Raw genomic sequence first — 57,671 nt, forward strand, 5'->3', positions numbered from 1 at the left:
ACCCGAGCTGAGAGGGGTTGAAGAATGGGCGGTGAAAATTGCGTTATTCTCTTTACACCGCGGAGGCGGACTTGGTTTTTGTAGACGCGGTTTCAACCGTACGTCTTATCTAATCTTGATTTATGGAGAATAGCGGGCTCGAACCGCTGACCCCTACAATGCCATTGTAGTGCTCTACCAACTGAGCTAATTCCCCTTTCTTTTCGCGCTCTCAATCATGCCTTAACTGACCGATGTTTGTCAAGCCTTTTTAAGAAAATAGTTTCGAGCCTTGGACTCGCAAGGCTTTTGGCTTTTTTTTTGCATTCCTCGCTTTTTGACAATTGTCGATCGCTACTTTGATTTAGTAAGTGTGCTGGGATATTTCGGTTAAATGGCTCAAACAAGACCCCATGAGGAAGTAGACGACTACCAGGGCCGCTGCTGAGGCAGCAACTAGGGTGCCGGCTAGCATTAGTGAAAATTCCCGTTGCGCGATCGCCTCTTGCATTAGATGCAAAGACCAGGCAACTAGGGCTACGTCAATTATTAAAATAGAAATCAGCATAAGTTACGATTTGTAACAGCTTGACCATTGTAACAAAACTTTGAGATTCGTGCAGATTAGCTTATACGTATTTAATTATTGCTGTAAAACCCGGAGGGAGCAGCGGAAAGCCATCAAGAAAAAATTATAGGTTTTCTTGATAATTACAATATGCTAAGTAAATGAGAGCTAGCTCAGCTTGTTAGGGCGGTTGTGCGATCGCGGGTGCGATCGCCTTTTTTGAAGGTAGGTGCGTTAGGGAAGCCCGCGCCTGCGGGAGGCTGATCAACGAAGAGCGATCGCCCGTTTTGAGTATAACTGGATGGGAGAATGGCAAAATCTCAGCCGTTGTTGCACTTAGATGCGGTAAAATTAACTTGATTAATCTGCTTTTAAAAGATGACCAATCGCTCTACTCGCGCCCTTTTTCACAGCAAAACACTCAACACAGCTTTGCGTGCTTTTAGTTTTCCGCAAGATATGGAAGTGCGCCGCCAAAAATTGGGAACGTGGATTGCTGCACTTAAAACGGGTACGTTAGACGAAATTAAAGAAGTTTCGCTGCACGGCAGTTTTATTAATGATATTTTTCAGGATGTGTTGGGATATTGCTCGGTAATTCAAGGTGCGGGGAAAGCTTGGGAAATTAACGCGGAACAAACGATATCTGATGGCGGCGGTTCTGCTGACGGGGCGATCGGCTTTTTTACTGCTGCTAGCAATCCTAAAGGCAAAGCGGTGTCCCTGCAAGGTAAAGTGATTGCTCCGATCGAACTCAAGGGAGCGAAAAATGATTTAGACCGTCCCGCATCCGGGCGATCGGAATCAGCAGTTGACCAAGGATGGCGCTACGCTAATTATACACCAGATTGTCGCTGGATTATCGTCTCGAATTATCGAGAATTGCGACTTTATCATACCAATAAAACTCCCGCTTATTACGAACAATTTTTTCTGACTGACTTGGCGGATCTTGAAGCTTTTAAGCGGTTTTACTTTCTGCTTTGCAGGCGCAATTTTCTGCCTCCCACAAATCAAGCTCAAACAGTTTCTGCGATCGACAGACTGTTAAAAGACTCTGACGAAGCTCAAGAGGAAATTACCAATAAATTATATCAAGAATACAAAGCAATTCGACTCGATCTAGTCAAGCATTTTCGTTTTACCGGGCCGCAGGACATTCCCAATCGCGATCGCCTACTGATCGAAAAAGCTCAAAAAACTTTAGACCGCGTTTTATTCATTGCTTTTTGTGAAGATAAAGGATTGCTGCCACCAAAAACCATCAGCAACGCTCACGATAACAAAGACCAATATAATCCTAGATTAATTTGGGAAAATTATCAATCAGTCTTTCGCTGGGTTGACGTGGGAAATGATGACCCTCCCGTACCGGGATACAACGGCGGTTTATTTAAATTCGATCCGATTTTAGACGCACAATTGACTGTTCCCAATCTTCTATGCAGTAGGCTTAATAAGCTGACCAGATTTGATTTTGATACCGAAGTTTCTGTCGATATTTTGGGACATATCTTCGAGCAATCTGTGACAGATTTGGAAGAGTTAAATGCTGAAACTGCCGGACAGGAATACAATCAGAAAAAAGGCAAACGAAAAACTCAAGGTGTGTTCTACACGCCTGCTTTTATTACTCAGTATATTGTCGAGGTTTCTCTCGGCGGCTATTTGCAGCGGCGAGAGCAAGAATTGCGCGATTTCTTCCAGATGGGCGAAGTTGCTGAAGTGTCCGTTAAGCCACCAAAGAAAACAGCAATTAAGTTTTGGAAAGCCTATCGAGACGAGGTGCTGCAAAAAACGCGAGTCATCGATCCAGCCTGCGGTTCGGGAGCTTTTTTGATTGCGGCTTTTGATTATTTGATGCAGCAGTATGAAAGAGTCGATCGCGAATTGAATGCTTTGGGGTATAAACCAAAAAACGGCAACTCGCTGGAATTTGACAGAAGCATTTTAAGCAACAACCTGTACGGCGTAGATTTGCTGCCGGAATCGGCGGAAATTACCAAACTTTCTCTGTGGTTGAAGACGGCCGAACCTGGTAAAACCCTGACGTATTTGGATGATAATATTAAAGCGGGAAACTCGATTGTCGCTGACAGTAATGTAGCAGATACAGCGTTTGATTGGCAAGCTGAATTTCCGCAGATTTTTGCTGATGGCGGTTTTGATGTTGTCCTTGGCAATCCGCCTTACGTGCGCCAAAAGTTGTTTTCCTCGCTTAAGCCTTACCTACAAGCTAATTACGAGTCTTATCATGGAATGGCGGATATGTATACTTATTTCTATGAGAAAGGATTTAAACTTCTTAAGCCAGGGGGGATTCTTTCTTATATTGTAACTAATAAATGGCTGAGATCAGGTTATGGCGAACCGCTTCGCAAGTTTTTTGCTTATCATGCCGTGTTTGAGCAGATTATTGATTTTGGACACGCTCCAATTTTTGAAGATGCTGATACTTTTCCTTGTATTGTAGCAGTACGAAAACCTGAGCCATTTTCCTCTATATCTGAAACAAAGAAGGAGATTGAGGAGAAAAAACCACAACCTAATTTGCCTGTGATTATTTGTCCGGTTCCCCGTGAGGAACTTGCTAATATCAATCTCACCCAATACGTGAAACAAAACGGTTACGACATTCCTTGGTCGCGCTTTAATGGTGAGGCATGGAGTTTAGAAATACCAAAGGTTGATGAGTTGATGCAAAAAATTCAGCAAGCAGGCATTGCACTCAAAGAGTTGGCTGAAATCAAGCCTTATTGGGGAATATTAACTGGATTAAATGAAGCATTTTTAATTGATGAAGCCACCAAAAATAGTTTGATTCAATCCGACCCAAAATCTGCTGAAGTTATCAAACCATATCTCAGAGGTCAAGATATAAAACGTTGGCACTCCCAATGGCAAAACCTCTGGATGATTTTTGCTCGCCGAGGAATTGAAATTGATAATTATCCAGCTATTAAATTTTATTTAAATCAGTATCGAAAACAATTAGAACCCCGTCCCAAAGAATGGAATGACACTAGAGATGGTGATTGGGGAGGACGCAAAGCTGGTAATTATAAGTGGTATGAAATTCAAGATACTATTGACTACTGGCAGCTATTCGATAAACCAAAAATTATATATCAAGAAATTCAATTTCATCCTTCGTATAGCTATGAGACAAATGGTTATTTGACAAATAATAAAGTTTTTATCCTCCCCAAAGACGATTTATATATATTAGCAGTTCTCAACTCACCCCTCATTTGGTGGCACAATTGGCGGTATTTACAGCACATGAAAGATGATGCCCTAAACCCTGCTGGTTACTTGATGGAAAAACTTCCCATCGCGCCACCAACTGACTCAATTCGTGCCGAAGTGGAACCAATTGTCAGCCGTTTAATTGAAATCGCCAAAACCAATCAAGAAACTCATCGAGATGTCTTGCAATGGCTGGAAATCACTTATAAAATTGAGAAACTAGGACAAAAACTCGAAGATTTTTCTAATCTATCCTTTGAGGAGTTTGTAGCAGAAATCAGAAAGCGAATGCCGAAAACTAAATCCTCCGATCCTCTCGGCGTGGCTGGACTAAAAGTAGTCCGCGAAACTTATAATGAATATGCACCGCTGATTCAATCTCGCAAAACTGAGGCGTTGAGACTCGAACACCGTTTATCTGACTTAGTTAATCAAGCTTACGGATTGACACCCGAAGAAATAGATTTGATGTGGAAAACAGCACCCCCGCGGATGCCGATCGTGAGACAAATTTGATCTAATATTAGAGCGCTGTTTATCGTCGTTGGGAATGTTGGAATAACAATGTTTTCGCGACAAATTATGCAATTTATGCGGAATTTAAAGGCGATTTTTTGACCTTTGAGGTAATTGTTAATCTCCTGTAATCTTGCTCCCCCCCTTAGCAAGGGGGGGGCTGGGGGGGTAAAACACCTAATACTCTCAGCGATTTAATCTGATGTTATCTAATCTTGCTCCCCCCCTTAGCAAGGGGGGGCTGGGGGGGGTAAAACACCTAATACTCTCAGCGATTTAATCTTATCTATAATCACATCTAGAACCCCATCCAAATTATGATAAACATCATCATTTGTAAACCTCAAAAAATTAATTTTTGCTGATTCAATAAATTCTTGCCTTGCTGCATCATATTCTACAGCACCTTCTTGAAAATGACTGTCACCGTCTACTTCTAGTGCTAACTTGATTTCTGGTGAGTAGAAGTCGATTACAAATTCTGCTACGCTGTATTGTCTGCGAAATTTACAATTCTCAAGCTGTCTGTTTTTGATTTTGTCCCAGAGACGTTTTTCGGCTTTGGTCATTTCTCTGCGGAGTCGCTGTCGCTTGAGTTTTTCTGAGGTTTTGTTGTAAAGTTTTGTCATTGTTATATTTGGGTTTTTTTGTGGGTTGCTTGGCCTTTTACCCCCCCCCCAGCCCCCCCTTGCTAAGGGGGGGAGCAAGAACAAGAGAGGGTTTTTTGAGTTGTTGTGAAAAAACGGGTTTTTGACTCACGGTTCGTAATTCCCATAGATTCAAAAAAAGGGGCGACTCGTGTCGCCCCTCATCTAATTAACTTGCTGCAAAATTACGCTTTCACAGCAATCTTTTGTTCCGAAGCTTCCGGCGAATTCGCTTCGCTTGGCGGCACAACTTGCCAGAACTTCGGCAAGTATTCCGACCAATTTGCCAGAATCTTCGCGGCTTTTTGGCTGTTAGTTCGATCGCGCTGCATCTCAATCAACTCCTTCAACTGCGCCTCCCCAGCGGCCGTAGAAACCCGCTGCATCTTCACAATCTCCCCGTTGACGTGAGCCGGGAAATTGCCATCTTCATCGAGGAAATAACCCAAACCGCCAGTCATTCCAGCGCCGACGTTCCGGCCGACTTTTCCTAACACGACAATAACGCCGCCAGTCATGTACTCGCAGCAGTGATCGCCCGCACCCTCAATAACCGCTTTCGCCATTGAGTTACGCACCGCAAACCGTTCGCCCGCTTTACCCGCAGCTAGCAGGGTTCCGCCCGTCGCGCCGTACAAGCAAGTATTGCCGACGATCGCATTTTCGGAAGCATCATACGTCGCACCAGTCGGCGGTGCGATCGCAATTTCGCCACCGTGCATCCCCTTACCAACGTAGTCGTTAGCTTGGCCAGACAGTCGCAGCGTCATCCCCGGCAAATTGAACGCGCCGAAGCTTTGGCCCGCGCTACCAGTGCAATTGAGGGTGATCTCACCGCTAAAGCCCGTGTTGCCGTGTTGCAGCGCGATCGCACCTGATAAACGAGCTCCCACAGTGCGATCGGTATTCACCAATTTTACACTCTTGTTAACAGTGCCGTGATTGGCGATCGCACTTTGAATCTCAACATCCGCCAACAAATCGTCATCCAACACAGGCCCGTTGCTGTGAATATCGCCGTGGATCAAGAAAGATCGATCGCCCTTAGTATCCGGTAACTTCATCAAACAATCCAAATTAATCGCTTGAGTTTTAGTTAGTTCCACCCCTTCGCGCATTGTCAACAAATCAGCGCGGCCGATGATATCTGCGATCGACTTATAACCCAATTTCGCCAACAAACTCCGCACTTCTTCTGCTACGAAATAGAAGAAATTAACAACGTGTTCCGGCGTTCCGGGGAACCGTTTCCGCAAATGTTCCTGTTGAGTTGTCACGCCCACAGGACAACTATTCATGTGGCAAACGCGAGCCATAATACAGCCTTCAGCAATCATTGCTACCGTGCCGAAACCGTACTCTTCGCCGCCCATCAAAGCACCGACAATTACGTCCCAACCAGTTTTAAAGCCGCCGTCAACCCTGAGCAAAACCCGATCGCGCAAGTTGTTTTCCATCAACACCCGGTGAACCTCAGTCAATCCGAGTTCCCACGGAGAACCTGCGTGCTTAATCGAACTCAGTGGAGATGCACCGGTGCCGCCATCGTGACCGGAAATTTGAATCACATCAGCGTTTGCCTTCGCAACACCGGCCGCGACAGTTCCGATACCGACTTCCGATACTAACTTGACGGAAACTCCCGCTTTCGGATTGATTTGATGCAAGTCAAAAATCAACTGCGCCAAATCCTCGATCGAATAAATGTCGTGGTGAGGAGGAGGCGAAATCAGCGTGACACCCGGTTTCGATCGCCGCAAATAAGCGATATACTCGCTCACCTTCGGCCCCGGTAATTGACCGCCTTCACCTGGTTTCGCACCTTGTGCGATTTTAATTTCGATTTGTTTGGCATTCATCAGGTACTCGGGAGTTACGCCGAAACGCCCCGAAGCTACCTGTTTGATTGACGAACAGGCTGTATCGCCGTTTTGCAAACCTTTTAAGTGAGGTAGGGTTTGTGAGAAACCGGCCTCGCTCACATCGTTTAGCACTTTGTAGCGCACCGGATCTTCGCCACCTTCGCCGGAGTTGGATTTGCCGCCGATGCGGTTCATCGCAATGGCGAGAGTTTCGTGGGCTTCTGGGGACAAAGCGCCGAGGGACATTCCGCCGGTGGCGAAGCGTCGGACAACATCTGCTACAGATTCGACTTCTTCGATAGGGATGGCCGGGCGATCGCTCGCGAAGTCCAGCAAATCCCGCAAAGCCGTTACCGGGCGGTTTTCTAGCTGTTGCTTATAAACCTCGTAATGGTCGTAAGCCGTTTTTGTTTCGGCCCCGTTGCCGTTACCGTTACCCTTAGTATCAGCCTTAAATCCAGCCACAGCCTTGTGCAAAGCCTTCGCCATTTCCGGGCTGTTCATGTGATATTCGCCACCCCGGCGGTACTGTACGAAGCCGAAGTTTTCCAGCTTTTTCCGGCTCAATTCCGGGAAAACCTGAGAGTGGAAACACATCACCTCGTTAGCCAATTCCGCCACACTCAAACCGCCGATGCGAGACACCGTGCCTTTGAAGCCCAAATCGAGCAAATCTGCGCCAATGCCGATCGCCTCAAAGATTTGCCCTCCTTGATAGCTAGACAGCAGCGAAATCCCCATTTTCGACAAAATCTTCAGCAAGCCATTTTCCACCGCTTTGCGGTATTTAGATTGAGCTTCAGTGACAGTAATTTTGGGAACCTTGCCGTGTTCCATCAAGTTTTGAGTTTTGGTGTCAAACCACCAACAGCGCACGCTTTCCAATGCCAAATAAGGGCAAATAGCTACAGCGCCGTAACCCATCAAACAAGCGAAGTGGTGAGTGCTCCAACATTGGGCGGTATCCACAACTAGCGAAGTTTGCATCCGTAGCCCGACGCTAATTAAGTGGTGGTGAACTGCACCAACTGCCAGCAACGGCGGAATATAAGTACATTCAGCACTTACACCCACAGCATATCCGCCTTTTTCCTTCGAGGCTCGATCGCTCAAAATCAGAATTCTCGAACCGTCGCGCACCGATTTAACAGCATCTTGACAAAGTTGCTCTACTGCGGTTTGCAAGCCTCCAGGCCCGGCAGCGATTTTGTAAAGGGTGGACAATTCCGTTGCGGGGAAAGACTTCTGGTCTTTCAAAAAACACAGTTCAGCGTCGTTGAGTACCGGGGAATCAATTTTTAGCAGCTTGGCATTTTCCGGGATTGTTTGCAATAAATTGCCCCGCAAACCCACATTCATTGTCAGTGACATCACCATCCCTTCGCGCAGGGGGTCGATCGGCGGATTAGTCACTTGAGCGAACCGCTGTTTGAAATAGTTGTAAAGTAACTGAGGCTTTTCTGAGAGTACGGCCAAAGGAGTGTCATCGCCCATGCAGAAAGTCGGTTCCTTCCCAGAACTCGCCATCTCGACGATTACCATGTCCAAATCTTCGGCGGTGTAGCCAAAAGCAGTTTGGGTTGCTAACAGAGTTTGCGAGTCTAGGGTTGCCGTTTCTGCAAAAGGCTGCGGTTCCAATGTTTCGCGGTTTTGTTTGAGCCATTCGCCGTAGGGATGGCGCTTAGCAATCCGCTGTTTTAGCTGCCAATTTTTGAGAATTTCCTTGGTTTGCAGATCAACAGCAATCATTTGTCCTGGCCCCAAACGGCCTTTTTCGACAATATCTGCTTCGGGGATATCGACAACTCCGGCTTCGGAGGCGACAATTACCAAACCGTCTTTAGTAATGCAGTAGCGGGCCGGACGCAAACCGTTGCGATCGAGCGTAGCACCTACTTGTTTGCCGTCGCTGAATACCAGCAAGGCCGGCCCGTCCCAAGGTTCTTGAATGCCGCTGTAATATTCGTAAAAATCTACAATTTCAGGATACGGATCTAAATCCGGCTGATTTTTGTAAGCTTCGGGCACCAGAATTGTCAGGGATTCTAGGGGGGTGCGGCCGGAATGCACCAACAATTCCATCACGTTGTCCAAGTTGGCCGAATCGCTGCTTTCGGGATTGACGATTGGGTTAAACGTGTCGATGTCGGCTTGACTCCAATTCGGGTGAGATAAATTGGCTTGTCGCGCCTTCATCCAGGTAATATTGCCCAGCAGCGTGTTAATTTCGCCGTTGTGTCCCAGCAAGCGCATCGGCTGGGCTAGGTGCCAGCGGGGCATGGTGTTGGTGCTGAAGCGGCGGTGATAGACGGCGAAGGAGCTTTTATAAGCGGGATTTTTCAGGTCGGGGTAAAATTCTGCTAGGATTGCCGATCGCACCATGCCTTTATAGACGATCGTGCGACAGGAAAAAGAGCAACTATAAAAGTCTCGGCGGGTAAAGTTGGGGCGATGTGACAGGGCGTGTCCGATGGTGCGGCGGGTCAGAAATAGCTGTCTGTCGAGGTCGTCTCCCTGTAAGTTTGGTGAACTTACGATTACTTGTTCGATTTGAGGTTGATTTTCTCGCGCTTGGGTGCCCAAAACCGACGGTACAATGGGAACTTTGCGCCATCCCACCACAGTGAAACCGCGATCGACCATAACTTCTTCAACCACCTGCCGCGCTATATTAGCTTGACTTTCATCTTGGGACAGAAACAGCATTCCCACGCCGCAGTTTTCCTGTGGTGGAGGCACAATTCCCTGTTCGGCAAACCAAGAATGCAACAATTCCCAAGGAATCGCTGTCATCAAACCCGCACCGTCGCCGGAATCTTGGTCGGCGCTGCAACCGCCGCGGTGTTCCAGACAGGTTAAGGCTGGCAGAGCTTTTTCGATAATTGAGTGAGTAGCTTTACCGTTTTGGTTGGCAATGAAGCCTACACCGCAGGCATCTCTTTCTTCCACTAACCAGTTTTGGCCGGCAAATGGAGTTCCTCGCTCAGTTTGATGCACGTTGCTGTTTCGATCGATCGTATTACCCATGTTGATTGAATGTTATTTCGGTGATAGTGTGGTTGATGCGTTTTTATAGCTCGGAGAGAGAATGTTACCGAGTGGTGGAATCTTAGTAAACCTTAAAACAGCACATAGCAAGCTGATTCGATCAAAATTTACGTCGATGCTGCGTGCACTTAAGACTGAAACCCTGTTTGCCAATTTTAAATTATCTCGATCGAATCGCTTTGGAGATGTCTCATAGAATACGCTTCTGTATGTAGAGAAGCGCTTCTTGGGCAAATTACCGCTTTGCAGGGCCGATAAATTGCGGGCGATTCACGAAGAAGGATAGCTGCGCGAGGCGAGTTTTTTTGTGCTTGTTTTTCCTGAATGTGCTAGATAGATGCAGAGGGCGGTTGAAATCTCCGTCTCTAGTGGGTGAGATTTTGTACAGGCGCGGTTTCAAGCGGCCGGTCTTCTTATGGTATCGAATAAAATTAGAAATTTTCACTATTGTGCTGTGTGGCAGGCGTTTTTGAAGGTTAATGGTTTGAGGTTTCCACAAGTAAAAAAATGCACAGCAGACAAAAACGCCTAGTAGCAGCTAACAGAAGTCGATCGAGTGTTTGGCCCTGGATGTTGTCAGTCTCGATTGCGCCGATACTGGCCGTCTCAGTCGGGAATCTGACCGCCACAGCCCAAGCAGCCAAGAGTGAGAAAACACCGGAGGAAGGTAAGGCTGCACTGATTCATGCTTCCACAGCCCGCCATTCGTTTCAACTCCCCTCTCATAGCGAAAGTCGGTTAAAACCGACTCAATTACTTATGACTCAATCTGTACCGCCCTCTTCGAGAATTAGACAAGGCCGCCAAGTGTCTCTAAACGGCCGCATTCTCCCCCTAACTTGGACTCAGCAGCCGGCAAACAGCACTTCTGCTAATTTCCGAACTTGGATTGCTGACGTTGGCTTGATGCAGAGTGCGGGAGTGGATTTACTCAACACCGCCGACAGTACCAAACAACCGGTGCAGTGGTTTTCCGTATCTTTAACAGCAGCTCAAAGTTTGACAACGCGATCGACAGGCCCGTATCGTTACTTAGATGTTACCGATTTTGCTAAACTTGCCGGCTGGCAGATATCTGCTGAGGGCAATGTTCTAAAAATTACTTCTCAAGCTGCGAATGTGACCGGCATTCGGCAAGCAGCGAGAGAATGGGGCGATCGCATTGTTCTAGATCTAGATCGCCCCGCCCCGTGGCAACTCAACATCGTCGATACACCGAGCCCGTCGCCAACAGACGACCCCACAAAGCCCGCTATCGGGCAGCAGACCGCACCCCCAGCCCGAAACCTCGAAACACCGGACGACCCGACTAAACCCGCGCTCTCGCAGCCGCTAGCGCCCATACAGCCGATCGCCGGTCAAGAATGGTCGATCGCGATCGATGCCAAGATCGATCGCACTTTGATCGATCGCGCTTTTGCAACCAGCCCACAAGTGCGATCGTTCAAAATCGAAGCTGCGGGGAATCAAACCAAAGTGAAAGTAAAAATTCCGTTAGGTTGGCGGCCGCAAGTTTTCAGTTTAGGAAATCCCAATCGATTAGTAATCGACATTCGGCCAGACTCGTTAGTAGAAAAAGACATTGCTTGGGCGGCAGGAGTTCGATGGCGACAACAGTATCAAAATTTAGGAATCGCTCGTTTTCCGGTATATTCCTTAGAAATAAATCCGCGTCAAGCTGGCGTCAAAATTAGACCACTTTTGAGCAATCCGCCGACCGAAAAAGGCAGTGCACCTTTATTACAAACAGCGGAACTTTCGGGAACGGCTGCTGCAATTAACGCCGGATTCTTCAATCGGATCAATCGACTAGCTTTAGGTGCGATTCGGCGGGACAACAAATGGCTTTCCGGGCCGATATTGAACCGCGGGGCGATCGCCTGGAACGATCGAGGCGAATTTGTCATCAATCGTTTGACGTTACAAGAAACTGTGATAACTCCGCTGAATCAGCGTTTGTCTATTTCCCAGTTAAATAGTGCTTATGTGGAATCGGGAATCGGCCGTTATAATCCTGATTGGGGAGCGAGTTATACTCCGTTTTCGGACAATGAAATAGTGGTGACAGTTGCGGGCGATAGAGTTGTCAGCCAATCCCCCGGAGGTGAGGTGGCAAAAACAAATTTCCCAATTCCAGGGAACGGTTATATTTTGGCTTTGCGTTCCAATTTTTCCCCTGCATCTCAATTAACTGCTGGCACTTTATTGCGTTTAGAAACTAACACAATTCCTGCTGATTTCAACCGTTTTCCTTACATTCTAGGCGGCGGGCCGGTGTTGGTAAAAAATAGTAGAGTTGTTTTGGATGCTAAGGCGGAAGGGTTTAGCGATGCGTATGTTCGACAAACAGCGATTCGGAGTGCGATCGGGCGAACTGCTGCGGGGAATTTGCTAATTGTAGCCGTGCACAATCGCGCGGGCGGGGCGGGCCCAAATTTCGCGGAACTAGCGCAGATATTGCAGCAAATGGGTGCTGTGGAGGCTTTAAATTTGGATGGGGGAAGTTCGACGAGTTTGTATTTGGGAGGGAGTTTGCTCGATCGCCCGCCGTCTACTGCTGCGAGAGTCCATAATGCGATCGGCATTTTCATTCAACCTTGAAATACTCCCCGGCCTGGTTTGCGCGGGGATTCTTGACACTTCACCGACTGATGCTACCTTTCGTAGTCTTACTCTGTCTCTGTGTCCGTTTATAGTCGTGGCGATTCCCCATCCCGACTTTATTTATATTCTTTGCAGCATTCTCGTCTCGATTATGTTCTGTTCCGCAATTCAAACATTTAATTGCGCGAACTTTCAAATCAAGTTTTCCCCATTTAAAACCACACTCTGAGCATACTTGGCTAGTAGGCTCCCATCTGCTGATTACCACAAAGTCTCTGCCAAACTTCTCGGATTTAGCCTCGCAAAGAGTTCTAAATTCTCTCCAGCCTTGCAGGCTGATTGCCCTAGAAAGTTTGCGATTTTTCATCATTCCTGACACATTCAAATCTTCCAAGATGATAGCTTGGTTTTCGCTAACAACTTTAGTGGATAGTTTGTGCAAGAAATCTTTACGGGTATCTGCAATTTGGTTGTGAAGTTTGGCGATTGCAATTCGAGTCTTTTTTCTGCGGTTCGAGTCTTTTTCTTGACGCGCTAACTTTTTCTGAAGTTGGCGGACTTTCCTGTCTAGTTTTTTGTAGTCAGGGCTTTCGACTTTTTCACCGTTACTCATAAAAGCAAAAGTATTAATTCCTAAGTCAATGCCGATACTTTGGCTTTTAGCTTCGACAGTGACAGGTTCAAATTCTACAACAAAGCTGAGAAAATAGCGATTTGCACAATCCTTGATTACCGTTACAGAACTGGGTTCAGATGGTAAATCTCTAGACCATACCGGGTTTATATCACCAATCTTAGCCAAGTAGACAGAATCCTCAGATAGCGAGAATGCGGCTTTGGTGAACGTTGCAGACTGCGTGTTAGTTTTCTTTTTGAATCTGGGCGGTTTTACTTTTTTACCTTTGCGTTTCCCTTTGCAGGAATCAAAGAAGTTCTTAAAGGCAACGTCCAGATTCTTAACGGATTGCTGCAATGGGACGCTAGAAACCTCAGTCATCCATCCCCGATGCTCCATCTTTTTGCTCAAGGTTAGCGCACTTGATAGCGCATTGTACCCTGGGTACTTTTCGGAGGATTTGCAAAAACCTAACGCATCGTTCCAAGCCACCCGAACACAACCAAACAACTGAGCTAAACTCTGGCATTGTTGGTCTGTCGGGTAGAATCTGTATTGATAGCGAGCTTTCATCGGGCGTGGTATGATTTATCCGTTAGTTAATTATATTGTACATCAAATGGTAGCCTAATTCCACAAAGAAAGACGTTTCAAATTTACAGGTTAGCTTGGCCTGCGTAATATAGCCTTACGGCAAAGATGCGCTTTGGTCGCCCAGCTATTTTGCTAGCTCCGTTGGTGGAGCGCCAATTGAACCTCTTAAACAATACATAGTAGCAAGAAAAGCCGTCCTAGAAGGACGGAATTTTTACCCAATTTTCTGATAATCGTAAGCAAATACAGCAAACCCGCTGTCTCGAATCTCTCGCAACACCGACCAAATATATCCCAAATTCTCTCCATTACCGTGACTATAAAGTATGGTATATTGAGCTTGGGGGTTAGGAAAATGAACAGCAGAAATTTTCATCCCATTAGCTGAGCTAAGTTTAATAATTTCGCTAGTATCCTGGTAGCCAGCAGCGAGAGGTTGAAAAATCAACCTGCCTGAAAAGAAGACAGCGTAAAAACACTGAAAAGCGTAGATAAAAATTGCCGAACGCAAGACTCGTTTGAGAGAAAATTCCCCAAAAAGTAAACGTTTGATATTTTTCTTATTCCAGTTCACCATCACTAAATGCCCATAGTTTAATAAGATTTAACTGATACTTTTTTACGGCAAGGAATTGACATGACACTAACATACCCCGATGACCTGAAATACCTAGACACTCACGAATACATCCGACTCGAAGGGGAAATCGCCACCATCGGCATTAGCGCCTTTGCAGTTGACCAACTCGGTGATATTGTGTTTCTAGATTTGCCCGAAGTCGGTGCAGGTTTGGAAAAGGGCGAAGCTTTCGGTACAGTCGAGTCAGTGAAAGCCGTTGAAGACTTGAAAGCGCCTGTTACCGGTACAGTCGTAGAACGCAATGATGACATTATAGAGTCTCCCGAAAACTTGGCAGAAGACCCCTATGGCGCTGGGTGGTTGCTAAAAGTCCGCGTTAACAACGCCAGCGAAGTCGATGATGCTTTGTCCGTCGAAGCGTATCGCCAAATGGTGGAAGGGGAATAAAAAAGAGGGGGAGAGGGGGAGAGGGGGAGAGGGGGAAAATCTTTTCTCTTCCTTCTTCCCTCGAACCTCAAACCTCAAAATCAATCCCCCAAATCCTCTACATCTCTTAAATCCGCTACAAAATCCGTTGCGGAACCGCCACATCCGTTAAATCCGTGACAAAATCTGTTGCCGAACTTCCTTTGCGAAATGTTACAAAGTAATAAGAAATCGATTCAGGAGAATCAGCCTTGGTACTTTACAGCCCGCAACTTGAACCCAACCAGCAGCAAAACCTTTCCCCCATCGATGGTTTTGCGGGAAGACACATAGGCCCTTCCCCCAGCGAAATCCAGCAAATGCTAGATGTTTTGGGCATTTCCAGCCTTGATGACTTGATTGACAAAACGATTCCAGCGGCGATTCGCATTTCTCAACCCCTACAGCTTCCCGCAGCCAAAAGCGAGTACGCTGCTTTGGCAGAATTGAAAGAAATTGCTGCAAAAAATCAGGTATTTCGATCGTACATCGGCACAGGATATCACGACTGCATCACACCTCCTGTCATCCAACGAAATATCCTGGAAAATCCCGGCTGGTACACAGCCTATACTCCCTATCAAGCCGAAATTGCCCAAGGGCGATTAGAAGCTTTGCTGAACTTCCAAACGATGATAATCGAGCTCACGGGTTTGGAAATTGCCAACGCTTCCTTACTGGATGAAGGGACGGCGGCGGCGGAAGCGATGACGGTGAGTTACGGCGCTAATAAAAATAAAGCAAAAGCGTTTTTTGTCTCCCAAGATTGTCACCCTCAAACCGTCGAAGTGGTGCAAACTCGCGCTAAACCCCTGGGAATTGAAGTGATTGTCGGCGACCATCAAAGCTTTGAGTGCGATCGTACAATCTTCGGTGCACTCTTGCAATACCCAGCCACCGACGGCGCAATTTACGACTATACCGATTTTATTCGATCGGCACACCAAGTCGGCGCATTAGTCACAGTAGCCGCCGACATTTTGAGCCTTTGCGTGCTCACACCCCCCGGCGAATTCGGCGCAGACATAGCCGTAGGAAGCACCCAGCGCTTCGGAGTGCCGATGGGATTCGGAGGGCCTCACGCAGCCTACTTCGCCACGCGAGAAGAGTTTAAACGGCAAGTTCCGGGGCGAATTGTCGGCGTTTCTAAAGATGTCAACGGCAAATCTGCTTTACGTTTGGCCCTGCAAACTCGCGAACAGCATATCCGCCGCGAAAAAGCAACTAGCAATATTTGTACTGCTCAAGTTTTGCTAGCAGTGATGGCGAGTATGTATGCTGTTTATCACGGCCCGTCTGGACTTAGACAAATTGCTGAACAAGTACGCAGCTTAACTGCAATTTTAGCATCTGGTCTTTCCAGTTTTGGATACGCAATTGGCGATCGACCTTTCTTCGATACTCTGCGGGTAGAATTGGGAGATAAACCACTATCGGAAGTTCTACAAGCCGCTCAAAATCGCCACATTAATCTACGGGTGTTTGATGAAACAACCGTGGGAATTACTCTCGATGAAACTGTCACGGCTGAAGATGTCAAAGAGTTGTGGAAAATTTTTGCACGGGAGAAGGATTATATCAGGGGTGACGGCGAGAATTCTCTGAGCGTTCCGCTGAATGCAGACGCTTTCACTTCCTATATGATGTTACCTGATTTTTGCGATCGCACAACCAGCTATCTCACCCATCCAGTTTTCAATAGCTACCACTCCGAAACTGAACTGTTGCGCTATATGCACCGTTTAGAAGCCAAGGATTTATCGTTAAATACATCGATGATTCCCTTGGGTTCTTGCACAATGAAACTAAATGCAACATCAGAGATGCTGCCGGTAACTTGGGCGGAATTTGGTAACATACATCCCTTTGCACCCCGCAACCAAACTCGCGGCTATCAAATGATGTTCGTGCAACTAGAACAGTGGCTAGCAGAAATCACCGGTTTCGCCGGAATTTCCTTGCAGCCAAACGCTGGTTCCCAAGGCGAATACGCGGGATTATTAGTAATTCACCAATACCATGAACACCGAGGCGAATCTCACCGCAATATCTGTTTAATTCCGCAGTCAGCCCACGGCACAAATCCAGCTAGCGCCGTAATGGCGGGGATGAAAGTAGTCGCTGTCGAGTGCGATTTTCAGGGAAATATTGATGTCGCCGACTTGCAAAAGAAAGCCGATAAGCACAAGAATGAACTCGCTGCTTTGATGGTAACATATCCATCTACCCACGGCGTTTTTGAGTCAGAAATTAAAGAAATTTGCGAAATTGTCCACAACTGTGGCGGACAAGTTTATATGGACGGCGCAAATATGAATGCTCAAGTTGGATTGTGTCGCCCCGGTGATTTTGGTGCTGATGTTTGTCACTTGAATTTGCACAAAACTTTCTGTATTCCCCACGGTGGTGGCGGGCCAGGCATGGGGCCGATTGGAGTCATGTCTCATTTAGTGCCTTTCTTACCTGATGTTTCGGGAGATTCAAACGGGGTGAAAGATGGCAATTCTATAGGTGCTGTTTCGGCTGCGCCTTGGGGAAGTGCTAGCATTTTGACTATTTCTTGGATGTACATTCGGATGATGGGAGGAGTCGGTTTAACTGATGCGACAAAAGTTGCAATTCTTAATGCTAATTACATGGCGCATCGGTTAGAATCGTATTACCCGGTTTTGTACAAAGGGAAATCTGGTTTAGTAGCACATGAGTGTATTCTGGATTTGCGCTCGCTCAAAAAATCTGCTGCGATCGAAGTTGATGATATCGCTAAACGGTTGATGGATTATGGCTATCATGCGCCGACGGTTTCGTGGCCAGTTGCTGGTACAGTAATGGTGGAACCGACGGAAAGCGAATCGAAGCAGGAATTAGACCGTTTCTGCGATGCGATGATTGCGATTCGAGGCGAAATTGCGGAGATTGAAAATGGTAATGTGGACGCGCAAAATAACGTCTTGAAAAATGCGCCGCATACCGCAGAATCTCTGATGGTTGATGAGTGGAATCGTCCTTATACTCGCGCGCAAGCTGCTTATCCGACTCCTTGGACTCGCGAATATAAGTTCTGGCCTGCGGTGGGCCGGATAGATAATGCGTTTGGCGATCGCAATTTTGTCTGTTCTTGTTTGCCAATGGAGGCTTACACTTAAGGTTAAGTAACTCTCTTTGGGTGCGAAATTAGGCCTTAGATGCCCCCTAGCCCTCCTTAATAAGGGGGGCACAGGAAGCAATCAAAGTCCCTTTTTTACGGGGGTTAGAGACTCAACTGGGGGGCGAGAAACCCGGTTTCTATGAGATTTTACGCTTAATCACGAGAAATCTACGAATAAACCGGATTTCTGAGATCGCAAGCGCGCTGGAAAATTATTAATAAAAATCCAAAAATTCCCAAATAAAATAACCAATGAATGCAAGATTTTTGTGGCGATCGCCCTCCAAGACACCACGCTGGATTATTCTAGTATTATTAGGCGTTTTGGCGACTGTGGCAGCGACAGCAACAGCCGCCTACTTCAGAAGCGCGATCGCCCAAAACAGTGTATCTTTATCTGTAGACGTTACAGCCGATCGACATTCGATCAGTCCCGACATCTACGGTATGAACGATTTGATTGATCCATCCCTCGCCAAAGAGTTAGCAATTCCGGTAGCACGTTGGGGAGGAAATCAAACCAGCCGCTACAACTGGTTAGTCGATTCTTCCAACAGTGGCGATGACTTTTTTTTCGTAGGTGGCGGCGATAATAAAAAGCCCATTCCCGGCGATTCGAGCGACAAAATGGTCAAAACTAACCGCAATAACGGTAGCAAAAGCATCGTTACCATCCCGATGATTGGCTATGTAAATAAGTTTAGCACTTGGAACTGCGGCTTTCGAGTATCCAAATACGGCGCGCAAGAAAAAACAAATCCCTACATTTTTCCCGAAGGCGATAAGTGCGGCAACGGGAAGCGTCCCGACGGCACTTTAATTACTAATAATAACCGCCTTGATGTTAGTATTGTTAGCAATCCAGCTTTCCAGAAACCTTGGGTTAAACATTTAGTTAAAACCCACGGTACTGCTGAATCAGGCGGCGTGCAAATTTATCAAATGGATAACGAACCAAGCGGCTGGGGAAACACTCACCGCGATGTTCATCCAGAACCGATTAGTTATGACGAATTGCGCGATCGCACTTACCAATATGCGTCAATGGTAAAAGCCACAGATCCCACCGCTAAGGTACTCGGCCCCTCGGATTTCGGCTGGCCTGTTTATCTGGATTCGGGAGTAAAGGGCGATCGGGAAAAACACGGCGGTGTCTGGTTTGCGCGGTGGTACTTGCAACAAATGCGCGCTTACGAACAGCAAAAAGGTGTTCGGATTCTCGACTATTTCGACGAACACTACTATCCTGTCGTCGATGACCTCTGTGTCGCGAATTGTCCCGCCGGCGATGCTAAGACGCAAGCAGCCCGGTTGCGATCGACTCGTTCTCTGTGGGATAGCACCTACACCGATGAAAGTTGGATTGGTAAATACAATCCGCCCCTAACAATTATTCCCCGGTTTCGAGAGTGGGTAAAGCAGGATTATCCAGGTACAAAAGTCGCGATTACTGAATACAATTGGGGCGGTTTGGAGTCGATAAACGGCGCGTTGACTCAAGCCGACATCCTGGGGATTTTTGGGCGAGAACAACTCGATTTAGCGACGTTGTGGGGGCCTCCGAAGTCTTCTGAACCGGGTTCCTATGCCTTCCGAATCTACATGAATTATGACGGCAAGGGTGGTAAGTATGGCGATACTTGGGTGCGATCGCACAGCACAGATCAAGAACTTTTGTCAATCTACGGAGCCGATCGCACTAGCGACGGTGCTTTGACGCTGGTAATCATTAATAAAACCAGTCAAAACTTGACCAGCAACTTGAGTCTGAAAGGATTTAACCCAGGTGCCACAGCTCAAGTTTACAATTACAGTGAGGCGAATTTGCGGGCGATCGTCCGTCAGAGCGATTTAGGTGTCAGTGATACTGGATTCCAGGCAACTTACCCGGCTAATTCTATGACTTTGGTGGCTATTCCCAAGGCTTAATCTCCCCTCTTATTCTTAGTCCGCGCACCATCCGGACTTTGTATGTGTAGTAGCGGTTTCAACCGCCGAGTATAAAAGGGGTTTTAAACTATTAAGCATCGACCATCCAAGCAATACACTGTTGCATTTGATTTCGCATGGTTGCTCGATCGGCATTATACCTGCGGCCGTGTCCAGGCAACACCCACTCAAAGTCATAATTAGCCAAATTTTGCATAGATTTAATTTGTTCCGTCCAAGAATACCAACAGGCATTACGAAAACCAATTAGCTGCTGCAAATTGTCCGACCAAGCCAGATGATCGCCGCTAAACAAAAACTGATGATTATAAAGTAAAACTGTGTGACCTTTCGTGTGACCAGGTACGGAAATAATCAACAAATCATCTGCTATTTGATGCGGTTCGCTGCCCGATAATTGAATTTCTACATTGCGAGTATCCGCGTTAATTTCGTCAGCATGAAGAATGCGATCGCACCCAAAATGGTCGCGGTATTTTTGATGGTCTGCTACGTCGTCGCGGTGAGTCAAATACAGATAGCGAATGCCGCCCATTGCTTCTATGTTTTTGACTAGCGGCGGCACAAAACGGGGAGAATCAACTAAAATGTTGCCTTCTGGGCGGACAATTAAATAGCTAGCCGCGCCGTAGGATTTCTCGGAATGATAGCCGCAATGGTAAACATTTTCTGCTACTAACGCGGGCAAATTTTGCTGAGCTTCTTTGATGTTTTTCGGCTTTTCAACAGTGCCGATCGAACTTGTGGGACAGGACAAAAGAGCCGCGAGCGATCGCATTTCTTCAGTTTCATTAGTTGGCTGCTGGTAAACCGCAGACTGTTCTCCGGCTTGAGTAAATACTTCTGGTGCCATCCACCGACAAGTATCGCAGTCAATGCAGCTACTGTCTACATAAAAATTACCGCTGATATTTTCGGGGCGACGCAAATTTATATGAGCCATTTTTTTCACCTTTTAATCACAAATCAGGGCGAGAAGTCCACAATAGAAAAAGATCGGGGCGGCGTCGAAGCCCACCCCACAATAATTCAGCTTTCGGGGCGGCGTCGAAGCCCACCAGAATTCAACTTTCTTGTGGAACGGGCAAGATGCCCGTTCCTCAGAATACTACCAACTCAAAGTTCCAATTCTACTACTACTTCTGGCCCGCTGGAAAAGCACCCGCTTTCACCGCCACAGTCACAGGTTGTCCGCCGCGGTTCAACTCAAGCTGCATATCGCTGCCCACTGTACTTTTCTCGACAATTTGCTGTACGCTGCCAGCATCGCTGACTTCTGCACCGTTGATTTTCTTGATCACATCGGCAACGCGAATTCCAGCTTGTGCCGCCGGAGAATCTTTGGCAATTCCCAAAACTAACACGCCTTTATCTTCAGTCAGCCTCAATTTTGGGTTCGGATTTTTATTGAATTCTGTTTTGACTTCGGGAGTAATACTCAACATCCGAATGCCGAGATAGGGATGTTCGGCTTTTCCTGTTGTTACTAATTGGTCGGCAATTTGTTGGGCGCGATCGATCGGAATCGCAAAACCCAATCCTTGGGCCCCTTGAATAATCGCCGTATTCATGCCGATAACTTGACCGCGCTGGTTCAGCAAAGGCCCGCCGGAATTGCCGGGATTGATTGCAGCATCGGTTTGAATAAAGCTGACGCGCTTGTCGGGAACGCCCACATCGGCGCTAGAACGGCCTGTAGCGCTAATGATGCCCACAGTCACGGTATTGTCCAAACCCAGGGGATTGCCGATCGCGATCGCCCATTCTCCCGGCTGTATTTCTTCAGATTTGCCCAAACTCACCACAGGCAAATTGGTAGCTTCAATTTTGACAACAGCCACATCAGTAACTGTATCTACGCCTAAAACTTTGCCGACAAATTCGCGGCCATCCTTCAGTTTTACCGTCACCGTATCCGCGCCATCAACAACGTGAGCGTTAGTCAAAATGCGACCGTCGGAACCAAAAACAAAACCCGAACCCGAACCCCGTTCTACCCGATTTCCCGGTTGAATGGGAGATTCCGAACCGAAGAAGCGACGGAACTGCTCCGGGATCTCATCTGGAACTTGGTTCTTTACCGTCCGAGACGAATTGATCCGCACCACTGCCGGGCCGACTTCCTGCACAACTTTAGTAACAAAATTAGAGTCTTGAGAGGGCAGTATATTTGCAGGCAATGCTGAGATTGGTGCTGTATTTGAAGGTTCAGCTTTGATGGCGTTAGAACTTCCAGGAACTTGAGCAGTTAGGGCGTTGCAGCCGACAGTTGCGGTGGATGCGAGCAAAACTAGGGATAAAAAAGCAAGTTTTTTAGGCAAAGAAAAACCGCGAGAAGGTTGAGTTTGATTAGACTTTTGGGGGGTTGACATAGTATTAATTTGGTGAGAAAATGGGCGAGAGTTATAATTATGATCTGGCATTTTTAGCACCTACTGTAATTAAATTAGAACTCAAGGTTCTTTAATTTTAATTCAAGCATTTGTGAGATGTGCTTGACTGGTGGGGTTTACCCTACACGGTGGGGTAAAAACCGGACTGTGGCAGGCAAATTATTGATTTTAGCTGGTAAGCGCGATCGAGCTTTTGTCAGCACTGGCGAATTGCCGCAGCCTGCGATAATACAAACTACGCTAGCAGCACCGGATATTCCGCATTTCTGGCAAAATCTTCATAATATCTCTTGCAAAAGTCCTTTTAATCAAATTTTTGCACGGGCAAGATGCCCGTGCCACAAAAATATTTTTTTCTGTGGAACGGGCCGGAGAGCCCGTTCCTACCTATTTTTGCAAGAGGTCTATAATATCTCTTGCAAAAGGCGCAAAATATCTTGAAAGACATCTGCCTTGATCTGCCTTGATCTGCTGTTGAGCTATTAATCAAAAACTTATGCAATAAATCTATAGAATCAGCCCATCATGTCCGATCGATCGCAATCAAATTCGTCCTCACTACTAACGTTAATCTAAAATAGTATTATTGCTCCCTAGACTCAATGGAACTAACCGCATCAATTTCCTTCGACTTATTCCTTGAGATTTCCAAAGTATCAACAGTATTCTTAATAAAACCAGCCATCGGCACAGCAACTAACAAACCTGCTACTCCCGCCACCTTAACCCCCACCAGCAGCGCCACTAAAATCCACACGGGATTGAGGCCGATAAAACCGCCTAATAACCGAGGAGCAATCCCACTTTCAATTACTTGCTCGATTACTGTAGCGACAACTAAAACGGTGACGCCCAGCCAAAAGTTGTTTAATGTGATCAGCAAACTGACAATGCAAATACTAAAAGGTGCCCCGAAGGGAATCATCGTCATTACACCGACACCCAAACCGAACAGCAGCCCGAAGGGAACTCGCAAAATTAAAAAAGCCACAGTCATCGACAGTCCCATCAAACCCGCCAAAGTTGCTTGTCCGACGAAGTAGTTGTGGAAGCTTCGCGCCAGCAACTGTCGCAATTGCAGGCTCTGTTTGGAGGGAAACCATTTAAACAAGCCTTCCCAGACGCGATCGCCATGCAAGAGCAAGTAGAATGTTAGGACTATTGTCAGCAGAAAATTCACCAGACTGTCTGCCGCACCCAAGCCAAATTTGAGTATTTCGCCAGTGAGAGACTGCAATTGAGTTGAAAGTCGATCGCTCAATTGAGTAGTCAAACCCCTAACATCAATGCGGAGATTACGATTTTCCGCCCACTTGTGGAACGCTTCCATCTGTTCTGTACCCGAAACTATCCAAGTCGGTAATCGAGTCGCCAGTTCAGTGATTTGGTTCAGCAAAATCGGAGCCAGAGTCACACCTAAAACCACCAATATCAGTAAAGTTACCAACAATACCGCCAACACAGCCCGATCGCGTTTCAAGCCGTATTTGCGCAAAAAACGCACTGGATAATCTAGCAAAAAAGATAACACTGTAGCGATTACCAAAACTGTAACCAGCGCGCGAAAATATTCAAATACTAGGAGAGCTAACCAACAGTTGAGTACCGCTAGCGGAAATAACAATCCGTAAGTCCACCACTGCGGCAGTTTAGTCAAACGTTTCATCTAAGTTAACCGAGTTAAAATGTGAGATGCAAGATGTGAGATTGACCAAAGCACAAGGGATTTAAGCCCCCACCTTTAGGTGGATTGTTTTTAGGCTGGGGATTTAAGCCCCAACCTAAAAACTTCACTGTCAACTGTCAACTGTCAACTGTCAACTGTTAAGCTGCTATTCGCCGTTCTCCGTTAACCATTTCATTGGGCATTTAATTTATACCAGCCTGCTGAAAATCCCCAGTTTCTCGACAAACACCGGAAATAGGGCTGCTGGCAGGTAGTGCCTGCCACAACCATATTAGATCGTTTCCGCTGAGATGGATATATTACCTGCGGAATAACTAGACCTCTTGCAAAAGTCCTTTTAATCAAATTTTGGAACGGGCTCTCCGGCCCATTCCACAAGAAAAAAAAAATTGTGGGATGGGCATCTTGCCCGTCCTAGCTATTTTTGCAAGAGGTTTACTTATTTTTTGCTGTTGAGATTACAGCGGTTTGCAGCTTAAAAATCAAGCTTTTTCCCCATGCCGTTCGAGAGCTAATTGAATTAAACGGTCTACTAATTCAGGGAAAGAAATGCCGTCCGCTGCCCACATTTGGGGATACATACTGGTAGCTGTAAAGCCGGGAAAAGTGTTAATTTCGTTAATCAAAACTTCTCCGGTTGATTCAACATAGAAAAAGTCTACTCGCGCTAAACCTGCTGCATCTACAGCCAAAAATGCTTGCACAGCCATTTCTTGGATTTGCGAGACGATCGCACCGCTGACTTTTGCCGGAATTGAACACTCGGATTGTCCCTGGGTATATTTAGTTTCGTAGTCGTAGAAATCGCTTTGAAAAGTAATTTCTCCCACGGTTGAAGCTGTGGGGTTGTCGTTGCCTAAAACTGCACATTCTAACTCTCTAGCAACCACACCCGCTTCAACAATTATCCGCCTGTCGTAGCTGGCGGCGCTGTCGAGAGCGGCTTCTAATTCAGCGCGCGATCGAGCCTTAGAAATTCCCACAGATGAGCCCAAATTGGCAGGTTTGACAAAGCAAGGATAGCCCAAAGCCACTTCAATTTTGTCGCACAGTTTGGGGAAAACGCAAGGATTCGACCAGATTTCGGAACGATTGACAGCGATGTATTTTACCTGCGGCAAACCTGCGTGAGCAAAAGCCATTTTCATCGCTATTTTATCCATCCCCACCGCCGAACCCAAAACCCCGGAACCGACAAAAGGAACTTGCAATAATTTCAGCAATCCTTGCACCGTACCGTCTTCGCCGTTAGGCCCATGCAAAACCGGGAACCAAACATCTACTGCATTAAAACTGGGAAATTGGGGAGAGTCGTTTCCTTGTCCTGGTTCCTCTATTTCCAGAGGTTTTCCGGTGGCTAAGACTTGTTGAGGTAATGTTCCCGACAGCCAGCGGCCGTCTTTTTGGATGTAAAAGGGCAGAACTTCGTATTTAGAGGCATTTTCGTCAGCAGCGAGGGCGCGGGCGATCGCCCGCGCCGAACTAATCGAGACTTCATGTTCGCCCGATCGCCCGCCGAAGAGTAACCCAATCCGCATCTTCGTCATTTTTCCATACTCCCGGTACTTTTTGACAAATATACACGCAGAGAGCGCAACTAAGGCACATACGAACCGCTTTAAGACTACTTATCTCAACCCTTCCACCCTTCCTCTGTGTCCTCTGCGCTCTCTGCGGTAAAAAAATCACATCTTCTTAGAAAAGTTCACCAGTAAGCCGTCCCCTCTCTCATTCCGGTGCTATTTAAAGGATTTCCCCTGTCAAACTAAAAGCGCGAATATCTGTAATTTTCACCGGCACAGTTTTACCAGCCAATTCAGCGATATCGCCCTTAAAGAATGTGAGACGATTACCGCGAGTACGCCCCATCACCTGAGTTGGATCTTTAAGATTCTGAACTTCCACCAAAACCTCCTCAATGCGCCCGAAATAGCGCTGTGAGCGCTCCATAGCGGTTGTACTGACGACATGATTTATGCGTTGCAGGCGATCGGCCTTCACATCCTCACTCAACTGATTTTCCCACAAAGCAGCCGGCGTACCAGGGCGAGGCGAATAAGCCGCAGTATTCACCAAATCAAAACCAACATCTTCGATCAACTTCAAAGTCTTCTCAAACTGCGCCTCCGTCTCCCCCGGAAAACCCACAATCGCATCAGCCGTAATCGAAGCATCCGGCATATAACGGCGAATCATATCAACAATTCGCAGATATTTCTCCTGAGTATAACCACGAGACATCGCCTTCAAAATTTCATTATCGCCAGACTGAAAAGGCACATGAAAATGTTCGCAAACCTGTGGCAATTCCGCACAAGCCCGAATCAACCTTTCATTAAAATAGCGAGGGTGGCTAGTAGCAAATCTGAGGCGATCGACCCCAGGAACATCCCGAACAAAATAGAGCAAATCCGTCAAAGTATGCTGATTGCTGCCATCCGGTTTTGTCCCCGGCAAATCGCGACCATAAGCATCAATATTCTGCCCCAACAAAGTCACTTCCTTATAACCTTGACGGCCCAACTCCTCCATTTCAGCCCGAATAGCTTCCGGGATTCGAGACTGTTCAACCCCGCGAACATTCGGCACAACACAATAAGTGCAGCGTTCATTGCAGCCATAAATCACATTCACCCAAGCAGTCACCTTACTATCGCGACGAGGCTTAGTAATATCCTCCATAATCTCCACAGCTTCAGTCGCCACAACCTGATTTCCCTGAAAAACTTGTTCCAGCAAATCTTCAAGTCGGTTAGCGTGTTGCGGGCCCATTACTAAGTCCAATTCCGGCACTCTGCGTAATAGCGCTTCACCTTCCTGCTGCGCCACGCATCCAGCGACAACTAAAGTTAAACCGGGTTCTTTGCGCTTGCGATGAGCTTGCCTTCCGAGATTAGAATAAACTCTTTGTTCAGCATTATCGCGAATTGTGCAAGTATTGTAGAGAATCAAACTAGCTTCGTTCGGGTCTTCCGAGAACTCAAAGCCCATATTTTCCAAAATGCCAGCCATCCGTTCCGAATCGGCTTTATTCATCTGGCATCCGAAAGTAGTAATGTGATAGCGGCGGGGTTTAACGGTCATGGACAGTACAGATAATTTTTCAGTGCAGGCAGATTTTGCCATTGTGGTAATTTTTTCACCAGCAGAGATATTCTCAACCCGCTCTTACATTATAGGATAGTTGTTGTTGGAGAAACTGCTGTATTTTTGAATAAAAGAAGATACATTGCTTGTTTTGGTAACACATGGGTAACAATTTTAATTTTATAGCCTCGAAAAAAATGATTAATTATACTGAATGGTTCACGGAACACACCAATGGTAAAATTCAGATTAATAGTACAGTAATATACAAATCTTTATCCCTTGAAGTGGTCGAGATGTTAGATAGTAATTTATCTGTTAATGAAATTATTGAGTGGATCAGAAATAAGACACGAGAAGTTTTTAGCACTATCTATAATAAAAATCCTGAAGTGGGTGCTCTGAACAACGCTACAGGAAGATGGAATGAATTTATAGCAACTAGCTTGTTGTCAGAAATTGTATTGAATATAAATAAAGATAATGATGCTTGTAGCGCGGTCTTTTGTTTGCCAAACTCACAATCACAAAAAGAAGGTTCTGAGGAATCATCTTCAAAATTTGTAAGTTTATTCAAAAGTAGTGAATTTGCATCTGGAGAACCTCTAGCTAAACTTGCTCCTTTTAAAGACTATATTTTTATGCCCAGTCCTGATTATATTATTGTTGTACTTGGTAAGAGTGATGTTGCAACCTCTATTCACCATCTTTTAGAACAACAAGTAAAAATTCCTGATAATTTGGGATTGTACAAATTTTTAAAAGGAAAGTTACAATTAGAACAAGTAAAAGCGGCCGTTTCGCTTAAAACTTCAAACCGTCCAGATCGCCGATATCAACCTTTATTCGAGGCCGCTATGATTAAATCAATGGGGTATCTTTTGCATCAAAATTGGCAATATTATATGGTAGCCAGTAAGTTAACTTCTGCGGATAGGACTATATTTAGAACAGCAGTTGCTCCTCATAGTATAGCACTAGAACAAAACTTCAAACTTGTTGACGGCACATACCTGTACGCTAGAAAAACAGATTTAATACCTTTAGTTGAAGCGGCTCTTAGACAATAGCTAAGTGTATGTTTTTTCAAGAAACTTCAAAGGTAACTCTAACTGTTTATTTAGGGGAAGTGGCAGCTCATAATGCCATTGTTTTGTTTCTAAAAAATCAATAATTGTTTGAGCAATTCCTTTAGATGCTAAGTAAGGAACCCCATTTCCCACTGTTTTAAACATATTACTTAATGTCATGTTTTTTGGCAGAGCAAACTCTTTTGGCAGCGACTGAATAGCCAGTGTTTCAGCAACAGAAAGCCTGCGAACTTTGTAAGGGTGCAAGTGAACTTCGTTATTGCCGTAACAAGCTGTCGGCGAATAACGCCATCGGTGCAAACGCTTGAAAGATTTTTTTGAATCGTCTCCCTCCTCGACCTCCGCAAACCTTTTAATACCTGCTCTAGGTTGAAAATAATGTTCAGCATTAGGATGGTTGAGAACGTCATTTTTTTGAAACCAAAACTCTACCGTTAACTCTTGAGGAATGCCATCTGGACAAGGTAATAAAGCATCGCCTGCAAAGAGATTTCTCTGAGGCCAAGGATAAGCAAAAACTTCGGGTTTTGGATGTACTATTTCACTGTGCCAAGGAAATAAACTTTCCGGCAACATTGAGCTATTTTCATCTAAGGAAATTCCCAGATTTTTAATGATATTTTTTCTAAACCCAATCAAAATAATTCGGTCTCTATCTTGCGGGACACCGTATTCGATCGCATTTATTAACCTTTCCACAAAAACATATCCCGAATCAGCCAACTTAAGCTTTAGTTCGTCGTAAAAAGCTTTATGCTTTTTGGTTCTCCACAAACCTTTGACATTTTCAAACAAAAAGAAATCCGGCTGCTGCTGACAAATCAATTCAATGTACGAAGCTGAAAGTTGACCTTTATCTCCTTCCTGACCTCGGTTTTTGCCACCAATCGAAAAATCAGGACAAGGTGGCCCCGCGATAAATCCCACAATATCATGATTCTTCCGAGCATCCTGCATTAATTCCCGCAGACGAGAAGCTGGTTTTCCAGCTACAAGTCGAGTGACATCTGCTTCCTCTGCTTCGCAGTATCCGTATTCTGGTAGTGGCAAATTCAGACACTGCCGAGAGTAGCGGTATGCTTGCATAAAAGGTGGGAAAATTTCATTGACATAAGCTACATTAAAGCCGCTTAATTCAAAACCGAGGTCAAGGAATCCCGAACCGGAAAAAAACGAGAATATACAGGGAGAACGGTACATTGAATGATGCCAGCAATTTTCAACAAAGCTTATTATAAACTGTTTATGGTACGCAATGCACAATTTACTTGCGGACTTTATATCATTTCTTAAAAGCCTTAGCCGCGCGCCGGACACGGCAATGACGTTTGCCTACTGAAATAGGGGAAACCACGGGGGGATTGCCCCTACAACTCCCAACTATGCTTAAAACCATTGGCCACCTCGGAAGCGCCAGTAGGGAAATAAAATTCGCATTAGTGTTTGCGATGCCAGATAAATAGCCAGCCATACCAAACTATAATGTAAAACAAAAGCTGCCAAGTCAAAATCTTGGGCAGGTATTCCGGGCAAACCGATAATTTTGATTAAAAATAATACAAAAAGTGCTTCCCAAATCCCGGCGATCAATTGAAACGCGCCTGGCCAATCTCGATCCCAGCGAAACTTTTGGATGTAGATATATAAGACATCCCAGCCGATGCCAAAAATTGCTAAATAACCTAATATCAAGAAAAAACTTGAGCCGGATTTGGAAGTAATTAAACCTAGAAAAAAGGGTAGCGTTACTAAAAAGCCTACGGTTGCAAATAGCAATAACCGAGTTTGCCAGCGGCCGAATAAGGTGGGAGTCATTCGATTTTATATTTTGAATTTTGAATTTTAGATTGAATGGGTAAATTGTAGAATTTTGGATTTTAGATTATGGATTGAAGGCGAAGTTAGTTATCATAAGACTTTGACAATTAAAATCAGCACTACGAAGGAATTTTACCAATCTTTCCTTCTTCCTTCTTCCTTCTTCCTTCTTTCTTCTTCCTTCTTCCTTCTTCCTTCTTCCTTCTTCCTTCTTTTTCAATTTAACCGGGAGATTTATTTAAAATCCACTTTAACCATTGTACAAACGATCGCCAAACGTTCAATTTTCCAACACCCGGAGCTCCATTAGCGGCCAGACTTTCAACGGAACGCAGGGCGGCGTACTGCAATCCCAGAAAGCTGTCTACGGGCGCGTAAGGCCCGCCCAAAGTAATCGCGCCCGCTGTGTATACCCGGCCTTCTCCGTGAAGAGGGGAAGTGTTACGCAATTCGGGTACTTCAAAATCGTTGTTCACGCTCAAACGCCCCAAACCGTTGAGGGGCAGATTGTAGTGGGCTACTAAATCCTCTAACAGGGGACTGGTTTTCACCTTAGCGTCCAAACCCGTCGCGTCAATGATAAAATCAGCTTCTAACTTAATTTGCCCCTTGAGATCCTTTTCCCCAATGTAAGTCACCGTGCGGTTTTGACTGTCGCGATCGACTTTCTCGACTTCCCCGAAGGTAATTTGATACCATCCTTGACTTAAACCTTCTTTAACAATACGCCGCCAGTCGTTGCGATTGGCTGTAGTAGTGCCGCCCCAGTCGGATAGAAACTGCGGGCGCAATTCGGGTTTGGCTTTTTCCAAAAGTACGCGGAGCTCCCCGCCCCAGCAGGCTTTCGGCCAGTTGAAAGGTTGAAATTCATAGTGATTTTCGACTTGTCGCTCAGCCCGATCGAATTTGTTACCTTGAGGTTTAGCCGATCGCATCAAATGCAATACTTGAATATTGGCATTCCGTTGTCGCGCTTCATAAATCCGCTGCACCACCCGCGAAGCCACAATCCCCCGCCCTCTAATCAATACGCTGCCGCCCCTCGCTTCCAACTTTTCGTAAACACCGTCGTGGCTTTCGTAAGCGTTGACAACCGATTCAAAATCCTGAGTTTTTTCGCGATACTCTTGCAAGTCTGGCAAAAATTGAATGGCGGGATAGCCGGTGGCTAAGTGTACGTATTTGGCGATCAAAAAAGCATGATCTCGTTGGTTGGCATTCGATCGAGAATAAGCGATCGCGTACCTGCCGTCATCTGTCTTCCGAATTCCCCGCACTCTCCCGTAGCGAAACATCTGATTCCATCCGATACGCGCAGTTTCCCTGTCAATCGAATCAAACACATTCCCGGCGCGCGGCGTATAAGTTTCGGCAAAAGTCGGTTCCGCAAACACCTGCCACATCAACTTTAGCGACACAATCAACCGCCCTTTCAGCAATTCCTGCCAAGCTTCTCGCAAAGCATAGGGAGGCCAGCCCCAAATGTTGTCTGGACAAGCATCAGAATTCGATCGCAGCCGTTCGTGCAGCGGAATTTGAGAATTTAAGCATAACCGACGGTAGCGCGCGTAAGGCTGCTCTTCCATGCCCAAAACTGCAATTCGATCGACCTTAACACCGCAAATTCTCAGCAAATCCACCCAAATCAAGCTGCCCAAACCGCCACCAACAGCAGCCCAATCAACTTCTGCCACAGGGAGTCCCATCGATTGGAGCGATCGCATTGTCACTTGATTCGCGTGCAAAAATGCGATCGGCGGAAATTCTCCCTTACCCTTACTATTGGTTTGAGGAAGTGGCGACACGATTTGTGGCCACAACGCGGGGTCTAGCCCATTGGTCTGCGGGTTAAAAAAAATGTGAGAATTGACAGACTGGGTTTCTGTGGAATTAACAGCAAATGAAATGGCGATCGCACAGGGCCCAAGTTGCAGCATATCCCCATTTGCTAGGATGCACCGGGTTTGGCGGATGCCGTTGACAAAAGTACCGTTGCGGCTGCCCGTGTCAGTGACTATAATACTGTCGCCTTCGGTGGCAATCACAGCGTGAAACCGAGAAACTTGACTGCTTTTGAGGAGAATTCGAGAAACTCGTTCCCCGTTAATTGTGGTGGGCATAGCTTCAAAATTTCGTCCCAAAGCGATGGGCAATTCGAGTATCGGGGAGCGACAATCCCCCGTAGCTGTATCATTCCAAGTCAGTCGCAGGCGCAAGGGTTGAGGATTCATTATTATTTTTTAAACATCAGCCGTCGGCTTTGAGCTTTCTGCCGAAAAAGATGTTTGAATTTGAGAGATTTGATTTGAGATTTTGGATTGAATGCAATCGGGAACGACAAAATCGGGTTTTTTAATCCCTTGACTTTGTTCAAAACCTGAATCAAAGTTAAAAAATCGGTTTTTTGGGTTTTGATGTAGCAATGTGTAGGCGAAAATTAGTCGCGGGAAATGGCACAATCCTAGCATTAGCGATGTTTGATTGTCGATCGGGCGATCGTCTAATTATCCCTTTTTTTCTCCCCTCAAGGAGACAGCACCACACTCACCGCCGCCGCCAAAGAAGTGCCGCACCACGGACACCCTGCACTCAACTGCGCGTAAGGCGAAACGCGGCTGCATTTGGGACACTGCAAACCGTAGGTGGAAGGCTGCGTCGCTGGGGAAGAAATTTGCACCGGAAGCGCAGGCAGCAAAACTGTCAGTGGCGCAGCTACCTGCATCTCCGTCACCTCTACCACCTCGATATGCACTTTGCCTAAATGGATACGGCTGTCGGATTTCAATGTTGCTTCGCCCGATGCGAGAATTTTTCCGTCTACCAGGGGCGGATTGCTGGCGCGCAAATTCCGCACTGCATACTGCTGCAATTCCTGATTAAAAAATATTTCGACGTGCAACCCCGATACACTGGAATCGGAAAATACTATATCGCACTTCGCTGGGTCGCGCCCAAGTCTGACGGTTCCCGGATTTTTGCTGGGCTGTCCGTTTTGAATCGTCTGAGTTTGACGCACCCCAGCCTCTGTCCATGTTAAATTGAGCTGGTTTGTCATGGTTCTCTTGTTTCCTTAAATATTTGACACTCTCAGCGCTAAAGCGACTGAGATTCTTAAGAAATTGCTTCCTTAATATCCCTATTGCTAGGGTTCCCAAACTCACCGCGTTTACTCTTTGAGCGCGGTGATATCTTTTGGGCGTTTAGGTGTTGAACACCAAGTTTCGCGGAGTCCCCACGTACTATTGACAAAGCTCGATCTCTGATGGTTTTTGCAGCGCCAATATCGGCGTGTTCGTGATAGCCACATTCAACGCATATGAACTTTTCACCATGCCGATTGGACTTATCTGTATGACCACAATTTCTACATTCTTGGCTAGAGTGTTTGGGATTAATTTTAATTACAATTTTTCCTTGCTTTGCAGCCAGATACTCAATCTTTAAAACTAAATCACCCCAACCTGCATCAGAGATAGCGCGATTTAAACCTTTTTTCCTGGATTGCCCATTCTTGAGAAATCTACCTTTGTCAGTTTTCACCTTGCATCGGCGCATCATCCCAGAAATATTCAAATCTTCCAGGGCAATTACATCGGCGTTGCGAGACACAATCTTGTTCGCAACTTTCCACTGATAAGATTGCCGTTTATCACGGATATTTTGATGAAATTGCCCAACTCTAATAGCCGCTTTTTTGCGGTTTTTGCTACCTTTAATCTTACGGCTAACTCGCCTTTGTCTAATCCTTAAAGTACGCTTTGCCTTTTTGGTGGTTGAGAATCTGGGATTATCAATCTGATATCCATCAGACAGATGTACCAGTTTTGTAATCCCTAAGTCACAGCCAATTATTTTAGCGACATCATCAAGAGGTTTAGGGATGTAATCAGGAATAGATTTATCTTCTATTCTGATGGAAACATACCAACCATTTTGGCGCATTCTAACCGTACAAGCCTTGATGGTAAAGCCATTAGGGATGGAGCGGGAATTATGAAACCGCATCCAACCCACTTTTGGTAAGTAGATTTTACTTCCTTGTAATTTCACACCCATTACAAAAGTAAAAGATGTAAAATTACTGCGGCTTTTAAACTTAGGAAACCCTCTACCTTCAAAAAAGTTTTTGTAGGCGATATCTAATCGTTTAACATTTTGCTGTAAAACAGTTGAATCTATCCCGCCATACCAAGGTCTAGCAATCTTCAATTCTGGCAATGCTGTAATTTGAATATCTCCCGCGCTTCTTCGAGGATTTTTGACCTTGCCTTCTTTGTCAAACTTCGAGTCTTTCCAGGGATTGCCTGTGGCGCCATTCTTGCTCACAAAACTGGTTAATGGGCAAGCTTCGCTTTTGGTTCGGAGATCGGAGTAATTGCCTTGGATGAATTGCTGATTGTATTGGGTAATTCTGTCACCTAAGCACCAATTATATTGGCTTCGTAACATATCTACCCAATTCGCTATCTTTAGGCATTGTGTTTGATTAGGACGCAACTTATAGATATAGTTTGTCAGCATTTTCTCTCACCTCCTTGTTTATATATTAATGCTTTTTGTGACTTAAAACATTAAGAATTAAAAAGATTCACGGCGGTTTTAACCGCCCGTGCCGCTTACATCTCATGGCTAAAGCCGATGAGTTTTCCGCTTGCCGAACTATTTTGATAAAAATCTTACAAATAAGATAGCGGAATGCGGAAAGCGAGCGTGACTTTAGTCCGCTCGATGAAAGCGAGGCGGGGGACTTCAGTCCCCTTCAATCTTTCTTAAATTTATTCCTAAAACTACGGGAAATTTCATTAATTGTGTTACACTGTAATAGTCAAGGTTAAACTCCTTTGCCATCGTAAAACAGGACATGAGACACACTTTCAGGCATAAACCGGGGGACAAAGAGCGGAGAAAACTCTTTAAACAGCTAGAGGCTAAAAAACTAAACCTCAAACCAGTAAAACAAACTATTTCAGTATTGTTAAGTAGGGTAGGGCATACCCGAACTCGCTTGTCACTATCCTAGTACGCTTTTGGAGATAGACCCAAAGAGAGTGGCTGCGAATCAGGCTCGTTAATTGGTGGAATTCCCACGGTTAAAAGGTTTGAGTATTGCCTTTCATGACGCAACACTTAATGGTCAGTCGCTGAATTAAGAATCCCCTCGGCTTTAGCCAGGGGAGTGTCAAATCAACTCTTCAGAGAGTTTCAGGACTCACGCGCCTGGGCCCAGAAACCTGGTTTCTACGAGTTTTGGGTTTGGTAACGAGAAATCTACAAATCAACCGGGTTTCTGAGGTCAAAAGTGCGATCGCGAACTATATTCGTTAACCAAATATTTCGTGTTACAAACAAAAAAGCCCCGAAATCGGGGCTTTTTGCGATCGGATAGACTTTTCTTAAGAGATAGACTGATGTTTGCAGGCAATACAAGCTTACAAACATCTTGATCGTGATACAGCTTAAGAACGTCTTAAGAATCCCACAGTGTCAGATATTTCAGCCACTGTGCGAAGTGATCGCAGACTTAATTAGCTTCGCTTTTGCGACTTTTCCGGCCGCCTTCGCGACCAATTTGAGCCATGTGTTCCCGATTTCTGCTGACAGCTTCGCCGCCTTTTTGACCAGCTTCTCTCGCTTCTTCCGAAGTAAATTCGTGGGCAGTTCCTTTAGCGTGTGCAGCTTTGCCGCCTTTGCTAGCAATTGCGCGCTGTTTTTCTGCGTCCATAGATGCGAATCCGCGTTTGCTTTTCTCAGCCATGACTGTCTCCTTGTTGTTTTTCTGAATTTTTACAAATGTGAACTAAAAATAGTTCACGCCCGGACACTGTAGTTAGATCCGCCAAAGTTTAAGCAGGTTACTGTCTTTCAATCATTCTACAAACCTTCCAACTTTTATACCTCTTTCTCAGGTATAGTTATTCTTTGGTTCGCTGGAAGGATGGAACGGAAAGCTGATTGGCGATCGACTCACAGGATTTTTTGACTTAACGGGGACACTTCAAAAATTTAAAGTCCAAAGAGGGATGCTTTTTTGTCTTTTGACTTTTCCTTTTTTTGCTGCCTTCCGGGCCCGCCAGTTATCCCGATGTTAGGTGATCTGCCGATCGAGTTGTTTCTGGCAAGCGATATCTCGGCGCACAGAGCAGGACGTACTCGATCACCTTTATCAAGTTTACCCGATGACCGATCGATACATAAATCGGTTTTATCCCAGTTTGCGTCCTTAACGCTGCACCTACCGTTGATCCCTCGTGCAGCAAGGGCTGCCAACTGCCCCGGTCTAACCCTACTTCTGAATGTTCTCCGATGAATCTAGTTTTGGCAACTCCGATCGTGGCAATTCCTGTCAAAACTCCCAAATGGCAAGCAAGACCGAACCTGCGGGGATGGGCTAGTCCTTGACCGTCGCACAATATCAAGTCTGGTCTCAAACTGATATTTTCTAAAGCGTCGAGGACTGCCGGCACTTCTCGAAAAGACAGGAAACCGGGAAAGTAAGGAAAAGCTGTCGGACTGCGAACCACAGACTGCTGCTGTAATTGCAAGTCGGGAAAGCTCAGAACTGTTACAGCGGCCCGCGATACGCTGTCTACACTGTCGTAGCCGACATCTACGCCTGCGACATACCGAACTGTCTCAAGTTGATTTTCGGTAATTACCTCTGACCGGAGCTGTTCTTGAATGGCGATCGCCTCTTCAATTGTTTTGGGCCAAGGGTGTCGCTGCCACATTAGATATCTTTATTCAACCGTTCTCATCTAAGTTTAACTTATTTTCTGCCATTTTTCATCTCGGATTTTGATCGTTGGTCGCTATAAATTCACCACTCGTGTAATGAGTCTCTTTTTATACTCGCAAGGCTTGAGTAAGGCGGGCCCAGACCGATTCTACAAATAGAGTCTGATGTTCTCCGGCTGCAATTCTATTTTTCGCTGGTGCTTGCACCAACCCCAATACGGTTTCACCCGCGCCAACCTCCAATTTTTCTCTAAAAATTCACAAAAATTACCTGTTCGAGCCGGATTTTTGAGCTTTCCCAAAAGCTTTTGAGCTTCGATCGCCCTTTGATAGCTTGTTGGAGAGCGATCGAGCTATCTATTCAGTTTTTCATATAAAATTATTCCCGTTGTCAAGACATTGAAACATTTATTCATCAATAAATTAAATCTGGTACAAGTGCCATAATTAATATCACAACATCAAGCTACCGGGAATATTATGCTTTTTGCATTTTAGAGGCTATCTGACCGGGAAATTTATATGAGTTTCATGAATCAAATAAATTAATTTATGAGTTGTTGCACCATTAATATAAAGTTATTATATTAGATAATAGCGAAGAGACAACTCACATCATGTAACACAACATAGGTAAATTAACATATGAAAACCCTGCCAAGTGTTCGGTACAACCTCGCTCTCTACATCGTCGGTGGCATCGTCTTCATCATCGCCGCCTTAATTTTCAAACCTTTTGCCATCGTCGGCGCAGGGGAACGCGGCGTCATGATGCGTTTCGGCAAAGTTCAAGACACGATTTTAGATGAAGGCATCCACCCGATTTTACCGATTGTCACCTCTGTCAAAACTCTCAGCGTGCGGGTACAAAAAACCGATGTGAAAGCAGATGCAGCATCCAAAGATTTGCAAAGCATTACTACAGATTTGGCAGTCAACTGGAATGTTGACCCCGCAAAAGTTAATCAAATTTTCCAACAAGTAGGAGATGAAGAACAAATTGTTGCCAGCATTCTGAACCCGGCTATTTCCGAAGTTCTCAAAGCAGCAACTTCTAAAAAAACCGCCGAAGAAATTATCACTAAGCGCACCGAACTTAAAACAGAAATCGACAACAGCCTCAAAAAGCGCTTGGAACCTTACGGCGTAATTGTCAGAGATGTTTCGTTAATAGATTTTGGCTTTTCTCCAGAATTTAGCAAAGCCATCGAATCCAAACAAATAGCAGAACAAGAAGCCAAACAAGCAGAATTTACAGTGAAAAAAGCAACCCAAGATGCTCAAGCTGAAATTAACCGTGCTAAAGGCAAAGCTGAAGCTCAACGCTTGCAGCGACAAACTTTAACAGCCGAAATTTTGCAGCAGCAAGCGATTGAAAAATGGAACGGCCAGTTTCCGACAGTAATGGGAGGAGGGGGAACTTTGCCGTTAATTAATATTGCGCCGCCGAGTTCTCAAGCTGCAACTCCTGCTAAATAAGCTGCTGCGGATCATGATTGCCAGCTCGCGGGGAGAAGGGGAGAGGGGGAGAGAGTCTGAGGGGGATAAGAATAGAGGGTTTTTCACTGCGGAAGTGAAGATGTGCTTTTTGTAACTGTCGGCACAGCAAGCGCAGAAAATACAACTAACAACTAACGAGAAATCCCGCTTAGTTAAAGGCCAAGATGCAATCTACGTTCGCGAGTCCTGAAAAACGTTAAAGTAATAAACAACTCGGAAATTGTCAAGGTTTAGTTGAAAGTTTGGCTGATGGGAAATCGGAATAACCAGTCAATTTATAATTTAGGTGAAGTGGGGGACGTAGCCGATCGCGATACGACTTCAGAATCACTGTGGCTGCGCGATCGAGCTTTGGCAGCTACTAGCAGCGGTATTATCATTGCTGATGCCATCGCACCAGGCTGTCCGATACTTTATTGCAATCGGGCCTTTGAGCGGCTTACGGGTTACTCCGCCGATGAAGTCTTGGGGCGCAACTGCCGATTTTTGCAAGGCCCCGATACCGATCGCGCTACCGTAGCTAAGATCCGCGACGCCTTGCGCCAAGGTCGAGAAATCCAGGCAACAATCAAAAATTATCGCAAAGACGGCACTCCTTTTTGGAACAAATTGTCCCTATCTCCCCTGCGAGACGACAGCGGTAATTTGACTCACTTTGTAGGAGTTCAGTCGGACTTGTCCGAGCGCATAGAAATCCAGGAAGCTTTGCAGCAAGCTAACGACCAACTGCAAACGATTTTGGAAGCAGTTCCGGGAACAGTGTCTTGGATTAGCTCAGATTTGCGCTATTTGGGGGCTAACCAGCACTTAGCCAAACTGCACGGTTTGCCGCCGTCGGCCTTTGTCGGTCAAGATATCGGTTTTCTGGGCGCTAGCGAGGATTTTCACTCTTTTTTGGTGGAGTTTTTTGCCGGCGACGCTACGGAAGCGGTTAAAGAACTCAGCGTTAAGGTGAAAACGGAGGGGGGACAGTCGGCGGGACATTATTTGATTGTGGCTCAAAAGTACGATCGGGGCAATTCAGCTTGTCTGGTAGGAATTGATATTACCGAGCGCAAGCTGGCAGAAGAAGCTCTAGTGCTGACTCGCAAGGCGGTGGAAAGTTCGAGCGACGCGATCGGCATCAGCGATGTTTCGGGCACTCACATCTATCAAAATCCAGCGTTTTCTCAGCTATTTGAATGGGACACCGCAGAGGAATTTAAACTAGCTGGAGGTATACCGGCAGTTTTTGCAGACTCTGCCGTCATCGCGGAGGTACTCGACACGATCGCCCTAGGTTATTCTTGGTCTGGTGAAGTTACCAACCGCACAAAAAGCGGCGAAATTTTGCAAGTGCTGCTGCGGGCCGATGCGATTAAAGACCCGACAGGGAAAATTGTCGGTCTGATTTACATGAATACCGACATTACCGATCGCAAGCGCACGGAACAAGAACTGCGGAAAAGCGAGAAGCGTTTTCGATCGCTGATTGAAAATGCTAGAGATATTATTGTAATTCTCGACGACAAAGGCTTTTGCCGCTATGTCTCTCCTTCGCTAGAGCGGATTTTGGGCTACCCGACGGCGGAAGTGCTCGGCCGCTCTGTATTTGACTTGATTCACCCCGATGAACTGCCGATGGTGACTCAAGTGTTCAAAAGTATCATCCAAATGCCCAAAGTTGGCATGGGATTGGCGGAATACCGAGTGCAGCACAAGGACGGTTCCTGGTGCGCGTTGGAAGCGGTGGCGACGAATTTGCTCGACGAACCTTCGGTGCGGGGAATTGTGGTCAACTGTCATGATGTGACTGAACGCAAGGTAGCTGAAGACCAATTGTTGCACGATGCTTTGCACGATGCGCTGACGGAGTTGCCGAACCGCGCTTTGTTGACTGACAGGTTGGAGCAAGCTTTTGCCCGCGTCAAACGGCATCCGAGCTATCAGTTTGCGGTGCTGTTTCTGGATTTGGACAGGTTTAAGGTGATTAATGACAGCCAGGGACACGGCACGGGCGATCGGCTGTTGGTGGCTGTGGCCCGCCGTCTCTTGACTTGTTTGCGCCCTGGCGATACGGCGGCTCGTCTGGGGGGAGATGAGTTTGTGATTTTGCTGGAGGAAATTCAAGGTGTTGATGAAGCCATCGCCCAAGCAAAGGAAATTCACAAGGCGATCGAACGACCGCTTTTTTTGGAAGGTCATAAAGTTTTAATTACTGCTAGTATCGGCATTGCTTTGAGTACCGAAAAATATCAGTTACCTGGAGATATTTTGCGCGATGCTGATATTGCGATGTACCGGGCAAAAGCTCTCGGTAAAGCTCGCTACGAAGTGTTTACGAGTGCGATGCACACTCGCGCGGTGGCTTTGATGCACTTGGAACACGATTTGCGGGAGTCGGTTGATGAACTGAATTGGAAATATTCGATCGTGGATTTCGGAGGTGGCCAGGTGGGGGAAAATTCACCTATCAGCGAAATCGACTGGAAGTTGGGGCATCCAAAATTGCAATTTGATCCTCCTAAATTGGAATGTCCTTTTACTGTTTATTATCAGCCGATAGTTTGTTTGAAAACTGGCTCAGTGATCGGATTTGAGGCGCTGGTGCGCTGGCTGCACCCGGAACGCGGTTTAGTTTCTCCGATGGAATTTATTGCGATGGCGGAGGAAACTGGGTTAATTCTGCCTTTGGGTTTGTGGGTTTTGAGCGAAAGCTGCCGCCAAATTATTAAATGGCAGAGTTTGAATTTGCCAGTGGGAAATTCGCGGCTGACAGTGGCAGTAAATCTTTCGGGGAGGCAGTTTTCGGAGCCGGAGTCGATCGAGCAAATTAAGCAAGTTTTGCAGGAAACGGGTGTTGATGCTCGCTGTTTGAAGTTGGAGATTACTGAGACTGTGGTAATGGAAGATGGGGAAGCGGCGGTGGCGATGCTTTTGCAGTTGAGAGAGTTGGGGATCGGGCTGTGTATTGATGATTTCGGTACTGGTTATTCGTCTCTGAGTTATTTGCACAGGTTCCCGATTAATATTTTGAAGGTCGATCGCTCTTTTGTCAGTCGCATCGGGGAAATGGGCGAAAATTTGGAAATCGTGCGGGCGATCGTCATGCTGGCGCGCAGTTTGGGGATGGAGGTAGTCGCAGAAGGTCTCGAAACCCCCGTTCAATTGGCTCAACTGCGGGCGATCGGCTGCGAGTACGGTCAGGGGTACTTTTTCTCTAGACCTCTCAACAGTGAGGCAGCTACGGCCCTATTGAGGCGATCGCCCAAATGGTGATCTCAAGCAAATATTCAGTTTGGAACTTGACAAATATTAAAATTATTACGGTGTGCGGTTGTTGGATAGTCGATCAGGGCGATCGATCTTTTCCTAACAAATGCCTTGAGTGTTAACATTAAAATTAAGTATAATAGCAAACTATCGAGATAGGAAAAAATATATGTCTCAATCTGTTGTGCCAGCAGTCGAAGAAAAAGTGTTCGATACTTCGCCCACATTAACCTTTGAAGAGTACAAAGTTTATCAAAGCAATGATGATGTAAAATATGAACTGTACAAAGGCAAATTAATACCAATGGCAACGGCTAGCGCATTACATACAAGCATCTGCGAATTTTGGGTTTACAAATTGCAGCGTTACCTAGCTGAACACAATCTCGATGTAGTAGTAAAAACTTCCGTAGGAGTCAGAACAGAAGATGCGACATCGCGAATTCCCGATGTAGTTGTCTGCACAGAAAGTTTGTGGCAACAAGCTCTAGCAAGACCCGGTTCCGGCATCCTTGATTTTGATGAAACACCGTTATTAGTAATAGAAGTGGTGAGCAAAGATCGGCGGGCAGATTATGTACTTAAACGAGGAGAGTACGAACTAGCTAACGTGCCGGAATATGTGATTGTCGATCCAGCCGAAAATAGACAGCGGGTGCGAGTTATGGCATTTCTCGAAGGTGATGACATTTATACAGAACTAAATTATTTACCTGGTGAGGAAATGGTATCTGTAGTATTTCCCAATCTGAGATTATCAGTCAATGAAATATTATGTCCGCCATTGGTGGAAGGGTTGATTAAGGAAGAACAAGCGCGATTGCAGAAGGCTGAAAGATTGGCGGCGAGGTTGCGGGAATTAGGCGTAGATCCTGATTCTGTGTAGGATATTGGATAAAGTGCGCGATCGCAGCTATCGGGATCATGAATCGCCCTTGACGCATCTCAATCATCTAGCGGCAAATCGCGCAGGAAATAAAAGCGATCGCCCTCCGCATCATTTCCCTTTTCTCGCCGTCCTAAATAACCTGTCAGCGGTGAAGAAAGTTCTATTGTCAAATCACTTACTGATTGATATGTTAGCTTAAAATCAGTAGCAAACTTAGCATTGTATTGAACTTTAATCTCAACAACCGTTGGAAACTCGCTATCTGAATAGCAAAGTTGTTTGACTGCTTGTACGATTTGCGATCGCAATTTAAGATTTTCCCAAACTCCGTCAATGTAAAGATTAACTTTAACATCAGCATCTTCGCCAAACGGTTCTTGCTCTAAACACGGTTTTAAGTCTAATAAATTAACCGATCCTGGATGTTTAGCTTTCAATTCAACAAGTTTTTGCAATGTTTCAGGGCGAATGACATTCATGTGGTTTCCGATAGCCGTTTTGTTAGCGTGTCTATTTAACTGACCAGCGGCCATAATTATCTTAATACAGCAGTTGTATTGTTCCTGAAGATGCTTGTGTCCTAACTTGATAAGTTGGGTTGGCGTTCCATCAGCTACAGTTTCACTTTTGGTAGCTTTGCATTCTCCCACTACCTGATAGGGAGTTTCACAGTAGAAATCTAAGCCGCCAGCGCCCCCGGTTGATTCAGGATCGAGACTGGCTTCTGGTTTCCTGTTAGAATTTCCGAAACCTAGCTTGATAAAACCTTTGCGGACTAATTTTTCAAAGCCATAACCGTCGCTAGAGTTGCCGATTTGTGAAATTGTTTGAATCCAACCTAAATCTGGATCTGGTTGTGTTATTGGTGATTTTTCCGACCAACCGAGAAACATTTTGATTTCTGCGTCTAGTTGTTTTGCCTTTGGGTTGGTGGTGGATAAATGCACTAATGCACTTTGCAACTCTTCCAATTCTGGATGTTCTGGCGGCTCTAGTTTTTCCAGCTTTTGACGGCGTTTGGCAAAGATAGACTCGCTCAACACAGGCGTTGAATCAGTCACAGTTAGGGATTTTGGCAAAGATACAAAATTGCCGCTGGGATGCACTGGCATTTCCAGCGGCTGAGGTAGCAGATAAACGCGAAGATGAGCTAGAAAAATATAACGACGCTGCTGGAGAATTTGCTGTAGCGCCTCTGTTTTCCAGATGGTTAACCGCGATAAAGCTTCTAATGATTCTGGATCGTTTAGTATTTGGCAAAATTCGCACCTAGCCCAAGCTTTTATCAAAACCGTCTCAGAACTTAACTGAGAAAATGAGGTTTTAGCAATTGGTAAAAAACTCGATCGGTAGTATTGCTCATGGGGTAGCAAATTAATCGAGATATTGGCTGGATATAGGGCAAATGACCGACCACGCTCGATGAACACGCGAGGCATGGCTGCAATCACTCGCCCTTCGATTAAGGCTTCCACATCTGGCGCAGGTAACTGCAAAGCCGTATCAACAAAAACAGAATAACTCATCCACTTATTGACCTAATAATTTATCAAGTGCTTCGTCGAGGTTGTTAATTTCCGTTGTATCAGATATGAAGGTACTTTCAGCTATCTCATTTTCATCAACTAACCCATCAGGAATCTGACCCGATGGATCGCTAAGAATTTCACAAATTATATAATTTTCAGTCGCGAGTTTTTTCTGAACAATAAACTCCCGTATTTTCTCTTCGGTTACATCGTACTCTGTGCGAGCTTTGTTGACCAAATAAATGGCTAAGAGAGGCTTGATATCTTCACTTGCAAGCTTGACAAATTCTCCACCTAGTTCTTGAGAAAGAAGTTTATCCAAACACTGTTTTCCTACAGTCTTCGGTTTAACATCTTTAGAACGAACTAAACAACCGCGAGTCATATCAAACTTTTGATACTCAATTAATCGCTTTAATGCGGCACTGACAAACTTTGCCCCAGATTCTTGGACAACTGCTACTACTATCTTGACAGACTTTCCATTTTCTTTGCCTCGAATTCTAAAATCGAGATAACCTTTGTCTACAGCTTTAGTTTGTACCTTTTCAATCTCCTCAACTTGCACTCGTTCCACAGTCTCCCCTTTGACTGCAAGGAAGGCGAAATATAGAGCCTCGGCTAAAATATCGCTATCGTCAAAATATTTTTCGATTGTTTCCTCAAGTGCATTCAGTTCGTTGTTAAAAGCAAGTTCAACTTGATGGAGTGGATCTGCTGCTTTTGGCGGTGGAGTAGGATCGTCAGGTACTTTCCAATTCTTAGCACACTCCTCTAAAACCTTTCTGACAATTAATTTTTCTTTTCCCAGTTCTCTTAATTCACCTTCATGAAAAGGATAAACGGGATAAGGTGGAGTTAAACCTTTACTGTCATAAAATTCTTTGAGCCATTGAGAAACTAGAGTCACTACATCATCAGCATTCAGATACTGTAAATCAAAAATCTTTTCACCCATTCTAGCTGTGACTGACTCAGCCTGGGGTAATGCTCTAATTTGAAATTGCCAAGTTTCATCAAACATAGCTGTCATTAAGACACCTCGTTTAATTTTACCGTACAGGTCTTTTACTAAGAGCGCGACGACCTGCGCCCTGTTGAAACCAGCTTCATTGCGATCTACACTCTCTAACTCATCAAAGCCAATTACTAGAGTTCTGTAATCACCGATTAAGTCTAAAATTTGGCAAACAGTCTGAAATGCTTCGCCTTCTTTATCCTCTTCCGTAGAATTTGGTAAACCCATTGCATCAGCTTGTGCTTGTGCCAAAGCTTTTCCAGACAGCCAGTTGGTTGCAAAGCTCACCTTATCTGAAGCAAGTGTCCACAGAATAGCCTGGATCAAATAAGGATTTTCGATGTTTGACTTCAGTTGAAGCACTTTTTCAGTTAAACGATCGACTAATTTAGGATTTTTAGCTAATGCCCCCGAAAATTGCTTGACTAAATTTTGAGGTATGTGAGTTTTTCCTAATGCCTCATTTATCAAAGCAGTTGCTAATTCTTGCCACTGCATTACGCCTTCGTTACCAATCTGTTTCAGGCTTAAAGACAAAGTGTTTAGAAAGTTAGCGTGGACTCGGTTTAAGTTTCCATAGTCTACGTCGCTCATATAAACAAAGAAAGAACCACCTTCATCCAGAAGGCGGCTGCGAATCCGACTGATTAGGTGGCTTTTTCCTAGACCTTTTTCAGCTTTGATCGTGATGCCACTAACTGTACGATACCCCGCGCGGATTTGCTCTATCGCCTGAAAGATAGCATCAGAGGCATGAGCATTGATAGAAGGAACGTCAGGAAAACTTGGCTTCCAAATATCATTGCTCCTGACTATTAACGATCTGTCAAAAGGGTTTTGACTTGTAATAGCTTTATTGAGGTCGGGGATTGAGGAGTGAAAGTCATTCATCGTTTTGTGCGTGTGTGAAGATAAAGGAGCGAATGCACTACTAACTCAAGTTAATTAGGTTAAACGCTTGACATAGCAGCGCAAACCGTTCACTTTTGTGGTGATAGAATCTTCGATTTTGTCGGGGGCGCTGTCTTCTACACTGCCACCTATAAGTTGGAGAATATCTTGAGCCTGCATTTCCAAAAGCCACTCATTGAACTGAGATCGCCCTACCCTTTCCCCAATTTCTCGCCGCATCCGATAAATCGGCACTAAATCGTCTAAGTTATAATCCCGGTTCAAGCTGTCGTACACATCGATCGCCACAGCCTTAAAATTGTCATAGGATGCGATCGCACTTTCCGCCTTCTTCCCCGCCCCCGCAGCAACACCCGCCGCACCATCCCGATGCCGAATCCACTTCAGCAAAGCATTTCCCAGCCGAGTACCGATTTGAGAACCATCAAACTCAAACAGAGAATCGCGACTTTGCAGGCCATCCGCCAAAACCTCCTTCCCCTTCGCGCTCAACTCCAACCGCGTCACCCGATTTACCAGCGAATACTCAATCGCCCCAGCTTCCTGCAACTCCGCGAGCACTCCCAGATATTTCTGACTCGTCTCATTAGTGCGAACAATCCGCTTAGTCAAATCGCCCTTTTTAACCGGAATTTGACCTGCGCCCAAATCCCACAAATTCAGTAACACTCGAACTTTCGCCTTCGCATCCCAAACCGCTTGCTCTTCGGGTGTCAAAGTTTTAGGCACCGCAATTTCATTGTTCTCAGACATATTCATACCTTCTAATATCTATTGTTAGTATCAAATTTTACCAGAAATTTGGCTGAAAAACATCTAAACTTCTCAGCAAAATAACGCACGAGGCTGCGCACAACATACAGCAAATTTCATTTAAAAATCATTGGATTGACTAAAATTTGCTTATTTGATACAATGACTGGTTGGGCGATCGATCGCACTTCAAAATATCTACAGTCAATAAGATCGATCGTACATTTCAATCAAAACAATCCGCATCCAAGCCAGCCACCGCTTAGCAACCTCAACAAAAATAGCGCTCCCAACCGCAGTCAACCACCAGCAAATCAGCTTAACTGCGACTTTAGTTCAATGCCCGATTCTGTCTTTAGAAAGACGCATTCAACCAAAATATCTCGTTACATTGCAATGGCAATCAAAACATTCAACAACACTTTACCCATGAAAACTATTCCCGACCAAATTGCAGACATCAAAGAAAAACTGCCAGATTTGACTCCCACCCCACCCGGTTTAACAGCCCAAGTATCCAGCCACGACCTCAAAGCCCGCTTAGATTGGGGCGAACCCGGACTCACAATCATCGACGCCCGCGACTTTGAAAGCTTCGACAAAAGCCGCATTACTGGCGCCGTACCGATGCCAATCGACGAATTAGTAGAGCGCGCAAAATCCAGTCTAGAGCCAGTTCGCGACATCTACATCTACGGCGAAACCGACCAACAAACAGCAGAAGCAGCCAATCTTCTCCGCGCAGCCGGCTTTAGAAAAGTCGCCGAACTAAAAGGCGGAATTCCAGCTTGGAAAGCCATCGACGGCCCCATCGACGGCGCTGTAGAACACGGTAATCCCGGCCCCGACGCCTACAACGTTTTCTCTCGCCTGCAACAGCACGCCAAAGCCCAGAAAACCAACAAATAATCTCACAGAATACCTAGATACCCGACTTCTTGAAGATGTCGGGTATTTAACAAAACAATTTTTTTGTAATAAGGACTGGAACCCTCTCTAAAAGCTTGTATTCACTCAGCACTAAAGTCCTTAGTACAAATTTAATGGCGCTCGTATAACCGGACTATTTCTTAACAATCCTGGACGCAAAAAGTGCTTTGACACACTACTTATAGCCTAAGGTGCGGCGCCCTCTACATAAACAGTGCGTCCAAGACTGATTAACACTCATTCCTCGCGTCCAAAAATGCTTTGACTTCCCTTAAAATTTGCCGATTCCCATCAAAAGTAATCAGCTTAACTGCATCCTCAAAGGAAGTCCAAGCCGAATTTTTAACTTCCTCTACTTGCAACTGAACTTCCATTGAATTTACAAAAGCCAAAAAGTAAGTAACAGTCTTTTCAATTGATTCTCCTTCCTTCGCAGAGGAATAATGTTGCACCGAACTAGGCTTCCCTTCCTTAACAAAGGAATAACGTTCCACAAAACTAGGCTCCTCAAGCACTTCACAATCGCGGATGCCAGTTTCCTCATTAAACTCCCGCTTCGCCGTTTCTAGCGCCGATTCCCCCGGATTCGCGTGACCTTTGGGAAACGCCCAATGTCCGGCTTGATGTTGAATCAACAAAAATAAACTATCAGTTTCAGTCGCAAAAACTGGCACAATCCCAAAAGCTTCATCTTTCATCTTTCTTCTCTTTCCTATTAACTATCGTGTGCTTATTATAGTCCGCGAATGTGGACTTCGTGTGTGTAGTCTCGAATTCTATTCGCCCGAAACTACAATTCCCAACCCAACCTAGTCGGCTGTTGATAAACCCGCTTCAAAGTATTAACATCCCTCGCAGAAATAGCCGGAGGATTCCGCACCTGAGAAAAATAAAGCACATCAGTTTCCAGCAAACTGTGGCCCCAAATTCCCAAAGCGTGTCCCAACTCGTGCCGCGCCGTCGCCGGAACATACTTACCCACTTGATTCGGATTCAAATACACCGAAAACCGATGAGATAAAACAGTTTTATCCCCATCCCGACGATTGTACAACTCATAGGTAGATTCCCCAGAGCGCGATCGCAAAACCCCTTGACGCACAGGCGGAACCTGACGTAAAATTCTAATATCAGCCACCTCGGAACTATCCACCACTTCCAAAGGCAAATAAACCCCCCATTCCCTGACAACATCCAAAACAGCCGTTATCCATGCTTGAGACTTATTAGCATCAACCGGATCAACATAAACCTGAATCGGAAACTTCGACCACAGCAAATGACCGACAGTCGGCGGTTTAACCTGGTCAAAATAATCACCGCTATCCGTTGCATCTTGCCAATTGGCCAGCATTGGCGGCAAAGCGTGAACCTGTGCAGCCGGCCAACTATTCGCCAGAGGAGAAAGACTCACCGCCAGAGTATTAACCTGAGTAAAAATTATCAGGCTAAAACAACATAAAGCCAATCCAAAACCGAGCAGCAATCGAGCTTTTATCGTAACTTTCCACAACCGCATTTTTATGACCACAGATACACAAAAACAAACGCAGATAAATTCAGATTATATCAACTTCATCTGCGTTCATCTGCGTTTATCTACCTACATCTGCCGTTAAAAATCCTAATCTTACAACTTAGGAGTCAACCAACCAGCACTCAAAATTACAGTCAAACCCATAAAAACAATACACAAACCCCAAGTAATTCGGTTCAGAGTCGTTTCCGCACTCTTGGCGCTCGTAAACAATTGAGCTTGGCCACCAATCCCTCCAATGCCATCGCCTTTAGGACTGTGTAGCAACACCAAAATCACAAGTCCGAAAGCAGACAAAGACCAGATAACTTGTAACACAGCAACAATATTCATAAACAAACTCGGTAAGTGGGAAACTCAGAGACTTTAGTCCTGAGAGGGAAACTCAGAGACTTTAGTCCTGAGAGGGAAGCGGCTCGGCGATTTCAATCGCGTTGAATCTTTCCATTACCGCCTTGGGATTGGTTGGTTCGGTGTGCTTTTGTACTACACTTTCAACGGGACAGTTACCGTTTCAAATCTCCCAATCCTGTACGCATAATGTTTGGCATTTCTGCCTCTCCCTTGCGGGGGTGATGTTAGCTTCGCCAATGTTATAAGGGCTTGTTGGGCTTGTGACACTGTTCCAGGGACTTTAGAACTGTTTAATCACAAGCGACAGAGCAGAAAACTAGCTTCGCATTCGCTGGTGTCGTGACCTAAATAACGTAGTCAGTTAAGACTTAGGCTGGTCAGAATAGCTTGTTAGATTTCTCTTTCAAGCTCAGTGGCTTTAGCCCTGAGTTCCTGACAATTCGGGGTAATTGGTAATTAGTAATCGGTAATCTATGATTATATCAAATTTGGTCGATCGCACACAACATCACTTATGGACACAGCACTGCCTTTCCGAAAGTGTCAACAATCGCCTGGAAATCTTTGTATATCTCGTTCGCAGCCAAGGCCAGATCCCCCCTAGCCCCCCTTAAGAAGGGGGGAACCGGAGTTTTCTCAAAGTCCCCCTTCTTAAGGGGGATTTAGGGGGATCTAGACTTGGATACAAACCAGAGATACAAAGGTTTTCAGCCTTAACTTGACACCTCTGGGCACGGTGCTGTGTCCCTGCGTGTATCCTGACTTGCTACAGCCGCACCCGCACCGGAGTGCGATTAGCGCGAACTTCAAACTCAGCCGGCTCAATCATAGAACGTCCCGTCATCTCCGGCGGCTGAGGCAACCTCAACAGCTCCAGAATCGTCGGCGCAATATCAGCCAAACAGCCGTCCGCCCTCAGAGGAACCTCAGTTCCATGAGCCGGAATCTTCAGACCTTCGCCCTCTATCAGAATAAACGGCACCGGATTAGTAGTGTGAGCAGTCCAAGGATTCCCATTCTCGTCGAACATCACCTCAGCATTTCCGTGGTCAGCAATAATAATTGCCGTTCCTCCAGCTTTACTAATGCCCGTCAACAGCCGCCCCAAACATTTATCCACAGTTTGAACCGCAATTATCGTCGCATCGATCATCCCCGTATGACCAACCATATCCGGGTTAGCGTAGTTAAGCACCACAAACGAATAAATCCCCTTGGATAAAGCCGCCAGCGCCACATCCGTCACCTCAGCGGCGGACATTTCCGGCGCCTCATCGTAAGTCGCCACCATCGGACTCTGCACCAACTCCCGGTCTTCCCCCTCAAAAGGCTCTTCCAGACCGCCATTAAAAAAATAAGTCACATGAGCGTACTTTTCAGTTTCCGCCGTCCGCAACTGCCGCAAACCGTGCTTAGAAATCACCTCGCCCAGAATATTGTTCAAATTCTGCGGTTCAAAAGCCACGAGTACCGACGACAGTTTTGGGTCGTACTGAGTAAAACTCGCAAACGCCAGTGGCTCAATTAACTGCCGTTCAAACCCATTGAAATCGGGCGCTACAAAGGCCTGAGTCAACTCTCTAGCCCTGTCCGGGCGAAAATTGAAGAAAATCATCCCATCCCCGGATGCCACAGATCCTGGGGTAATCCGAGTCGGAATCGCAAACTCGTCGGTCACTCCTTCAGCATAGGATGCCTGCAACACATTAACTGCCGATCGACCATCAGGTGCGCCCTCAATCGTCATCACCTCGTAAGCCCGCTGCACCCGATCCCAGCGTTTGTCCCTGTCCATCGCGTAATAGCGGCCGCTGATGGTAGCAATCCTACCCACTCCTACCTGTTTGATATAACCTTCAATCTTGCCTAGAGCTTCCACGCCCTCTTTAGGAGTAGTATCGCGGCCGTCTGTAATCGCGTGGATACAAACCTCAGAAATTCCCTGTGCCTTTGCTAGCTTTAGCAAACCCAAAATATGACTCAGATGCGAGTGTACTCCGCCCTCGGAACAAAGACCAGTCAGGTGCAACTTGCCGCCCCGACGGCGCACTTCCTTGCAAAGTTTAACCAGCGCCCGGTTTTCGAGCAAAGAACCATCTTCGACAGCATCCGAGATCCTTACCAACTCTTGAGGAACCACGCGGCCTGCGCCCAGATTTAAGTGACCGACTTCCGAGTTGCCCATTTGCCCGTCTGGAAGCCCTACCGCCCGGCCCGATGTGTGAATCAGAGTTCTGGGATAAGCTGCCCAGAGACTGTCCATCACGGGTGTTTTCGCTAAGGCGATCGCATTTCCGTCTTTTGCTTCACGATAACCCCAGCCGTCTAGAATAATCAGCACTACAGGAGATACAGAGGTTTGTGCCATGCGAATACCTATTTACAATAATTAATTTCTCGATCGTCATGATTTCCGATTTTGCGGAACATCTTCCGCTCATCAGTTTACAGATTTTTGACGCTTCGGCCCAACAATCCCAACCAAAATTCCCTCAGCCGCAGCATTTTGGGAACTAATTTCAAGCTGCTTTGCTGTTTGTTTAATTGATTGCCTTGCCTTGAACTGTGAATCTAAACTCTGAGACTGTTACCCGATCGCATCAACAGCGGGCGGATTTTCACATAGAGTTTAACGGTCTGTGGGTCTTGAAACACTCAAAACGATACCACACTTGGCTGCGTTTTGCTACTGCCTCAAGAAATAAATTCAACTACAAATTGCCTGTTTTGACTCCGATGCTGTTATGCGATCGAGGTGCTGAGAACTCACATCGGGCAAGAATTTCATCAACTTAGTTTTTGGCTGATTTGATTGAGCCTGCACATCACCGCCCCACTGAGCCAACTGCCACCGCAGCGGCCGCAGAAATAATTTGGGCGATCGCGCTCATCCGCTGGAGAATCACTTTTCCTACCATAGAAATGCCTTGATTGATTCAATAATGTCGAAAAGCGCTCGGCATTAAAATCCTAACCGGTTGCGAAAACCCAACGCCCCTCCAATATCAAATCGTCAAGATTAACTTGGCAATTTTCAAGTGATCGCATAACATCGAACAGATAAACTTAAAACGACAACCTGCTTTAATTGTAGAGTCTGGTTGGCGCGGAAATTAAGCATTTAGGGGCGATCGGCAATGCACAAACTTTTATATTTTGCGACTATAGGACTACTAGCTTTCTCGATCGGAGGCTGCGGCGACGGAGGCAGCAACACAGCCAGTCCCAGCCCCAGTCCCAGTACAGCTTCTCCGTCTCCGGCAGCCTCCGGCAGCCCCACCCCAGGAACTCAGACTTTTTCGTCCCCAATCGTCGCGGCCCAGCCACCAGGGTTAATTCGATCGACCAATCCCGACGAACGCGCCAGACAAGCTCAAACAGGCATTGGCGACAACAAGAACCAGGCTAAAAAAACACCCGCTGGTCAGCCCCTATCCCAAGGCCCATTGACACCAGCCAATACCGGTCTGTCAGACCCCTTTGCAGTCCTTCCCCCGATCGCAGTTCAAAACCCAGCCGGAGCTAATGGAATAAGTGCGTCTACAGATCAGTTCCCCAAACTGCCACAGCGACAAGTTGCCCTCCTACCCCAACTGCCAGAATTATCGCCTCCCCAAATATTAGGCGGTACTGATTCTAGTTCATTGCCAGACTTACCAGGAACTCAGCCTCGACTAGGCCGCCGGGGAAGCTTCACCCTACGAGGAGGAGGAGGAGGAGGCACAGGAGCGCAAATTGGCTCGCTACCCCTAATTCCGAGGCTAACGGCTCCTCAGTTAGGTGGCGGTTCGGGAGATACTTCGGCACTGTCAGGCAACGGAGCGCAAATTGGCTCGCCACGCCTAGTTCCAGGGCTAAGTGCTCCTCAGTTAGGTCGCGGTTCGGGAGATGCTTCGGCACCGTCAGGCAGCGGGGCGCAAATTGGCTCGCCGCGTCTAATTCCGGGGCTAACGGCTCCTCAGTTAGGTCGCGGTTCGGGAGATGCTTCTGCAACGTCGGGCAGCGGGGTGCAAATTAGCTCGCCACGCCTAGTTCCAGGGCTAACGGCTCGCCGTACAACATCCCCGCGGCCGCCCCAGCCAATTGCAGCTAGACCCCTAGGAGTGCCGAATCTGCCACCACTGCCAGTAGATAAGCGCCCGCCCCAGTGGAGAAACCTCAATCCCCTTCCCAGAAGAATTACTAGCACTCCTAGCCGTCCAGCACCCCCGCGGCCGCCCCAGCCAATTGCAGCTAGACCCCTAGGAGTGCCGAATCTGCCACCGCTACCAGTAGATAAGCGCCCGCCCCAGTGGGTAGACCCCAATCCGCCTCCGGTCAAGCAAGCGCCGGCAGTTCCTCCACCGCCTTCTACCGACCTCGCTACAGGTACTGAAGTCAGCGGGGTAGTAAAAGTTGGGAACGAGACCCAAGTGATTGTTAGAGTACCGAGTGAACCAACAAGTCGATATGTCAAAGTAGGACAACGACTGTCTAACGGGCAAGTTTTGGTGAAGCGGGTTGATCTTAAGTCAGGAGGAGATCCGATCGTGATTCTGGAAGAAAACGGCGTTGAGGTAGCCAAATCAGTTGGGGAAAAAGCCCCAAGTCGCGATCAAAAACCCGTCAATGCCGTGATTAGCCGTCTGCCAAATGCTAATAAGGTGACGGGGCGCTAAAAATTGACGATCGAGCCGGAAAAATGCTAAAGGCAAAAACTCTTAATTTTTGCCTTTTTGTATCCAGGTCTGATATCCGAGTCTGAAAGTAAACTTAATATAGAGTTAGCGAAGCTCTGAAAAATCACCATTAGGTATGAAAAAATATGGGATATTTCAGCAAGTCTTAGCTTCTCTAAAATCCCTATTACTATCCATTAAAGTCAAAGGAGATTTCCGATGCTCGGTTCAATTCAAAAATTAGGGATGGCGATATTAGTTGCTTCTTGTATCGGCGGCGTCGCTAATCTCTTTAATCCCCAGCCCTCAATGGCTCAACCAAAAGACGAAGCAAAAAAAGAAGAAGGCAAACGCCCTCCCGTCTGCCAAGGCAACCCTCCTACTGGGAGAGTGAAATGTAATTATGAGGGGGCCGACAACTACGAGGGAGACTTCGTGAACGGCTTGCCCGACGGCAGGGGGCTCTATGTATACGCTAATGGCGATCGCTACGAAGGACAGTTTAGGAATGGAGTTCCTAATGGTAGAGGGACATTCATTTTTAAAGATGATGCCCGCTACACAGGCGTGTTCCAAGACGGCACGATGAGATCGGGGACTGTCGTTTTTGCCAACGGCGAGCGCTACGTTGGAGAGTTCGCAGTCGTGATCAACGTGACAACTAAAGTCATTAGTAGTCAACCTGCTGGGCGGGGTCAGTTTTTTTACTCTAACGGCGATCGCTACGAAGGACAATTCTTTGCAGGCTCGCCCTTTGGGCCTGGGGTATTAGTACGCAAAGACGGTACTCGCTGCTCTGGTAGGTTTTTTAATCCAGAACTTGATGCTTCTGTTACCTGCAATTATCCTAACGGCACGCGCTATGAAGGAGAATTGCGAAAGGGACTGCCTCATGGTGTCGGGACGATGATCGATGTTAATGGCAGGCGCTTTCCAGGGGTATTCCGTAACGGCAAACCCGGACTGTCGTAAAGGATAAATTGAGCTGTCAAGGCAAGTTTTGACAGGACATCAGACAAAAGGCAAAGGACAAAGCAAGATAATATCCAGAAACGCATAGGAGAAAATTGATTAATGATTTCCCCTTTTAAAACCAGTGGAATCGCTCTATTAGTTGCATCAGTGTTGGGAATTGGTAGTTACGCGACTTATCCCTTGCCTTCAATGGCGCAAGCAGGAGGAGGAGCTAACAGCGGTCGTTGTGTGCCTGCGATCGCTACGGGTAGAGTTAGGTGCGATTACGACAGTGGCGATAGCTACATCGGAAGCTTCGTTAACGGTTTGCCCAGCGGCACCGGGGTATATGTCTACTCCGGTGGCGATCGCTATGAGGGGCAGTTCCGTATGGGTCAGCCAAACGGTCGAGGACAATTTATATTTAAGGACGATGCCCGCGTCGAGGGTGTCTTCCGAGATGGCAAAGTTAGCTCCGGGACAGCTATTTTTACTAATGGCGATCGCTATATTGGGCCGTTTTCTCTCGATCGAAAGGTGGGTGTGCCAACTGGACAGGGGCAATTCATTTTTGCTAATGGCGATCGATTTGTCGGTCAATTCTTGGGGGGCAAGCCTTTAGGTGCAGGAGTGTTTACCCGCGCCGACGGTACCCGGTGTTCGGGACAGTTCTTTAGTCAAGAACTCGATGCTAGGGGTACTTGTTCGTTTTCTAATGGTATTCGCTACGAGGGAGAGTTGCGGAAGGGATTGCCCCACGGCAAAGGCACAATTATTGATACCCGTGGCAAGCGTTTTCCGGGAGTGTTCCGCGACGGCCAGCGGCTCGAACGATAAATCTGGAATTAATGCGATGGTTAGCAAGTGAGCAACGGCTAAACAAACAGAATACCCACCTCCCCGACTTCTTTAAGAAGTCGGGGATCTCACAGAAAAGCGTTGATCCTAAATAATATCAGGATCGACTCCTAACTCTCGCAACTTCGCCGCCAATCTTTCAGCCCGTTGGCGCTGCTCGTCAGCCCGTTGGCGCTCCACCGCAGCTTGCTGTTCAAGTTCCTGCGATCGAGCTTGTTCTTCTTTAATCAACCCTTCAACTAATGGCGGAAACAGTATTTCATTCACTGACAATATCAGATCGGGAAATACTACAGATACCATTTGTTGCCCCGGCACAAAATCTGTTTGCGTATAAATTTCTTCACCTTCAATAAAGGCTAAAACTCGCACCACTTGCTTGTTAGGTGTCGGGTCAACAATCACATATTCTGGCACGTTAGCTAGTTCGTACTCGGCTCGTTTAATAATATAATCTGCCCGCCGATTTTGACTCACTACCTCTATCACTAACAGCGGCTTTTCTTCAAAATCGAGGATGCCAGCACCTGGTCTAGCAGCAGCTTGTTCCAAAAGAGTTTGAGTGCAAACAACTACATCAGGAATGCGGGATTTATCTTCTTCTGTCCTCACTCCCAAGCTTGTTTTTGCTACTAAATCAAGATTATGTTCAGCTAGATAACGCTGCAATTTGTAAACTAAATATTCGCAAATTTTGATATGTAAAACTGTGGCGGTTGGCATCGGAATTAATTTGCCTTTGTACAGTTCATATTGTAGATCGGAATCAGTTTGATAAAATCGGTATTCTTCAAACGTCAAGGTGGGTGAAGTATCAATTTGCTTTGATTCAACAACTGGCACTACAGATTGAGACATATCTTTTCACCGATGTCGATATAATTCTATTATATTCAATCTGCCTCGATCTGTGTGCATTTGCGGTTAAAAATTCCCAATTATCGATCGCACTCGCCACCAGAATTGTCAGAAAATAGTTGAATAGTGTAAAATCAATTTTGCGATCGCCAATTTAACTCGACCTCACCCTTCAATACACCATCCGATGCGCTATGTCAATCAAAAAAATTCTTTCCATAGCCCTGTTAGTTTTCATCCCCATTTCCATCGCCGCTGAGTATTTGCACTGGGGTTCCCTCACAGTTTTCATCACATCCGCTTTAGGCATTATACCTCTGGCGATTTGGTTGAGCACGGCAACAGAAGAAGTGGCGATCGTCACAGGGCCATCCATAGGCGGCTTATTAAATGCAGTCTTCGGCAATGCTACGGAATTAATTATTGCCATAGTTGCCCTAAGAGCTGGCTTAATTGACATCGTGAAAGCCAGCATCACCGGCACAATTATCAGCAACTTACTCTTAGTTATGGGATTTTCCATGCTGCTAGGAGGAATCCGTTACAAAGAACAAGAATTCAAGCCAATTATCGCGCGGGTGAACGGTTCCACCATGACTCTCGCAGTGATTGCGATTCTGCTGCCGACAATGGTAATTTACACATCCAATGGAGTCGAACCCGCAGCGATTCAGAATCTTTCGTTGATAACTGCGATCGTCCTAATTGCAGTTTACGCGCTAACACTGCTATTTTCCTTAAAAACTCACAGCTATCTTTACGAAGTCAGCTTGCTAGAACTAGAGTCAGAAAATCCTCAAAATGATGAATCCACCGCGCACAAACCGAATTTGTGGCTGTGGATAGGGGTGCTAGTTGCTTCAACTGTTGCCGTTGCTTTTGAATCAGAAATTTTCGTGGGTGTTGTCGAAGAAACTACCAAAGGATTGGGATTGACACCGCTGTTTACAGGGGTTATTTTGTTACCAATTGTGGGCGGCGCGGCCGAATATGTAACTGCGGTGGGAGTTGCGATGAAAAACAATATGGATT

41 protein-coding genes, 1 tRNA gene and 1 pseudogene (1 of these 43 only partly in view) are annotated in these 57,671 nt (G+C 46.1%); 15 read left to right on the forward strand and 28 right to left on the reverse strand.

Annotation, left to right across the window (positions count from 1 at the left end; all coding sequences use genetic code 11):
- Window positions 1-123 precede the first annotated feature (123 nt).
- The 3 genes from QUB66_RS09205 to QUB66_RS09215 all read right to left on the reverse strand — a co-directional run bounded on the left by QUB66_RS09205 (window position 124) and on the right by QUB66_RS09215 (window position 863).
- Window positions 124-196, reverse strand: a tRNA-Ala gene (locus QUB66_RS09205).
- 147 nt (window positions 197-343) lie between these two features.
- Complete coding sequence (locus tag QUB66_RS09210; protein ID WP_265236206.1) at window positions 344-547, reverse strand: hypothetical protein; 204 nt, start codon at window positions 545-547, stop codon at window positions 344-346.
- A 181-nt stretch (window positions 548-728) separates the two neighbouring features.
- Complete coding sequence (locus QUB66_RS09215) at window positions 729-863, reverse strand: hypothetical protein (protein WP_265236204.1); 135 nt, start codon at window positions 861-863, stop codon at window positions 729-731.
- Window positions 864-925: 62 nt separating this feature from the next.
- On the opposite strand from QUB66_RS09215, the gene QUB66_RS09220 reads away from it, so the two are divergent.
- The gene (locus QUB66_RS09220; protein WP_332966897.1) at window positions 926-4,312 is read left to right on the forward strand and encodes an Eco57I restriction-modification methylase domain-containing protein; all 3,387 of its coding nucleotides are present in this window, start codon (window positions 926-928) and stop codon (window positions 4,310-4,312) included.
- 227 nt (window positions 4,313-4,539) lie between these two features.
- On the opposite strand, the gene QUB66_RS09225 is transcribed toward QUB66_RS09220, so the two are convergent.
- Both QUB66_RS09225 and gltB read right to left on the reverse strand, forming a co-directional pair.
- A complete protein-coding gene (locus QUB66_RS09225) occupies window positions 4,540-4,941 on the reverse strand; it encodes an endonuclease domain-containing protein (RefSeq protein WP_265239398.1) in 402 nt (133 codons plus the stop codon).
- A gap of 203 nt (window positions 4,942-5,144) precedes the next feature.
- Window positions 5,145-9,848: a glutamate synthase large subunit gene (gene gltB, locus QUB66_RS09230; protein WP_332966898.1), complete on the reverse strand. Its 4,704-nt coding sequence runs from the start codon at window positions 9,846-9,848 to the stop codon at window positions 5,145-5,147.
- Between the two features lie 528 nt (window positions 9,849-10,376).
- Here gltB and QUB66_RS09235 point away from each other — a divergent pair.
- Window positions 10,377-12,470 (forward strand): phosphodiester glycosidase family protein, encoded by a 2,094-nt coding sequence (locus QUB66_RS09235; RefSeq protein ID WP_332966899.1) that lies wholly within the window; start codon window positions 10,377-10,379, stop codon window positions 12,468-12,470.
- Window positions 12,471-12,510: 40 nt separating this feature from the next.
- On the opposite strand, the gene QUB66_RS09240 is transcribed toward QUB66_RS09235, so the two are convergent.
- Window positions 12,511-13,662 (reverse strand): RNA-guided endonuclease InsQ/TnpB family protein, encoded by a 1,152-nt coding sequence (locus tag QUB66_RS09240; RefSeq protein ID WP_332966900.1) that lies wholly within the window; start codon window positions 13,660-13,662, stop codon window positions 12,511-12,513.
- 116 nt (window positions 13,663-13,778) lie between these two features.
- Here QUB66_RS09240 and QUB66_RS09245 point away from each other — a divergent pair.
- A pseudogene (locus QUB66_RS09245) lies at window positions 13,779-13,884 on the forward strand (transposase); the annotation flags it as partial.
- A 13-nt stretch (window positions 13,885-13,897) separates the two neighbouring features.
- On the opposite strand, the gene QUB66_RS09250 reads toward QUB66_RS09245, so the two are convergent.
- Window positions 13,898-14,260: a hypothetical protein gene (locus QUB66_RS09250; protein ID WP_332966901.1), complete on the reverse strand. Its 363-nt coding sequence runs from the start codon at window positions 14,258-14,260 to the stop codon at window positions 13,898-13,900.
- Between the two features lie 60 nt (window positions 14,261-14,320).
- Here QUB66_RS09250 and gcvH point away from each other — a divergent pair, with 60 nt between their 5' ends.
- From gcvH to QUB66_RS09265, 3 genes are all read left to right on the forward strand, one after another.
- Window positions 14,321-14,710, forward strand: a complete 390-nt coding sequence (gcvH, locus tag QUB66_RS09255; RefSeq protein WP_332971227.1) for a glycine cleavage system protein GcvH — start codon at window positions 14,321-14,323, stop codon at window positions 14,708-14,710.
- Window positions 14,711-14,940: 230 nt separating this feature from the next.
- Window positions 14,941-17,874 (forward strand): aminomethyl-transferring glycine dehydrogenase, encoded by a 2,934-nt coding sequence (gene gcvP / locus QUB66_RS09260; protein WP_332966903.1) that lies wholly within the window; start codon window positions 14,941-14,943, stop codon window positions 17,872-17,874.
- Window positions 17,875-18,128: 254 nt separating this feature from the next.
- Window positions 18,129-19,805, forward strand: a complete 1,677-nt coding sequence (locus QUB66_RS09265; RefSeq protein ID WP_332966904.1) for a glycoside hydrolase family 44 protein — start codon at window positions 18,129-18,131, stop codon at window positions 19,803-19,805.
- Window positions 19,806-19,896: 91 nt separating this feature from the next.
- Here the strand turns inward: QUB66_RS09265 and QUB66_RS09270 are convergent, their stop codons facing one another.
- The 5 genes from QUB66_RS09270 to miaB form a co-directional block, all read right to left on the reverse strand.
- Window positions 19,897-20,769, reverse strand: a complete 873-nt coding sequence (locus tag QUB66_RS09270) for an MBL fold metallo-hydrolase (RefSeq protein WP_332966905.1) — start codon at window positions 20,767-20,769, stop codon at window positions 19,897-19,899.
- A gap of 193 nt (window positions 20,770-20,962) precedes the next feature.
- Window positions 20,963-22,249, reverse strand: coding sequence for an HhoA/HhoB/HtrA family serine endopeptidase (locus QUB66_RS09275; protein ID WP_442923267.1), 1,287 nt, complete (start codon window positions 22,247-22,249; stop codon window positions 20,963-20,965).
- Window positions 22,250-22,802: 553 nt separating this feature from the next.
- Window positions 22,803-23,885 (reverse strand): AI-2E family transporter, encoded by a 1,083-nt coding sequence (locus QUB66_RS09280; protein ID WP_265234152.1) that lies wholly within the window; start codon window positions 23,883-23,885, stop codon window positions 22,803-22,805.
- A gap of 503 nt (window positions 23,886-24,388) precedes the next feature.
- Window positions 24,389-25,453 (reverse strand): D-alanine--D-alanine ligase family protein, encoded by a 1,065-nt coding sequence (locus tag QUB66_RS09285; RefSeq protein WP_332966907.1) that lies wholly within the window; start codon window positions 25,451-25,453, stop codon window positions 24,389-24,391.
- A 196-nt stretch (window positions 25,454-25,649) separates the two neighbouring features.
- A complete protein-coding gene (miaB, locus tag QUB66_RS09290; protein WP_265234154.1) occupies window positions 25,650-26,990 on the reverse strand; it encodes a tRNA (N6-isopentenyl adenosine(37)-C2)-methylthiotransferase MiaB in 1,341 nt (446 codons plus the stop codon).
- A 200-nt stretch (window positions 26,991-27,190) separates the two neighbouring features.
- Between miaB and QUB66_RS09295 the strand changes: the two genes are divergently transcribed.
- Entirely contained in the window at window positions 27,191-28,063 is an 873-nt protein-coding gene (locus QUB66_RS09295; protein ID WP_332966908.1) for a Cfr10I/Bse634I family restriction endonuclease, read from the forward strand.
- On the opposite strand, the gene QUB66_RS09300 is transcribed toward QUB66_RS09295, so the two are convergent.
- The 8 genes from QUB66_RS09300 to nfi all read right to left on the reverse strand — a co-directional run bounded on the left by QUB66_RS09300 (window position 28,064) and on the right by nfi (window position 36,630).
- Complete coding sequence (locus QUB66_RS09300) at window positions 28,064-29,284, reverse strand: DNA cytosine methyltransferase (RefSeq protein ID WP_332966909.1); 1,221 nt, start codon at window positions 29,282-29,284, stop codon at window positions 28,064-28,066.
- Window positions 29,285-29,470: 186 nt separating this feature from the next.
- On the reverse strand, window positions 29,471-29,899 hold the full coding sequence (locus QUB66_RS09305) for a hypothetical protein (protein ID WP_332966910.1): 429 nt from the start codon (window positions 29,897-29,899) through the stop codon (window positions 29,471-29,473).
- Window positions 29,900-29,966: 67 nt separating this feature from the next.
- Entirely contained in the window at window positions 29,967-30,122 is a 156-nt protein-coding gene (locus QUB66_RS09310; RefSeq protein WP_332966911.1) for a hypothetical protein, read from the reverse strand.
- 1 nt (window position 30,123) lies between these two features.
- Window positions 30,124-32,133, reverse strand: coding sequence for an FHA domain-containing protein (locus tag QUB66_RS09315; protein ID WP_332966912.1), 2,010 nt, complete (start codon window positions 32,131-32,133; stop codon window positions 30,124-30,126).
- A gap of 293 nt (window positions 32,134-32,426) precedes the next feature.
- The gene (locus QUB66_RS09320) at window positions 32,427-32,957 is read right to left on the reverse strand and encodes an FHA domain-containing protein (protein ID WP_332966913.1); all 531 of its coding nucleotides are present in this window, start codon (window positions 32,955-32,957) and stop codon (window positions 32,427-32,429) included.
- Between the two features lie 56 nt (window positions 32,958-33,013).
- Entirely contained in the window at window positions 33,014-34,423 is a 1,410-nt protein-coding gene (locus QUB66_RS09325) for an RNA-guided endonuclease InsQ/TnpB family protein (protein ID WP_332966914.1), read from the reverse strand.
- Window positions 34,424-35,423: 1,000 nt separating this feature from the next.
- Window positions 35,424-35,657, reverse strand: a complete 234-nt coding sequence (locus tag QUB66_RS09330) for a KGG domain-containing protein (protein WP_265234159.1) — start codon at window positions 35,655-35,657, stop codon at window positions 35,424-35,426.
- A gap of 319 nt (window positions 35,658-35,976) precedes the next feature.
- Window positions 35,977-36,630, reverse strand: coding sequence for a deoxyribonuclease V (gene nfi / locus QUB66_RS09335; protein WP_265234161.1), 654 nt, complete (start codon window positions 36,628-36,630; stop codon window positions 35,977-35,979).
- 652 nt (window positions 36,631-37,282) lie between these two features.
- Here nfi and QUB66_RS09340 point away from each other — a divergent pair.
- The 3 genes from QUB66_RS09340 to QUB66_RS09350 all read left to right on the forward strand — a co-directional run bounded on the left by QUB66_RS09340 (window position 37,283) and on the right by QUB66_RS09350 (window position 42,275).
- The gene (locus QUB66_RS09340; RefSeq protein WP_265234162.1) at window positions 37,283-38,116 is read left to right on the forward strand and encodes a prohibitin family protein; all 834 of its coding nucleotides are present in this window, start codon (window positions 37,283-37,285) and stop codon (window positions 38,114-38,116) included.
- Between the two features lie 270 nt (window positions 38,117-38,386).
- Complete coding sequence (locus tag QUB66_RS09345) at window positions 38,387-41,395, forward strand: EAL domain-containing protein (RefSeq protein ID WP_332966915.1); 3,009 nt, start codon at window positions 38,387-38,389, stop codon at window positions 41,393-41,395.
- A 163-nt stretch (window positions 41,396-41,558) separates the two neighbouring features.
- Window positions 41,559-42,275 carry a Uma2 family endonuclease gene (locus QUB66_RS09350; protein WP_265234164.1) on the forward strand — a complete coding sequence of 239 codons (717 nt, stop codon included), beginning with the start codon at window positions 41,559-41,561 and terminating at the stop codon, window positions 42,273-42,275.
- A gap of 59 nt (window positions 42,276-42,334) precedes the next feature.
- Here the strand turns inward: QUB66_RS09350 and QUB66_RS09355 are convergent, their stop codons facing one another.
- The 3 genes from QUB66_RS09355 to QUB66_RS09365 all read right to left on the reverse strand — a co-directional run bounded on the left by QUB66_RS09355 (window position 42,335) and on the right by QUB66_RS09365 (window position 46,490).
- A complete protein-coding gene (locus QUB66_RS09355; protein ID WP_332966916.1) occupies window positions 42,335-43,804 on the reverse strand; it encodes a DUF1802 family protein in 1,470 nt (489 codons plus the stop codon).
- A gap of 4 nt (window positions 43,805-43,808) precedes the next feature.
- Window positions 43,809-45,323, reverse strand: a complete 1,515-nt coding sequence (locus tag QUB66_RS09360; RefSeq protein ID WP_332971228.1) for a hypothetical protein — start codon at window positions 45,321-45,323, stop codon at window positions 43,809-43,811.
- A 447-nt stretch (window positions 45,324-45,770) separates the two neighbouring features.
- Complete coding sequence (locus QUB66_RS09365) at window positions 45,771-46,490, reverse strand: hypothetical protein (protein ID WP_332966918.1); 720 nt, start codon at window positions 46,488-46,490, stop codon at window positions 45,771-45,773.
- Window positions 46,491-46,625: 135 nt separating this feature from the next.
- Between QUB66_RS09365 and QUB66_RS09370 the strand changes: the two genes are divergently transcribed.
- Window positions 46,626-47,399 carry a rhodanese-like domain-containing protein gene (locus QUB66_RS09370; RefSeq protein WP_332966919.1) on the forward strand — a complete coding sequence of 258 codons (774 nt, stop codon included), beginning with the start codon at window positions 46,626-46,628 and terminating at the stop codon, window positions 47,397-47,399.
- A 251-nt stretch (window positions 47,400-47,650) separates the two neighbouring features.
- Here the strand turns inward: QUB66_RS09370 and QUB66_RS09375 are convergent, their stop codons facing one another.
- From QUB66_RS09375 to gpmI, 4 genes are all read right to left on the reverse strand, one after another.
- A complete protein-coding gene (locus tag QUB66_RS09375) occupies window positions 47,651-48,118 on the reverse strand; it encodes a bis(5'-nucleosyl)-tetraphosphatase (protein WP_332966920.1) in 468 nt (155 codons plus the stop codon).
- Between the two features lie 92 nt (window positions 48,119-48,210).
- Window positions 48,211-48,939 carry a peptidase gene (locus QUB66_RS09380; protein ID WP_332966921.1) on the reverse strand — a complete coding sequence of 243 codons (729 nt, stop codon included), beginning with the start codon at window positions 48,937-48,939 and terminating at the stop codon, window positions 48,211-48,213.
- A 111-nt stretch (window positions 48,940-49,050) separates the two neighbouring features.
- Window positions 49,051-49,290, reverse strand: a complete 240-nt coding sequence (gene secG, locus QUB66_RS09385) for a preprotein translocase subunit SecG (RefSeq protein ID WP_265234170.1) — start codon at window positions 49,288-49,290, stop codon at window positions 49,051-49,053.
- Window positions 49,291-50,077: 787 nt separating this feature from the next.
- Window positions 50,078-51,679: a 2,3-bisphosphoglycerate-independent phosphoglycerate mutase gene (gpmI, locus tag QUB66_RS09390; RefSeq protein WP_265234171.1), complete on the reverse strand. Its 1,602-nt coding sequence runs from the start codon at window positions 51,677-51,679 to the stop codon at window positions 50,078-50,080.
- Window positions 51,680-52,448: 769 nt separating this feature from the next.
- On the opposite strand from gpmI, the gene QUB66_RS09395 reads away from it, so the two are divergent.
- From QUB66_RS09395 to QUB66_RS09405, 3 genes are all read left to right on the forward strand, one after another.
- Window positions 52,449-53,969, forward strand: a complete 1,521-nt coding sequence (locus QUB66_RS09395) for a hypothetical protein (RefSeq protein ID WP_332966922.1) — start codon at window positions 52,449-52,451, stop codon at window positions 53,967-53,969.
- Window positions 53,970-54,188: 219 nt separating this feature from the next.
- A complete protein-coding gene (locus QUB66_RS09400) occupies window positions 54,189-54,941 on the forward strand; it encodes an MORN repeat-containing protein (RefSeq protein ID WP_265234173.1) in 753 nt (250 codons plus the stop codon).
- A 102-nt stretch (window positions 54,942-55,043) separates the two neighbouring features.
- Window positions 55,044-55,760, forward strand: coding sequence for an MORN repeat-containing protein (locus QUB66_RS09405; RefSeq protein WP_332966923.1), 717 nt, complete (start codon window positions 55,044-55,046; stop codon window positions 55,758-55,760).
- 108 nt (window positions 55,761-55,868) lie between these two features.
- Here QUB66_RS09405 and QUB66_RS09410 read toward each other — a convergent pair whose 3' ends face one another.
- Entirely contained in the window at window positions 55,869-56,639 is a 771-nt protein-coding gene (locus tag QUB66_RS09410; RefSeq protein ID WP_332966924.1) for a Uma2 family endonuclease, read from the reverse strand.
- A 194-nt stretch (window positions 56,640-56,833) separates the two neighbouring features.
- Here QUB66_RS09410 and cax point away from each other — a divergent pair, with 194 nt between their 5' ends.
- Window positions 56,834-57,671, forward strand: the 5' portion of a protein-coding gene (cax, locus tag QUB66_RS09415) for a calcium/proton exchanger (RefSeq protein WP_332966925.1). The gene runs 257 nt beyond the window's last position; the window shows 838 of its 1,095 coding nt (coding positions 1-838); its start codon is at window positions 56,834-56,836; its stop codon lies beyond the right edge, outside the window.

This window comes from Microcoleus sp. A2-C3, from assembly GCF_036706065.1.
GTDB lineage: Bacteria > Cyanobacteriota > Cyanobacteriia > Cyanobacteriales > Microcoleaceae > Microcoleus.

Coding starts and splice junctions, on each gene's coding strand:
- QUB66_RS09210 (WP_265236206.1), bottom strand. CDS start 547: ATGCTGATTTCTATTTTAATAATTGACGTAGCCCTAGTTGCCTGGTCT.
- QUB66_RS09220 (WP_332966897.1), top strand. CDS start 926: ATGACCAATCGCTCTACTCGCGCCCTTTTTCACAGCAAAACACTCAAC.
- QUB66_RS09225 (WP_265239398.1), bottom strand. CDS start 4,941: ATGACAAAACTTTACAACAAAACCTCAGAAAAACTCAAGCGACAGCGA.
- gltB (WP_332966898.1), bottom strand. CDS start 9,848: ATGGGTAATACGATCGATCGAAACAGCAACGTGCATCAAACTGAGCGA.
- QUB66_RS09235 (WP_332966899.1), top strand. CDS start 10,377: ATGCACAGCAGACAAAAACGCCTAGTAGCAGCTAACAGAAGTCGATCG.
- QUB66_RS09240 (WP_332966900.1), bottom strand. CDS start 13,662: ATGAAAGCTCGCTATCAATACAGATTCTACCCGACAGACCAACAATGC.
- QUB66_RS09250 (WP_332966901.1), bottom strand. CDS start 14,260: ATGGTGAACTGGAATAAGAAAAATATCAAACGTTTACTTTTTGGGGAA.
- gcvH (WP_332971227.1), top strand. CDS start 14,321: ATGACACTAACATACCCCGATGACCTGAAATACCTAGACACTCACGAA.
- QUB66_RS09265 (WP_332966904.1), top strand. CDS start 18,129: ATGAATGCAAGATTTTTGTGGCGATCGCCCTCCAAGACACCACGCTGG.
- QUB66_RS09270 (WP_332966905.1), bottom strand. CDS start 20,769: ATGGCTCATATAAATTTGCGTCGCCCCGAAAATATCAGCGGTAATTTT.
- QUB66_RS09275 (WP_442923267.1), bottom strand. CDS start 22,249: ATGCCAGATCATAATTATAACTCTCGCCCATTTTCTCACCAAATTAAT.
- QUB66_RS09280 (WP_265234152.1), bottom strand. CDS start 23,885: ATGAAACGTTTGACTAAACTGCCGCAGTGGTGGACTTACGGATTGTTA.
- QUB66_RS09285 (WP_332966907.1), bottom strand. CDS start 25,453: ATGACGAAGATGCGGATTGGGTTACTCTTCGGCGGGCGATCGGGCGAA.
- miaB (WP_265234154.1), bottom strand. CDS start 26,990: ATGACCGTTAAACCCCGCCGCTATCACATTACTACTTTCGGATGCCAG.
- QUB66_RS09295 (WP_332966908.1), top strand. CDS start 27,191: ATGATTAATTATACTGAATGGTTCACGGAACACACCAATGGTAAAATT.
- QUB66_RS09300 (WP_332966909.1), bottom strand. CDS start 29,284: ATGTACCGTTCTCCCTGTATATTCTCGTTTTTTTCCGGTTCGGGATTC.
- QUB66_RS09305 (WP_332966910.1), bottom strand. CDS start 29,899: ATGACTCCCACCTTATTCGGCCGCTGGCAAACTCGGTTATTGCTATTT.
- QUB66_RS09315 (WP_332966912.1), bottom strand. CDS start 32,133: ATGAATCCTCAACCCTTGCGCCTGCGACTGACTTGGAATGATACAGCT.
- QUB66_RS09320 (WP_332966913.1), bottom strand. CDS start 32,957: ATGACAAACCAGCTCAATTTAACATGGACAGAGGCTGGGGTGCGTCAA.
- QUB66_RS09325 (WP_332966914.1), bottom strand. CDS start 34,423: ATGCTGACAAACTATATCTATAAGTTGCGTCCTAATCAAACACAATGC.
- QUB66_RS09330 (WP_265234159.1), bottom strand. CDS start 35,657: ATGGCTGAGAAAAGCAAACGCGGATTCGCATCTATGGACGCAGAAAAA.
- nfi (WP_265234161.1), bottom strand. CDS start 36,630: ATGTGGCAGCGACACCCTTGGCCCAAAACAATTGAAGAGGCGATCGCC.
- QUB66_RS09340 (WP_265234162.1), top strand. CDS start 37,283: ATGAAAACCCTGCCAAGTGTTCGGTACAACCTCGCTCTCTACATCGTC.
- QUB66_RS09345 (WP_332966915.1), top strand. CDS start 38,387: ATGGGAAATCGGAATAACCAGTCAATTTATAATTTAGGTGAAGTGGGG.
- QUB66_RS09350 (WP_265234164.1), top strand. CDS start 41,559: ATGTCTCAATCTGTTGTGCCAGCAGTCGAAGAAAAAGTGTTCGATACT.
- QUB66_RS09355 (WP_332966916.1), bottom strand. CDS start 43,804: ATGAGTTATTCTGTTTTTGTTGATACGGCTTTGCAGTTACCTGCGCCA.
- QUB66_RS09360 (WP_332971228.1), bottom strand. CDS start 45,323: ATGCAGTGGCAAGAATTAGCAACTGCTTTGATAAATGAGGCATTAGGA.
- QUB66_RS09365 (WP_332966918.1), bottom strand. CDS start 46,490: ATGTCTGAGAACAATGAAATTGCGGTGCCTAAAACTTTGACACCCGAA.
- QUB66_RS09375 (WP_332966920.1), bottom strand. CDS start 48,118: ATGAAAGATGAAGCTTTTGGGATTGTGCCAGTTTTTGCGACTGAAACT.
- QUB66_RS09380 (WP_332966921.1), bottom strand. CDS start 48,939: ATGCGGTTGTGGAAAGTTACGATAAAAGCTCGATTGCTGCTCGGTTTT.
- secG (WP_265234170.1), bottom strand. CDS start 49,290: ATGAATATTGTTGCTGTGTTACAAGTTATCTGGTCTTTGTCTGCTTTC.
- gpmI (WP_265234171.1), bottom strand. CDS start 51,679: ATGGCACAAACCTCTGTATCTCCTGTAGTGCTGATTATTCTAGACGGC.
- QUB66_RS09395 (WP_332966922.1), top strand. CDS start 52,449: ATGCACAAACTTTTATATTTTGCGACTATAGGACTACTAGCTTTCTCG.
- QUB66_RS09400 (WP_265234173.1), top strand. CDS start 54,189: ATGCTCGGTTCAATTCAAAAATTAGGGATGGCGATATTAGTTGCTTCT.
- QUB66_RS09405 (WP_332966923.1), top strand. CDS start 55,044: ATGATTTCCCCTTTTAAAACCAGTGGAATCGCTCTATTAGTTGCATCA.
- QUB66_RS09410 (WP_332966924.1), bottom strand. CDS start 56,639: ATGTCTCAATCTGTAGTGCCAGTTGTTGAATCAAAGCAAATTGATACT.